The 41,401-nt window shown below is 43.9% G+C and carries 21 protein-coding genes and 1 pseudogene; 16 read left to right on the forward strand and 6 right to left on the reverse strand.

Going from position 1 to position 41,401, the window contains the following annotated elements; all coding sequences use genetic code 11:
• Positions 1-76: 76 nt before the first annotated feature.
• From WCM76_12090 to WCM76_12100, 3 genes are all read left to right on the forward strand, one after another.
• The gene (locus WCM76_12090; GenBank protein MEI6766375.1) at positions 77-316 is read left to right on the forward strand and encodes a hypothetical protein; all 240 of its coding nucleotides are present in this window, start codon (positions 77-79) and stop codon (positions 314-316) included.
• Between the two features lie 17 nt (positions 317-333).
• Positions 334-1,131, forward strand: a complete 798-nt coding sequence (locus WCM76_12095; GenBank protein MEI6766376.1) for a T9SS type A sorting domain-containing protein — start codon at positions 334-336, stop codon at positions 1,129-1,131.
• A 94-nt stretch (positions 1,132-1,225) separates the two neighbouring features.
• Positions 1,226-3,988 carry a hypothetical protein gene (locus WCM76_12100; GenBank protein ID MEI6766377.1) on the forward strand — a complete coding sequence of 921 codons (2,763 nt, stop codon included), beginning with the start codon at positions 1,226-1,228 and terminating at the stop codon, positions 3,986-3,988.
• Between the two features lie 115 nt (positions 3,989-4,103).
• On the opposite strand, the gene WCM76_12105 is transcribed toward WCM76_12100, so the two are convergent.
• The 3 genes from WCM76_12105 to WCM76_12115 form a co-directional block, all read right to left on the reverse strand.
• The gene (locus tag WCM76_12105) at positions 4,104-6,368 is read right to left on the reverse strand and encodes a S8/S53 family peptidase (GenBank protein ID MEI6766378.1); all 2,265 of its coding nucleotides are present in this window, start codon (positions 6,366-6,368) and stop codon (positions 4,104-4,106) included.
• 86 nt (positions 6,369-6,454) lie between these two features.
• Positions 6,455-6,922: a response regulator gene (locus tag WCM76_12110; GenBank protein MEI6766379.1), complete on the reverse strand. Its 468-nt coding sequence runs from the start codon at positions 6,920-6,922 to the stop codon at positions 6,455-6,457.
• Positions 6,923-6,968: 46 nt separating this feature from the next.
• On the reverse strand, positions 6,969-7,148 hold the full coding sequence (locus WCM76_12115) for a hypothetical protein (protein ID MEI6766380.1): 180 nt from the start codon (positions 7,146-7,148) through the stop codon (positions 6,969-6,971).
• Positions 7,149-7,752: 604 nt separating this feature from the next.
• Here WCM76_12115 and WCM76_12120 point away from each other — a divergent pair.
• The 3 genes from WCM76_12120 (at position 7,753) to WCM76_12130 (ending at position 21,600) form a co-directional block, all read left to right on the forward strand.
• Positions 7,753-9,327: an SUMF1/EgtB/PvdO family nonheme iron enzyme gene (locus WCM76_12120; GenBank protein ID MEI6766381.1), complete on the forward strand. Its 1,575-nt coding sequence runs from the start codon at positions 7,753-7,755 to the stop codon at positions 9,325-9,327.
• A gap of 173 nt (positions 9,328-9,500) precedes the next feature.
• Complete coding sequence (locus WCM76_12125; protein MEI6766382.1) at positions 9,501-21,128, forward strand: T9SS type A sorting domain-containing protein; 11,628 nt, start codon at positions 9,501-9,503, stop codon at positions 21,126-21,128.
• Positions 21,129-21,384: 256 nt separating this feature from the next.
• Positions 21,385-21,600, forward strand: a complete 216-nt coding sequence (locus WCM76_12130) for a hypothetical protein (protein ID MEI6766383.1) — start codon at positions 21,385-21,387, stop codon at positions 21,598-21,600.
• A 123-nt stretch (positions 21,601-21,723) separates the two neighbouring features.
• Here the strand turns inward: WCM76_12130 and cysS are convergent, their stop codons facing one another.
• A complete protein-coding gene (gene cysS / locus WCM76_12135) occupies positions 21,724-23,202 on the reverse strand; it encodes a cysteine--tRNA ligase (GenBank protein ID MEI6766384.1) in 1,479 nt (492 codons plus the stop codon).
• A gap of 374 nt (positions 23,203-23,576) precedes the next feature.
• Between cysS and WCM76_12140 the strand changes: the two genes are divergently transcribed.
• From WCM76_12140 to WCM76_12185, 10 genes are all read left to right on the forward strand, one after another.
• The gene (locus WCM76_12140) at positions 23,577-24,719 is read left to right on the forward strand and encodes an acyl-CoA dehydrogenase family protein (GenBank protein ID MEI6766385.1); all 1,143 of its coding nucleotides are present in this window, start codon (positions 23,577-23,579) and stop codon (positions 24,717-24,719) included.
• A 303-nt stretch (positions 24,720-25,022) separates the two neighbouring features.
• Entirely contained in the window at positions 25,023-25,772 is a 750-nt protein-coding gene (locus WCM76_12145; GenBank protein ID MEI6766386.1) for an electron transfer flavoprotein subunit beta/FixA family protein, read from the forward strand.
• 28 nt (positions 25,773-25,800) lie between these two features.
• The gene (locus WCM76_12150; protein ID MEI6766387.1) at positions 25,801-26,775 is read left to right on the forward strand and encodes an electron transfer flavoprotein subunit alpha/FixB family protein; all 975 of its coding nucleotides are present in this window, start codon (positions 25,801-25,803) and stop codon (positions 26,773-26,775) included.
• A gap of 98 nt (positions 26,776-26,873) precedes the next feature.
• Positions 26,874-28,109, forward strand: a complete 1,236-nt coding sequence (locus tag WCM76_12155) for a pitrilysin family protein (protein ID MEI6766388.1) — start codon at positions 26,874-26,876, stop codon at positions 28,107-28,109.
• A 118-nt stretch (positions 28,110-28,227) separates the two neighbouring features.
• Entirely contained in the window at positions 28,228-29,532 is a 1,305-nt protein-coding gene (locus tag WCM76_12160; protein ID MEI6766389.1) for a pitrilysin family protein, read from the forward strand.
• Between the two features lie 57 nt (positions 29,533-29,589).
• The gene (locus WCM76_12165) at positions 29,590-32,970 is read left to right on the forward strand and encodes a gliding motility-associated C-terminal domain-containing protein (GenBank protein ID MEI6766390.1); all 3,381 of its coding nucleotides are present in this window, start codon (positions 29,590-29,592) and stop codon (positions 32,968-32,970) included.
• A 196-nt stretch (positions 32,971-33,166) separates the two neighbouring features.
• Positions 33,167-35,170 (forward strand): peptidylprolyl isomerase, encoded by a 2,004-nt coding sequence (locus tag WCM76_12170; protein MEI6766391.1) that lies wholly within the window; start codon positions 33,167-33,169, stop codon positions 35,168-35,170.
• Positions 35,171-35,235: 65 nt separating this feature from the next.
• Positions 35,236-36,099 (forward strand): hypothetical protein, encoded by an 864-nt coding sequence (locus WCM76_12175; protein ID MEI6766392.1) that lies wholly within the window; start codon positions 35,236-35,238, stop codon positions 36,097-36,099.
• Positions 36,100-36,117: 18 nt separating this feature from the next.
• A complete protein-coding gene (locus tag WCM76_12180) occupies positions 36,118-37,533 on the forward strand; it encodes a peptidylprolyl isomerase (GenBank protein MEI6766393.1) in 1,416 nt (471 codons plus the stop codon).
• A 51-nt stretch (positions 37,534-37,584) separates the two neighbouring features.
• The gene (locus tag WCM76_12185) at positions 37,585-38,550 is read left to right on the forward strand and encodes an AAA family ATPase (protein ID MEI6766394.1); all 966 of its coding nucleotides are present in this window, start codon (positions 37,585-37,587) and stop codon (positions 38,548-38,550) included.
• 114 nt (positions 38,551-38,664) lie between these two features.
• On the opposite strand, the gene WCM76_12190 is transcribed toward WCM76_12185, so the two are convergent.
• The gene (locus WCM76_12190; GenBank protein MEI6766395.1) at positions 38,665-40,941 is read right to left on the reverse strand and encodes a M4 family metallopeptidase; all 2,277 of its coding nucleotides are present in this window, start codon (positions 40,939-40,941) and stop codon (positions 38,665-38,667) included.
• A pseudogene (locus WCM76_12195) lies at positions 40,924-41,307 on the reverse strand (hypothetical protein). The gene WCM76_12190 and the pseudogene WCM76_12195 overlap by 18 nt, the downstream one beginning before the upstream one ends.
• Positions 41,308-41,401 lie beyond the last annotated feature (94 nt).

The raw sequence follows: 41,401 nt of genomic DNA on the forward strand, positions 1-41,401 counted from the left end.
GAAGCCGGGCTTATGCTTCGGCTTCTTTCAAACTTTTACCGGACAACAGTGATTAGGAAACTGTATTCCGAACCCAATGAATTCAACTGCTGAAATATCATATGTACTTCCGGAGACAGGGCATGTCCGTCTTGCAATTTTCAATGTTATTGGTGAAGAAGTAAAGGTATTGATTGATGAAAATCAGGATGCGGGTTCACACAAAATAGTTTTCTCAGGAAATGACCTGCAAGCAGGAATTTTCACCTATCGCATGGATTATATCTCAACAAACAAGCGCGGTTCAGCAACAAAAAAAATGATCATCATTCACTAATAAAAAAATAGAAGCTAATGAAAAATAAACGATTCATTTTCAGTGCGAGCATTTTTATATTAGCAATAATGCTTTTATCAGCAGGCCCGGTTAAGGCTCAGAAATCGGGTATTGCATCCGTAAGCATGGACACAATATATGCTGTTCCCGGAACACTTATCCTGATGCCGGTGATATTTGACGGATGGAATCAGCCCGGAGTAAATGCTATTTCACTTGATATGCATATTGCGGATACGAACGTAATTGGATACAGAGGATTGCAGGATTTCTGCAGTACCATTCCAAGTTTCAACTCAGGGAATACAAATTATGTGAATAACACGCAACACATTTATGTTTCTTGGAGTTCATTGACATCTTCAACTGCTGTCAGTGATACTCTAATAAAAATAAAACTACTGTACAAAGGTGGTACATCAGCCATAGAATTTATCGATGAGAACTGTGAAATAGCCGATTACGACGGAATTAGCTATACGACGACCTGGAACAATGGCCTTGTAAGCACTTCGACGAATATTCATCAACCAAAAGCCACATCGGAAAAGGCGTTGATGGTTTTCCCAAACCCCGCAGATGATAAAGTGTTCTTTAGTTTTCAAAAATCCCAAAACACTCAGATTTCTGTTAGTTTATTTAATCAGATGGGTGAATTAGTTCTTCCAAAAAACGCAAATCAGCCATCTACCATCGTTAATAAGATAGCCTTGGACGTAAAACCATTGCCCGAAGGGTTTTACTATTATATAGCAGAAACAGGTACGAACGGGAATACTTCAAAAATGACCGGAAAAATAGTGGTGAAACATTAAAGCTAAATTGACAAAAGTATTGCCATCAAAGTTTGAAACCAAAGAGCATTGAACGCATTGAACACAGTTGAAAAAAAAATGAAATATACATTCTATGAAAAGAAAAACAAAATTGGCACATTCTATATTTATAGTGCTTGTGCTTCAGGCAATATCTTTTAGTGCGCTGTCACAATCAAATTGTACTGTATCATTAACAGCTCCGGCAACCTGCGTGGGAGATATCATGTATGTTCCCGTTTCGTTCACGGGATGGGACCAACCGAATGTTGCAGCCATTGATCTTTCAATACAAATTTCTGATACGAATATTATAGGTTATCGGGGGTGTACAGGTATCCATCCTTCATTTACAGCACCCTTTACAAATACTGTAAACACAGGTGGTACAAGTAAAAAAATACTTTATTCGTGGTCGAGCACTACACCTGGCACCGTGAATTCAGGCACCCTTATCATTTTTAAATTTCTGTGTAAATCGGGAGGCAGTTCGAGTCTGAACTTTATTACCCCGAGCAGCGGCGTCACAAAGTTGAGTGGTCAGGCTTATAATGTGAGCTGGACAAATGCTGCAGCCATTGTGAACACGATTCCTGCCCAGCCGGGCGCTATCTCAGGCTCAGGTAGTCCGTTATTCGGCAGCACACAAATATACAGCATTGCCCCTGTTTCAAATGCTACATCATATGCATGGTCTGTTCCGTCAGGCGGTACTCCGGCATGGAGCGTCAACTCGGGTCAGGGAAGCGTGTCGTTGAATACCACCGTTGGAATAAAATCGGGTTTTATCCAGGTTTCAGCATCCAATTCATGCGGAACGGGGCAACAACGCACCCTTGCAGTTAATAAATATGCGGGCGCCAGTTTAAGTATTGAATCATCGACAGCTTGTTTGGGTGAAACGCTTTTTGTTCCGATAACCTTCGCCGGATTGAATCAGCCCAATACAGGCGCTCTTGAATTTGAACTTCTGATTCCTGACACAACAATAATTGGTTACCGGGGCAACAAAGACATACACGCATCCTTTGATAACCCGGTTATAAATACTGTTCCAACAGGTGGCAAATCCGCTAAAATAATTTACGCCTGGTCAAACTCAAACGCTGCCACTATAGCCGGCGGAACACTCATCGTTTTCAAATTTCTGGCAAAAAAAATCGGAACTTTAAATCTGAGTTTTAGAAATGGAACAGGAACTGTGATAGATATTCAAAGCAATGCCTACACGACAAACTGGAATTCGGGCATAGTTACGATTACTTCTTTGCCGGCACAGCCGGGAGTTATTTCAGGCAACATGTTCCCTTTTCCCGGAATTTCTGAAACGTACAGCATTGCCAATGTTCCCGGAGCCACTTCGTATGCGTGGACAGTTCCCTCGGGCGGCACGCCTGCATGGAATATCGTGTCAGGTCAGGGAACACCATCCTTAACGGTAATACCGGGAAGTACCTTAGGTGATATCAGCGTTACCGCCGCCAATACTTGCGGCACTAGTCCGGCAACAGTTTTCAGCGTTAGTTCAACTTCGTTGTGCACAGTAAGCCTCGGTAATGCAACGGCCTGCTCAGGTGACATCGTCCTCATTCCCGTGATGTTTTCAGGTTGGGGTCAGCCCGATGTCAGTGCTATTTCCTTTGCAATTAAAATTTCCGATACAACAATTCTTGGATATCGCGGATACGAAACAGAACATCCATCTTTTTCATCGCCTACAATTAACTATGTAGATCCGCATATCGGCGCTACCGGGCAGATATGGTACGGTTGGGCTAATCAATCACCCAGCAGTGTGGCTTCTGGTACACTTGTAAAATTAAAATTCCTTTATAAAACAAATGGAACGGCCACGTTATCTTTTCTTACAAATGTTCATGAAGAAATTACCGATGGCAGCAAACCAAAACCAAAACCTTATACAGTAACCTGGGTAAGCGGAACCACAAGCCCGGGTGGTCTGGGCATGACACCGGTTATTACCACGCAACCGATAAACGATGAGATATTCGCAGGGGGCTTTGCAACGTATACCGTAGCAGCAACATCCGGTTCGGTAATCAGTTACCAGTGGCAAGTGAGTGATAACGGCGGAAGCAACTGGCAGAACACAAACGGAATAATTTACAACGGTATAACAACAACCACACTGAGTCTTCCGGGAGCTACCGTTGGAATGAATGGATACCTTTACCATTGCATAGTTTCCAACGGATGCAGTGTGGTGACTTCCTCAGATGTTGAATATAAATTATTCAGTATTACCGGAACCGTTTTATATCAGGCCGGCACACCCTATTCGTTGTACAACTCTTCAAAAATCACGAAAGTATATATCTTTCAATCCGGTTCTACTGATGCTATAGACTCGGCAACCCTTACTAACAGCGGATATACTTTGAATAATATCAAGCCCGGCTACTACAATTTCAGTGTAAAAACGGATCTGGCCAGCGGTGGAATAAATGCATCGGATGCACTGTTAATAACCAATGTCATGGTTGGACTAACAAGCATGAATAAAATGCATCGCTTTGCAGGAGAAACCGAAATATCAGGTCAAATGAACACTGTTGATGCGCTAAACTGCAGAAAATATTTTGTACATGTCATCAGCACTTTTCCGATGGGAAACTGGGTTTTTGCCACATTGGAACCGGGAAAAGACACGACTAGAATCTGCAATTTCCGTAAAAACGGCATTTATACTGTTAACCATTCTTACAACAAACAAATAACTTCCACAAACATTATTTTAAATATTGGCGCTTTGTGTGTGGGCGATGTGAACGGTTCGCGTTCCGCTGGCCTGCTTAAGAATATACTGTTATTCATGAAAAAAGAGACAGAAGATTGAGCGCATAGAGCTCCGTTATTGTCGCGGGCTGCAACATGCATTTGGATACAAAAATCAGTGAACCGTTCTTAGAAAATTATCTGCCCAATGATTCATTCTAAGAGTGCTCCCGATATTAATGCTGCACCGCTATCTGATAAACGGAAAGACCATTATGAGATGTAACATTCAGCAAATAAATACCATTTGAAATGCTTTCTAAATCGAGCTTTATGATATTCCGTCCGGCTGTAACATTCCATTGAGAATTAATAATTATTCTGCCTGCCATATCAGTCACAGAAACCATTACAGACTCATTCGAGGCACTGAAATAATCTACTGAAAAATTACCATTGTTCGGATTCGGATAAACCATAAAATTATTTGGCACGCCCGATAATTGCGCAATATTAGTCTGCTGCCAGGCGTACATCACGGCAGCGTATGCATTGATTTTCCCAAAACCCCATAAAAAACTTCCCTGAGGTGGAATCACGCCGGTAAAATTATCGGTGATGGCAGTATGCTGCAAGGTATTCTTAACATCGTCGGGAGTAAGTTGCGGTCTCACCTGTAACAACAATGCCACAATACCGCTTGCAACAGGCGACGACATGGAAGTTCCGCTCATCATGCCGTAGCAGTAATCGCGGCCATTTATGGGACTGTTATAACAACTTATTACGTCGCTGCGCGAAGCGCCTCCGTTCATATATGAGCTGTCGTAAGAATTTATAGCGGACCCGAGCACCATTCCGGGAGCAGCAATATCGGGCTTTGTAGCGCTGTCGGCAGCCGGTCCGTGACTCGAAAACGGTGTGATGTTTCCTTCGGCAACGTACGAACTGTAAGATGACGGCACACCATTTATGCCGATATAATTCACTTTCGATGCAAATGCCGCTACCGCGATACATGAATGTGTTGTGGCAAAATCGCTGATGGTAACATCGCGTGTTCCGTTGGAAGCACCCGGAATACTGCCTGATGAGAACTTTCCGTAATACCCCGAATAATCCTGTACAAAGCCGGTCCACATGTGGATATCAGCACTGCTGCTTTTCAGAGTTATCAGTATGCGGTTTGTTGATTTGTTATATATATCGAAGAAAATACGGGGCTTGCCGTTATATTCTGCCGCGGCAGTGCTTATGCCGAGAAAACAGGTATCTCCAGATGTGCTTATCAGAAAGGTAGCATGCAGGCTGTCATCAAGACAGATAAAACCCGTATTCTGACCGGCCACTGATCCCTGATATAAAGTAACCATGGCGCAATAATTGTCGCCGGCATTGCCCCAGGTATCCACCCATGTTTTTTTCTCGGGAAGATAAGACGAGAAGTTCACAACAGTTTTCAGTAATGTATCGGTCGCAGTGAGTTTCTTATGAAGATGAATATCGTTTTCACCGTTATTGCCTGCCGAGCAGACAAATATTTTTCCGGGACCTGTCATATTATCTACCGCCTGGCTGAAGAGCGAAGTGCCATCGTGCGGGCCCATGCTGCATCCCCAGCTAAGATTCACCACTGCAGGTTTTCCAACGGCGTCGGCATAATCAAAAATATATTTTATGCCATCGATAATATTTGTCATACCGGTTGTTGTCCACTGGTCGGGGTCGGGCTTGATACAAACAAACACCAGATCACTTTCAAAGGCCATTCCGCGAAAGCGTGAATTTGTTGAATCGCTTCCAAAACCGGAGCCGCCTGAAATACCGGCAACATGTGTTCCATGCGAGAAAGCATTCACATCAATTGCGCCACTCCATATAGAGGCACTATCGGCAAGCTCATTGCCATAGGTATAACCGGCAGGAGGCGTACCGGCACTTTTCTGTTCCCACACTTTTTTAACACGGTAATAATTGCCCGAAGTATCCATAAGTGTCGGATGGGTGAAGTCAAAGCCTGCATCAATAATACCAACGACAACATTTTTACCGGAATAGGCCATCGGCAGGTTAATTCCTGCGTGGACAGAGTCGACGTGTGTATCGTGTCGTGCGCTGTCGAGAGCAATAAACACCGGCTCATCAAGCTGTATGTAATCTATACCGGGGATATTTCTGATTGCTTCAACTTTATCAAGAGGCAGTTGAACGGTAAGGATGTTTCCTGCGCGCGTTCCCGGTTTCGCACCAAGCGCTGAAATTGAACTATTTTCAAAATACTCGTTTACTTTGAGAAATGCACTGAGGTAATATTGACCTGAAATTTTTTGATACACAAAATCTTTTGACAAAATAGACTTTGTACCCGATTTCGCCGACCGGGTCAAGTACTCTTTAGTGATGGGCGACAGCCCGGCTTTATGAATACCTGAATTTTGTGAAAATGCAATTGCATGCACAATCGAAAACATCGTGACAAGCAGGCATATTTTTTTTATCATCGGAAATTTTTTTAGGAAATTAAAAACGGCAAGGTGCACAAGCACCCTGCCGAACAAAAATACATTAATTTCCCAAAAAACAGTTATTACGCCACGAGGTAATGGGCGTATTTGAGGAGTTTTGCCCTAAGGTCTTCGGCTTCGTACGGTTTAGAAATAAAATCGTTTGCGCCCAGTTCAAGAAACCTTCGAATAGCATCGCGTTCCATAGAAGCAGAGACGCCAATGACCGGAATGTTGCATAGAGGCTCGGGCAGTTCGTGCCGAATAATACGAAGCGCTTCGAAACCATCCATCACAGGCATCTGAAAATCCATGAAAACGATGTCGAAATTGTTTGTCCAGAGTTTTTCGATAGCTTCAACGCCATCGTAGGCAAAAACGGGTTCATAGCCATACTTTTCGATATACTTACCGAGCAGTACCAGATTAATGTGCAGATCATCTACCACAAGAACATTGGGTCGTTTACCCTGCAGCATTTGCGTCAACACCTGGACTTCGCCGGTTCCGTGAGCGGAAGAGAAATCCATGCTGTGTAAAAAGTTGTTCATAGTCAGGGGGGTTGGTTTGTTTTAGTTTGATAAGGCAGATTGTGTATCAGTTTACGAAATACCTTGTAGAGGTGCTTTTCCCTTTTCCATCAAAAGGATTCTTGCGCACATATTTCTTTACTATTATCCATTCAATATCGTCCCAGCAGCAATGTTCTCTTTTTTCTGAAACCACGTCCAGCAGGTTTTTGAGGTGTTTCTCTTCAATGAATAATTGTTTTGACATACTCGGTGTTTTTGGGGTTTGGTTTATATCAAAATCTATAAACCAAAAGTATGGCGGTATGACAAGCCCAATCAAGGGATTAAGGTCTTGAAATGAGGGAGTTATTTAACTGAGGAGTGAGCAGGTCAAAAGACCTGCCCGTATATTATCAGGAATTTCACAAACCAACATAAGTAATTATACGTATTTAAATATCAGCATTTGAAAATTTCGATGTAATAATTGGCCGTTGATTGTACAGATTTTTCCGCCAAGTCATTAAATTGTTATAAGAATAATTAATCTTTATATATATAAGTGGTTCTCCAATCAATTTAAAATAAAATATCTTATAGTAATGATTATTAATTATTTAATAAAGTAATAAAATCACATTTCAATATTTGTATAATTTTAATATTCTGTGAATAGAAATTAATTAATCTATTTTTAATAAGTTACGACGTGTAAGAGGTGCCTCGTTTTTATGTAAGAATACCATCTCATTTTAATATCTTCAATGTCATTTCTCCGTAAATTTGTGTGATTAATATCAGGATTTGGTAGCTTATTCCTTAAATACAATTATAAATTAAATAACAATTATTAACCAAAATTCAATTTTATGAGAAAGTTTATTCTGATGGCTGCTCTTGTAATTGTAGCCTTTGCCGCTAACTCGGCAAACATCCAGGTAACCAGTGCCGGCTTGACTGCGCAGGACTCAACAGCATCTCCTGCTTACACAAAAGTAAAATTCAACCTTGCCTGGGATATGGGCTGGCGTATGAGCGGAGGCCCAGCCAACTACGACGCCGCATGGATTTTTGTAAAGTACAAAGTTCCCGGACAAGACTGGAAACATGCAACCCTCTCAACCACCGCCGGTGATTATTCAATTGGCAGTGGAGCACCTTCGGGCGGTATGACCTTCAATCCGACCAGTGATGGAAAAGGTGTTTTTGTATATCGCACCAGCGACGGTACAGGCAACATCAGCCTTACCGACGTAATGCTTCGTTGGAATTATGCTACCGACGGTGTTGCGAACAATGCTCAGGTAAGGGTTCAGGTATTTGCCATAGAAATGGTATATGTACCCAGAGGTCCCTTCTTTGTTGGTGACGGCAATATGACAACCGCACCCAGTGGTTCCTACGGATACAGAAGAAGTTCAGGTTCCGGTCTCGGATATATGCCTTATCTGGTGACTTCCGAAAACGCTTTAACCTTTGTTGCGAGCGGTTACGCAGCAACAGACAAAATCTATGACCCTTGGGTAACCGCAGGATATACTTTACCGACAGCTTTCCCAAAAGGATATGATGGTTTTTATTGCATGAAGTATGAAATCAGTCAGGAGCAATATGCTGACTTCTTTAACACCCTGCCGAACAATGCAGCTAGAACGAATAGAAATATTGGTGCAAATAACTCCACCTACAGGAACAATTGGTATTGGGACGCTGTTGTAACAGATGATGTTGCGACTTCTTTTACCGGGAAATGGCGTGCATGCAATTATCTGAACTTCGCCGATGGCTGTGCTTATGCCGACTGGGCTGCACTGAGGCCGATGACAGAATTTGAATATGAAAAAGCATGCCGCGGTACAGATAATACCGACCCTCTCAACCCCAAACCGATATTCCCGACCACCTACGAATTTCCATGGGGAACAACTACATATGGTTGCTACACAACTACACCAACCAATGATGGTGCTGTTAATGAATTAATTACAACTACTTCAGCTTATAACATACAGATGAACAATACAACTGCTACAGGACCAGTACGTTGCGGTATGTTTGCTTACAGAACAGGTACATGGCCTACCCCTGTAACCGACCGTAAACGTTGGGCAGGCGCAAGTTACTATGGCATCCTTGATCTGGCAGGTAACGTTCGGGAAGCTGTTGTTCCATCGTGGTATAACTATTTCTCATATGCAGCCACCTTCAACGGCGCCGTCGGTGATGGACAGCTGAATGCCAATGGTAATGCTGATGTTGCCGGTTGGTGTGTTGGTGGTTACACAGAAATAACCAATACAGCTGCTACATTTTACTGGCATGGTTACCGCGGTGGATGTTGGTATGACGCTTATAACTATGGCTGGGTATCCAACAGAGACCAAAATAACACCTATACCGCTCGTAATTATTACAATGGCATGCGCTGCGTCAGAGAACTTTAATAATCAACGGATGTTGTTGCTGCCCGGTGGAGCATGATATTTATTCACCGGGCGGGCAGCAATGCCCTGTTTTTTCTGTAGAATCAGAAAGAGCGGCACGTCCTGTTTATTAAGGTTAACCACTTCAATGGTTGTGAGAAAAATTATTTCATCGTAATTGTAAAACAGATAACATGATTAAGACCAGGTTGTGTAGAGCCGGTGTTTTAAGCCTGATATTGCTGCTGGCGGTCTTGCGAACGCAGGCGCAGCAAGTCACCGGTTTCACGGTAGCAGCATCGCACGGAACAAATGTTTTATACTGGGAACCTTATACCATGGCCCAGGTCGACCATTATTCTATTTATTGGTCTACTACACAAGGTTTCTCTACACTCACTGACTCTATTACAATCAGTAATCCCACTGTGAACTACACGCACAGCGGTCTCAGCACATCATCGACTTATTATTACCGCATCCGTGCCTGGGTAAATGTAAGCGGTGTTATTTATAAAACTCTTTTATCTTCCGAAAAATCAGCACAGCCAATTGTCCAGACATATTTCAACGGATCACAGGACGATGGCTCAGGGCGTGGCTATATGTGTACTTACACATTAAATGGTTATAACCCATTACCCCCTCCTACCGGACTTGAAGGCGCAGCATCACATCAGGCATCCATACTCACCTGGGATACATACTCAGATGCCGCCGTTACGAATTATACGATTTTATGGGCCAATGATACCGGCTTTACCAGCCCGGGAACACAGGCCATCACAAGCGGGAATATTAACTGGGCACATACCGGAATAACTGCCGGCAGTAACTATTATTATAAAATAGCAGCCAAATACAATGATGGCTGCCCTACAAGATATTCGGCACTCGAACTTGTTGTGCCCGTAGAGCAAACGTACATCAGCGGCTCTACCGATAATGGTGCGGCCGCTCTGCGCGTTTGCTATTCAACACTTAACGGCACAACGCCATACTTGCCACCAACAGGCTTTACGGCTGCCGGTTCACATGAAATGAATGAACTATACTGGGATTACACCTTTGAATTCAATCAGTACACTATTAACTGGGGCACAAGCCCGGGCGCTCTCACAAACTCCCAGGTTATTACCAATCCGACTACATGGTATCAGCACACCGGTCGCACGGCAGGGCAACCATACTATTATAAAATAACATCAGCTTACGCCGACGGTTGCGCGGGAAGTACTTCTGCGGTAATTTCAGCCACACCGGTAACTCAAACATATTTCAACGGAAGTTCGGATGATGGCAGCAGCAAACAACTTGTTTGCAATGTATTGCTTAACGGGTTAAATTATATCCCGGCTCCTACCAATTTAACGGTAGCTTCATCACACAACGCGAATATTCTTTTTTGGGATCAGTTCCCGGATCCACTGGTAAGTCAGTTCAATGTAGTCTGGAGCCTTGACCCCGGTTTTGGCAGCATTACAACACAAAATATCGGCAGCAGCCTGACCAACTGGACGCAGAGCGGACTCACGGCAGGTTCAACCTATTATTATAAACTTGTTGCTTTATACAATGATGGCTGCATGTCGAATTATACGGCAGCGCAATCGTCGGTACCGGTGGTTCAGACTTACATAAACGGATCACAGGATGACGGTTCAGGTCATGCCATTATGTGCAACCTTATGCTGAACGGATTCAACACATTAATCCCACCCACGAATCTGGTTGCGGCCGCATCTCAAAATTCTTCAGTGCTTTACTGGGACAGTTATTCAGATCCGGCTGTAACGCAATATAATATAATGTGGGCGAGCGATACAGGTTTTACCAGCCCCGCAAACCAACTTATTTCAGGCGGTATCACCAACTGGGTACACAGTGGTATCACCGCCGGGTCATCTTACTATTACAAGGTTACCGGACTCTATAACGACGGATGCCCTTCGAGATACACAGCCGCACAGTTGGTGACCCCGACGGATCAGCTGTATATTAATGGTTCACCGGATGACGGTAGCGGTAAAATGCGAACCTGTTATTTTAAACTTGATGGCGGCGCGTCTAACGTAGCACCGACGGGACTAATGGCAGCCGGTTCACATCTGGCCAATCAGATTTACTGGGATTATAATCCGGAATTCAGTCAGTATACGGTGTACTGGGGAACTTCTGTGGGCTCAATGGGCTCTTCCCAGAATTTCACACCCGCCACAACGATTTCGTGGCAGCAAACTTCGCTTACGGCCGCTCAGCCCTATTATTATAAAATCACAGCAACTTTTACCGACGGTTGTGTTGGCGGAACCTCGCCTATTATTTCAGCCACACCTGTAGAACAGACCTACATCAACGGTTCGCAGAATGATGGAAGCAGTAAGCTGATGGTGTGTAATATTCTGCTGAACGGAACTAATTTTATACCGGCGCCCACCAGTTTCTATGCGGCATCGTCGCACAATTCCAATGTACTTTGCTGGGATAAATTCTATGATCCTGCCGTAACCCAATACAATGTGATTTGGAGCCTTGACCCGGCCTTCACTTCGCCGAACAGCCAGATTGTTTCAGGCACCCTGACCAACTGGGTTCATACAGGACTTACTTCCGGAACCAGTTATTATTATATGATTGGAGCTTACTACAACGACGGATGTCCTTCAAACTATACTGCAGCACAGCAGGTCATCCCTGTGGATCAGGTTTATTTTAATGGATCACAGGATGACGGAAGCGGAAAATTCAGAGCCTGTTATGCCGCACTTGACGGTAGTGCAGCGAATGTATATCCTACTAATTTCACGGTGGCAACATCACACAGTGCCAATGCACTTTATTGGGATTATGCACCTGAGTTCAGTCAGTATACTGTTAGCTGGGGCACGGCACCCGGCGCTTTAACAAATACACAGTCGTTCACGCCAAACACATCCATATTCTGGCAGCATACGGGTCTCACAGCAGGGCAAGCCTATTATTACAAAGTATCCAACACATTCACCGACGGTTGCCCTGCCGGCACTTCTCCGGTTCAAACGACCACACCACAAGGTCAAACCTATTTTGACGGATCCCAGAACGAAGGCTCCGGTATGATACGTACATGCAACTTCCTGTTGTCGGGAGCATCGAGTGCGAATGCACCCAGCGGGTTGACGGTAGCATCATCACACAATGCCAATGTTATGTACTGGGATTTCACACCCGGCTTCTCAACCTATGCAGTTGAATCAAGCACTGCTCTTGCCGGTCCTTTTACAAACCTATATACGACATCCGGAAATACCACTACATTTTACACACACAGCAATCCAACCCTTGCAACCTATTATTATCGTATTACCGGTGTTATGAACGATGGTTGTGGTGCAGGATATTCAGGAGTGGTAAGTACTACCTCCATGGGTCAGGTTTATATTGACGGTTCACAGAATGAGGGTAGCGGCAAAATATCAGTATGCACATCAAAACTCGATGGCAGCGGTGGTACGAATGCACCTTTGAACTTCATTGTTGCGGCCTCTCACAATTCCAACATAATGTTCTGGGATGCCACACCCGGTTTCACAAACTATACTATTGAATCATCTGCCACAGGTCTTGCCGGATCATTTTCTTTGATTTACACCGCGCCAAACAATATCACGACGTATTATAATCATGCCGTTGCTTCGATTGCTGCGGTTTATTATCGATTATCAGGCACAGCCAACGATGGTTGCTCTGTTGGTTATTCGCCGGTAATTAATGCGACACCGGTTGCACAGACGTATATTGACGGCTCAACCAATGAAGGTGCAGCTTCTCAGCGGATCTGCCCTGCAAAACTGAGCGGAACATTCATCAATAACCTGCCACTGGGATTTACCGTTGCTGCATCTCATAACCTGAACGTCATGTATTGGGATTATTCTCCCGATTTCAACGGTTTTACGGTACAAGCATCAACAACGTTTGGTGGTACTTACAGCACAATCGGTACACTGGGCGCTACTACTACCTTCCTTACGCATGTAGTGGCAAGTGTGGCAGTACCCTATTTTTATAAAATTACGGGCAGCACTGCCGACGGTTGCGGTGTTGCGTATACGGTTCCTGTATCGGTCACAGCTCAGGAGCAGACATATATCAATGGTTCTACCGATGACGGAAGTGCCCGCATGATGGCCTGTAATATTAAACTGAACGGGGTGAACTTTATTCCGGCGCCCACCAGTTTTTATGCGGCGAATTCACATAATTCTGCTGTACTGTGTTGGGATAAATTCGCAGATCCACTAGTTACACAGTATAATGTACAGTGGAGCAATGATGCCGGATTCAGCAGTTATACCAATCAGGCAGTAACAGGCACACTCACCAGCTGGATTCATACAAGTATCAATAATGGTACGAATTATTATTACAAGGTAGCAGCCATCTATAATGACGGATGTCCGTCAACCTATACCCCAGCACAAGCAGTAAATCCAAGTGCTCAGACTTATTTCGACGGCTCCACCGGCGAAGGTTCCGTTAGTCAGAGGGCCTGCTATGCAAAACTTGACGGAACTGCTGCTGCAATCTATCCTACGAGCCTTACAGCAGGCGGATCACATGTTCAGGATAACGTTTACTGGGATTACTCCCCTGAGTTTTCGCAATACACGATATATTATGGTACAAGTATCGGTTCAATGGGAACAACCCAGGTACAGTCGCCGGGAACTAACATCTTCTGGACCCATACCGGACTTACGGCAGGCACTACTTACTATTATAAAATCACGGCAACCTTCCTTGACGGTTGCACGGCAGGGACATCTCCTGTTGTTACAGCAACTCCTGTAGCCCAGACCTATATTGATGGCTCGCAAGATGACGGAAGCGGACGCGGAGTAATCTGTAACCTGAAACTGAACGGTTATAATACGCTGGTTGAACCGACAAACATGATTGCAGCAAACTCACACAATTCGTCGGTGCTCTTCTGGGATAAATACCCGGATGCAGCCGTAACACAATACAATGTAATGTGGGCTAATGACGTTGTTTTTACATCGCCGACGACTCAGATTGTGACCGGTGGCAATATCAACTGGACGCACAGCAGTATCACAAACGGAGCCAGTTATTATTATATGGTGGCCGCCCGTTACAATGACGGATGCCCGTCAAGATATACGGCGCCCCAGCTTGTTATCCCGACAGGACAGGCATATATTGACGGATCACAGGATGATGGCTCAGGGAAAAACCGTAGTTGTTATTTCAAATTAGGCGGCGGTGCTTCCAATGTTGCACCATCGGGTTTTGTTGCTGCCGCATCGCATCAGCAAAATCAGTTGTTCTGGGATTACTCTTCAGAATTTTCAGGATATTCGGTTAACTGGGGCACCAGCCTCGGCACTATGACCAACAATCAGCCGGTAACGCCCAATACCAGTATTTCATGGACACATAGTTCACTTACTGCAGCTCAGGCTTACTATTATAAAATCACCGGAACCTTCAGTGATGCCTGCCCGGCAGGATATTCTACAATAGCAATGACTACCCCGGTTGATCAGAATTATATTAACGGATCGCAGGATGATGGTAGTGGAAAGAATAAAAGCTGTTATTCAAAAGTGGATGGAAGTGCTACTGCTCTTGCCCCGTCAGGTTTGACGGTTGCCGCATCGCATTTGCAAAACCAGCTTTACTGGGATTATTCGTCTGAATACAGTTCGTACATGATTTACTGGGGAACGTCTTCCTTAAATATGACTACCACGCAAGCGTTCTCGCCCGGCACAACGACATACTGGACGCATTCTTCGCTCACGGCAGCACAGCCATACTTTTATAAAATAACAGGAACCTTTACTGACGGGTGTACGGCAGGATATTCGTCAACAGTTTCAGCTATACCTGTTGCCCAGACTTATGTTGACGGGTCGCAGGACGATGGAAGCGGGCGCGGATATATGTGTACGTATTCACTCAATGGCTTCAACCCCCTGGCGGCAGTAACGGGATTTGTTGCAGCTTCTTCGCACAACTCAACTGCCATGTTCTGGGATAAATACACGGATGCTGCAGTCACCCAATACAATGTTCTGTGGAGTCTTGATCCGGCATTCGGAACATCAACCCCACAGGTAGTTGGAAGCAACCAGACCAACTGGACACATAGCAGTATTACCAGTGGCACAAATTATTACTACAAGGTTGCTGCCTTGTATAACGATGGTTGTCCGTCGGTCTATTCTGCTGCACAAACGGTAAATCCGACAGCACAGGCATATATTGATGGTTCTCAGGATGACGGTGCAGGCAAGAATCGTTCGTGTTATTTCACATTGAGTGGTGGCGCATCAAATGTGGCGCCAACCGGCTTAATGGCATCCGGATCTCATCAGGCTAACATGGTATTCTGGAATTACGCCTCTGAATTTAACAGCTACACTGTTTATTATGGAACTTCTCCCGGCTCCTTATCCAGTAATCAGGCATTTTCGCCCAATACCACTATTTCATGGCAGCATACCGGTCTTACAGCAGGTCAGCCCTATTATTACAAGATAACTAACACCTTTATTGACGGTTGCCCCGGCGGTACTTCAGGAATTGTTTCAGCGACTCCGGTAGCTCAAACTTATATTGACGGCTCTCAGGACGATGGTTATGGTCACGGTGTAATCTGTAACCTTACACTCAACGGCTTCAATAATCTGGTGGAACCGACTAATTTCACTGCGGCTTCATCACATAATTCATCCGTAATGTACTGGGATAAATACGCTGATGCTTCCATTACACAGTACAGCATACTCTGGTCAAATGATATTGGATTTACTTCGCCCACCAATCAATATACTGCTGCTACGAATATAAACTGGACGCATAGCGGTATTACCAACGGAAGTAATTACTATTATAAGCTTGCGGCGGTATATTCTGACCTTTGCCCATCGCGTTATACGACTGCTCAGCTGGTTGTTCCGACAGGACAGACTTATATTGACGGTTCACAGGACGACGGGAACGGGAAAAACCGCAGCTGTTACTTCAAGCTCAGTGGTTTTGCATCCAATGTGGCTCCGGGCGGTCTGGTTGCTGCCGGTTCACATCAGACAAATGAAATTTACTGGGATTTTGCTTCAGAGTACAGCCAGTATACTATCTCCTGGGGTCTTTCACAGGGCACCATGACCAATACACAGACATTTACGCCGACCACAACATTCTGGCAACATCCTTCACTGAATGCAGCACAGAATTACTATTATAAAGTCGGCGGGACCTTTGCAGATGCATGCCCGGTTGGGACTTCTGCCATAGTATCGGCAACACCGGTAGCACAAGCATATATTGATGGTTCGCAGGATGACGGCAGCAGTAAAATGACTGTTTGTAATTTACAACTGAACGGGAATAATTATGTTCCTGCCCCCACCAGCTTCTATGCTGCAACTTCTCATAATGCATCCGTACTTTGCTGGGACAAATTCTATGATCCGGCAGTAACTCAATACAACGTATTATGGAGCAATGACCCGGGCTTCTCCACCTATAACACTCAACTTGTAAGCGGCACACTCACGAACTGGACGCACAGCAGCATCACAAACGGCACCAACTATTACTATAAAGTAGGCGCACTGTATAACGACGGATGCTTGTCGAGTTACACACCGGCTCAAGTCGTTAATCCTGCTGCTCAGACCTATATAGACGGATCACAAAATGAAGGTTCAGCAACCCAAAGGCTTTGCGTTAATTATCTTTCAGGCACATCGGGCTACAGCGGTCCTCAGGGATTCACAGTTGCAGCTTCTCATAACAGTAATGTTATGTACTGGGACTGGACACCCAACATCACCGATTATACGGTAACCTATGCAACAGATCCGCTGAATGCAGGTACATATTTTTCAACAGGAAGTTTAGGTGCATCAGCTATCTCATGGGTGCATTCCGGCATCACACCAATGACTTATTATTACAGGGTAAATGCAACTACTTCAGACGCCTGTCCGAATGCTTCTTCTTCATTTAAAGCAGTAACTGATCTTGCTCAGCTTTATATAGACGGGTCAAGCAATGAAGGTTCAGGCACACAACGGCTGTGTAATATCAAACTTTCAGGTGTTGCAGGAAACAGTGCACCTCTCGGGTTTACGGTTGCTTCATCACACAATGCAAACCAGATGTACTGGGATTTTGCAGCCGGCTATAGTGATCTTACAATTACCTACGCCACTGACCCATTGAACTCCGGAACCTTTGTGAACAGTGCGTCACTGGGCGCAAACGCAGTAAGCTGGACTCACAGCGGTACGAGTACTACGCCCTATTATTATCGTGTTAATGGCACGCCCAACGATGGCTGTCCGATAGGGTCATCGGCATTTATCCCATGCACTTCTGTTGCTCAGACTTATATTGATGGTTCGACAAACGACGGATATGGAATATTTAAAATCTGCCCGACAACGCTTTCGGGTGCAGGCGGCGTGAATGCACCGAACAATTTCACTGTTGCGGCTTCGCATAACGCGAATGTAATGTTCTGGGAAAGTAATTCGTATTTCAATACGTATGCTATCGAATATTCAACTGCCGGTATTTCCGGACCATTCTCCAACCTCACCACAACAGCCAATAATACAACCATCAACTATATACACAGCATTCCGTCAATTGCAAATTACTACTACCGCATTACAGGAACAGCCAACGACGGTTGTACTTCAAATTATTCGCCGGTAGCATCTGCAAATCCGGTTGCTCAGACCTATATAGACGGCTCTACGGCAGAAGGCTCAGTTGCACTGAAGATATGTCCTGTAAAACTGAGTGGAACAGCGGCAAGTGCCATTCCGACCGGATTTACTGCAGCATCATCACACAATGCTAATGTACTTTACTGGGACTATTCGTCTGAGTTCAGCAGTTTCACATTGCAATCTTCGGCCACATTGAACGGAACCTATGCAACAATATCAAGTCCGGGTGCAACAACTACTTTCTATACACATGCTGTTGCAAGTCCTGTTGCGACTACGTATTATAAAATAACAGGTGTTGCAGCTGATGCCTGCCCTGTTTCTTATACGGCAGCTATCTCAGCCATTCCGCAGGAACAAACCTATATCAATGGTTCGCAGGATGACGGCAGTGGAAAATTCACTGTATGTAATCTGAAACTGAATGGGGTGAATTATATCGCAGCACCTACAAGCTTCTATGCAGCATCATCGCACAATGCATCGGTTCTCTGCTGGGATAAATTCTACGACCCTGCCGTTACTCAATACAATGTATTATGGAGCAACGATCCATCTTTCACCACACCTACCACTCAGCTTATAGGAAGCAGTCTTACCAACTGGACGCACAGCAACACGATAACAGGCACCGGTTATTATTACAAAGTGAGCGCACTGTACAACGACGGTTGCTTATCATCCTATACTCCTGCACAACTTGTTTCACCAACGGCTCAGACATACATTGACGGCGGTCAGAATGAAGGAAGTACGTATGGCTATTCCTGCTTCTCATCGTCGCTTGCAGGCATAACTCCGTTAATCAACCCTGCCGGTCCGTTGAACCTGTGCCCGGGTCAAACACCCACACTTACCTCCTCTCAGGGAAGTTTGTACCAGTGGTACCTGAACAACAGCCCAATAAGTTTGCAGACAAATCAGACATACACGCTGAGCGCAGCCGGTTCGTATAAAGTTCAGATTACTTCACCTACAGGTTGCAGCGCACAATCATTACCGGTGGTTGCCAATTACAATGGGCCGCAGCCTGTTGCTCAGAGTAGTGATTACAATACCTGCGAAACACTGCCTGCCGACTTCTTCTACAATGTAAGCGCATGGCAGCCCACCTTCCAGTGGTATTACAGCAGTAATGGCGGTTCATCATGGACAGCTGTTCCGGGAACATCACCTTATACAGGAAACACGAATGATTCGCTGAACATTAACAGTGTAACATCGGCTATGAATACTTATCAGTTCCGTTGCACTGCCACAGCCGGTACCTGCCAGATTACCTCAACAGGAAGCACATTGAATGTGAATGCAAACCTGTGGACCGGTACAGCCGATAATCATTGGGAAAACGCAGCCAACTGGCCTTGCGGTGTACCAAATGCACAGATGGATGTGAAGATTCCGACGGCACCAACAGGCGGTTTGTTCCCCACGGTGTATTCAAGAAATGCGGCAAGTAAGAATCTGACCATAGATACACTTGCTTCAGTTCGCGTGAATACCAATAAAAAGCTCAGCATAAACGGCAACCTGATAAATAAAGGCAATCTTCAGAACTTCGGATATACCGATATTTCAGGTAGTGTAATTAATACGGCTACGATTAATTCCAGTGATACATTGATGGTTCATGGATTCATGACAAACAAGGATTCACTGGTTACAAGCGGACTGACTGTTATTGACAGCACCGTTGACAATCAGGCCGGAGCTCTGATAGCAGTTACCGATACGTTGAGCACTACCGGTGATTGGAACAACCAGGGCACTGTTAATATCACAGGAGCACTCAATGTTCAGAAGAACTGGGACGGAAACGGAACCTATAACTTCAGCGGAAGCTTATACTTTACGGGTAACCCACCTTCGGTGGTTGATGGCGCAGACTTCACTGCACACAGTGTGCATATCAATAAAGGAAACAGCGCAATCGCTGTCACACTTAATAATCAGCTCACGGTCATCGACACCATGTTCCTGAATACAGGTGTTGTTCTGGTGAATAATCCCGGCGCACCGCTGGTGTTCGGTCAGAATGCCGTTGCACAGGGTGTAAGTGATAACAGCTTTGTAAGCGGTCCGGTTAAAAAGCTCGGCGACGGACAACCATTCATCTTCCCGACAGGTGATATTACGAGCGGTGTATGGGCACCGATTGGTCTCAGCGGATTTGCTTCAGGCGATGCTTTCACGGCAGAATATTTCTTCAATGCGGCACCACAAGACCCGAACCAGCGTGATTTCACTCTAGACTCCATCAGTTCACGCGAATACTGGACGCTGGACCGCAGCGGAACGTCTGTTCCCTGGGTGACTTTATACTGGAACGACAGCGCACGCAGCAACATTCCTGATGTAGGCGCGTTGCAAATTGCACACTGGGACGGCAGCAAATGGAAAAATCAGGGTGGTACCGGATTTGGTTCATACAATGGTTACATCACCAATTCTGTTCCGTTTACATCTTACAGTCCGTTAACATTCGGCTATAATTTCAGCAGCCCGCTTCCTATCAAACTGCTGAGCTTTACTGCAAGCTGCAACAATGGTCAGGTTACCGCCGACTGGGCTACTGCTACTGAAACAAACAACGATTATTTCACGCTGGAGCGGAGTCCCGATATGACAAGTTGGGAATCGGTTGCAAAGGTAGCAGGTGCAGGCAACAGCAATACTACACGCAATTATTCGGCAAGCTGCTCTAATCCGTATTCGGAAACTACGTATTACAGATTAAAACAAACCGACTTTGACGGACAGTTCACCTATTCATCGGTAGTTGCGATTGATTGTAAATCCGAAGAGTGGATTGGAACCAGCGTTTACCCGAATCCTGCCGAAGATTATATTTTCTTTGACATTGCACTGCCGACTGCTGAAAAAGTGGTGCTGAAAGTTTACAACGTAGTTGGGCAGGAAGTGTTTGCGAAAGAAATGGTTGTTGACGGCAAGCAGACCTATTACATCAGCCTGAACGGTTTTGCTGCAGGAAATTATAAATATTCCGTAGTGAGCAAAACACAGATGTTCAACGGGCAGTTTATTAAAGTAAGTGATGTCCGGTAAAACGGGCAGGTTAATAATTGGGATGAAGGCTGCCGGATTTGGTGGCCTTTTTCTTTATAAATAGACGTGAGTCAAGAGTCGTGAGTCAAGAGTCGTGAGTCGTGAGTCGAGAGTCAAGAGTTGACCATCCCTGAATAGCGTTGAATATTCCGAAGATAATTGACAATTGAAACTATCCCGTCAGGGAAATAATATTTCTAGAACCAGAGATGGAAACAAAATCGCCGGCGCACGGATGATGACAGTATAAGGACTGATGCTTCATGCGCCGCAAAAGTCGCAAGTCAAAGTTTCAGGAAACGAAGTCAAAGTTTCAGGAAACGAAGTCAAAGTTTCAGGAAACGAAGTCAAAGTTTCAGGAAGCGTAGTCACTATTTCAGGAAGCGTAGTCACTATTTCAGGAAGCGAAGTCATCATTTCAGGAAGCGAAGTCCATTTTCAGGGAAGCGAAGTCACTATTTCAGGAAACTAAGTCCATTTTCAGGGAAGCTTAGTCATTTTTTCGGGAAGCGAAGTCACTATTTCAGGAAACTAAGTCCATTTTCAGGGAAGCGAAGTCATTTTTTCGGGAAGCCAAGTCAACGTTTTGGCAAGCCTATTCCCGGTTCCAGTCGGTGCCTTCTTTAGAATCTTTAAGAGCAATGCTGAGTTTCTGAAGCTCGTCGCGAATCCAGTCTGAAGCAGCATAATCTTTGTTCTCTCTAACCTTACGGCGAAGTCCGATAATGATATCCATCAAACCGCCTGTCAACCCAGCATCGCCGGCACTGTTTTCATCATTTATTCCGAGTACATCCATCAGGAAAACTTTAAAAGTTTCTTTGAATGAATCCAGCGATATCGCATCCAGTGTTTCTTTCTTTTCAATCATCAGGTTCACGAATCGTACGGCTTCAAACAACTGAGCAATAAGCACGGGACTGTTGAAATCGTCGTTCATGGCTTCGAAGCAGTTCTTGCTGAAATTGTTTAGGAATTCATGAACGCCGGCGGAATTTTGTGTGGCTGCCTGCACCTTATTAAGTGCCTTGAATCCAGTCATCAGTCGTTTCATGCCTTTTTCGGCAGCGATAAGAGCATCATTCGAAAAGTCGAGCGTGCCGCGGTAGTGTGCCTGAAGTATGAAAAACCGGATTGTCATAGGGTCAAACGCCTGCGTAATCGCAGTGTGCGAACCGGTAAAAAACTCGTTCAGGGTGATGAAGTTATTCAATGATTTCCCCATCTTCTGACCGTTGATGGTAATCATGTTATTATGCAGCCAGTACCTTACAGGTTCTTTGCCATTGGCGGCTTTCGACTGTGCAATTTCCGATTCGTGATGCGGAAACAATAAATCCATTCCTCCGCCATGTATGTCGAACACCTCACCCAGATATTTACTGCTCATGGCAGAACATTCGAGATGCCATCCGGGAAAACCATCGCTCCAGGGCGAAGGCCAGCGCATGATATGCTCAGGCTGTGCTTTTTTCCATAAGGCGAAATCAATGGAATTGCGCTTTTCTTCCTGCCCTTCCAGTTCACGCGTATTGCTGATCAATTCATCAATTACCCTGCCTGAAAGTTGCCCGTAACCATACTTTTCATTGAATTTCAGAATATCAAAATAAACGGAGCCATCAACAACATATCCAAAACCGTTTTCAATAATTTTCTTAATCAGTTCTATCTGTTCAATAACATGACCCGATGCACGTGGTTCAATTGATGGAGGCAGCACATTAAGCATGGCCATATTGGCATGATAACGGTCGGAATAGTACTGAGCAATTTCCATGGGTTCCACCTGTTCAAGCCGTGCCTTTTTAGCAATCTTATCTTCGCCCTGGTCGGCATCATTTTCCAGATGTCCGACATCGGTGATGTTGCGCACATAACGCACTTTATAGCCCAGCAACTTCAGGTAGCGGAATACCAAATCAAAGGTAATGCCCGGACGGGCATGGCCCAGATGAGCATCGCCATAAACGGTAGGACCGCAAACGTACATTCCGACAAAAGGTGCATTCAAGGGCTCGAAAACTTCTTTCGAACGGGTGCGTGTATTATATACCTGCAGCTTGTGTTGTATTTCCATCATCAAATTTTTTACAAAGAAACGACAAAAGAACTAAAAATTAAAAACTAAGAATTAAGAACTAAAAATTAAGAATTATGATTCAATACTTCTGAGTAATATTTTTCCGCCAGAGGCGGACAGGCATTTTTCAAATTAGCAAATTATCAAAATGACTCATTAATAATCTCACGCAAAGACGCAAAGATATTTTTTGACTCACGATCCGTCAGGAGACGGATTTCGGCTTCGCCTCAACTCTCGACTCTCGACTCCCGACTCCCGACTTACGACTTACGACTTACGACTTCTGTATTGAAATAAAAATTTTGATATTAATTATTAATTTTTAAATTTGCTTAACAACAAAACCAAAACACAAAAACGCCATGGAATTCAATTTCACAGAAGAACAACTAATGATTCAGCAGGCTGCACGCGACTTAGCGCAGCGCGAGTTGATAACCGACGTTATAGAGCGGGATGCCAAAGCAATATTCCCGGCAGCGCATGTAAAACGCCTTGCAGAATTAGGTTTTCTGGGCATGCTCGTTGACCCTAAATATGACGGTGGAGGCATGGACGCGGTTTCTTATGTATTGGCCATGGAAGAAATCAGCAAGGTAGATGCATCGGTATCCGTTATTATGTCGGTGAATAATTCCCTTGTTTGTCATGGACTTCAGGAATACGGCACCGAAGCACAAAAAGAAACATTTCTAAAACCACTCGCGCGGGGCGAAAAGATTGGTGCATTTCTGTTATCGGAGCCCGAAGCAGGTTCCGACGCCACATCACAACGTACGCTTGCCGAAGATAAAGGTGACTATTATCTGGTGAACGGCACCAAAAACTGGATTACCAATGCGAATTCGGCATCAACCTATATTCTGATTGCTCAAACCCATCCTGAAAAAAAGCACAAAGGCATCAATGCTCTTATTGTTGACCGCAATGCGCCCGGAATAACTCTCGGACCGCACGAAGATAAAATGGGAATGCGCAGCTCCGATACGCATTCGGTGATGTTTACCGATGTGAAAGTGCCCAAAGAAAACCGCATCGGTGACGACGGGTTCGGATTCTCTTTCGCAATGAAGATACTTGAAGGCGGTCGTATCGGGATTGCCGCGCAGGCACTCGGCATTGCTTCGGGCGCGCTTGAACTCGCCATCAAATATTCCAAAGAGCGCAAAGCATTTGGCACCGAAATATGCAACCATCAGGGTGTGGCATTCAAACTTGCCGATATGGCTGTACGTGTGGAAGCCGCTCGCTTTCTCGCACTCAAAGCCGCATGGCTTAAAGATAATCATCTGCCTTATGGAACAGCCAGCGCCATGGCAAAACTGTACTGCGCCGAAACCGCCATGTATGTGACTACCGAAGCCGTTCAGATACACGGAGGTTATGGTTACGTAAAAGAATACCACGTTGAACGCCTGATGCGCGAAGCCAAGCTAACACAGATATACGAAGGAACTTCCGAGATACAGAAAATAGTCATTGCACGAGCTCTGACGAAAGACTGAAAAATAGTCATAAGTCGTGAGTCGAGAGTCATGAGTCGTGAGTCGTGAGTCGTGAGTCGAGAGTCGAGAGTTGAGGCGAAGCCGAAATCCGTCTCCTGACGGATCGTGAGTCAAAATAAATCTTTGCGTCTCTGCGTCTTTGCGTGAGTTTATTAATGAGTCAATTTGAAAAATATCTGTCCGCCTATGGCGGATCGGGAGTCAAAGTATTTGATTTCTCAATGTCCTGAATTTCAATACGACTTCATCATTCCGAAAAATGATTATTTTTGTGGCTTCAATGAACCATAAAAAATCAGAATGATGAAAATTCTTGTTTGCATGAGCAATGTTCCGGACACGACGACAAAAATCCGGTTCGCTGCTGAAAACAAAAGTATTGACACTACCGGAGTACAGTGGATTATCAATCCATGGGATGAGCTTGCACTTACACGCATGCTCGATCTGAAAGACGCCAATGCAGGCCTCATCGAAAGTATTACGGTTATGAATGTGGGACTGAAAGACACTGAGCCGACCATGCGTAAAGCATTGGCAATAGGTGCCGATAAAGGAATCCGCATCAACGCGGAACCCAAAGATGCCTATTATACGGCAGCACAAATGGCCGAAGCCATAAAAGCAGAACCCTTTGACCTTATCCTTTGTGGTATAGAATCGAGCGATTTCAACGGATGCTCCGTTGGTAGTATGCTTGCCGAATTTCTTGATATGCCTTCGGTTTCTTCAGTTTCAGGACTTAGTATAGAAAACGGACAGATTAAACTGAACCGTGAAATTGACGGTGGTACCGAGCATGTAGAATCAGCCCTTCCTTTTATTGCCATTGTGCAGAAAGGAATCGCCATTGAACCACGCATCCCCGCTATGCGAGGCATCATGCAGGCACGCACCAAACCACTTGCCATTGTTGAACCCAAAGAAATGGATGCGCTTACAGAAAATCTGGTATATGAACTTCCATCAGCAAAAGCAGCGTGTAAGATGATTGACCCTGAAAACATAGGCGAGCTGGTTAACCTGCTGCACAACGAGGCCAAAGTAATTTAATTTTTTTTGAACGTAAATCAACAACAATATGTCAGTTTTAATTTATACAGAGAACTGGGACGGTAAATTCAAGAAACTCAGTTTCGAGCTTATCTCTTACGGAAGTGCTATTGCAAAAATGCTTGGTACAAAAGCGGTGGTATTGTCGATAGGCAGCGTTCCGGAAGAAGAACTTAAGAAAGCAGGCGCGTATGGCGCATCAAAAATACTCAGCGCACAGGATGCAAAACTCATGGCATTAGACAATCAGGTGTATGCTTCTGTTATTGCACAGGCAGCAGAAAAAGAGCAGGCACAGGTAATTGTATTTGCCGGAAACAACACAGGTAAGGCAATAGCGCCCAGAGTTTCGGTAAAACTCAAAGCAGGACTTGTTGCAGGTGTTATGGGTCTTCCTAATAGTGCCGACCCGTTTGTGGTCCGCAAAAAGGTATTCACAGCCAAAGCATTTTCGGATGTAGTGATAAAATCGCCGGTACGTATTCTCACGCTTGCACAAAACTCATTCGGTATTGTTGAAGAAGCAGCAGATTGCCCCATTGAAGCATTCACACCTGCTTTGAAAGACACCGATTTTGGTACAGTTGTAAAAGACGTAAATAAAATTCAGGGCACCATTTTACTGACCGACGCAGAGATTGTGGTATCGGGCGGACGTGGCATGAAAAGCGCTGACAACTGGGCGCCTATTGAAGAGCTTGCCGGATTGCTCGGAGCAGCAACCGCCTGTTCGCGTCCCGTTTCCGACGAAGGCTGGAGACCTCATTCGGAGCATGTAGGTCAGACCGGAAAAGTTATTGCACCGACTCTGTATTTTGCCTTAGGTATATCAGGAGCCATACAGCATCTGGGCGGCATCAGTTCATCTAAATACATTGTTGCTATTAATAAAGATAAAGACGCACCTATATTTGAAACCGCCAATTACGGTGTACTCGGCGATTTACAAACAGTGTTGCCATCGCTTATCGCGGAGGTTAAAAAATTAAAAGAAGCGCAATAAATCCGCAAGGACGCATGACACAAAAAATAAAACACCACAAATAACCAAAAAATGCTGCAGGATGAAATAGACTGCGGCATTTTTTCTGAATACACAGAATGATAAAATACGAAAAATTTATACTTGAAAACGGATTGCGGGTCATTGTACATCCCGACAACTCCACTCCTATTGCCGCAGTTAACATTATTTACAATGTGGGTGCAAAAGATGAGCATCCCGATAAAACAGGTTTTGCACATTTATTCGAACACCTGATGTTTGGCGGCTCGGCGAATATTCCGGATTATGATATGCCGCTTCAAAAAGCAGGCGGCGAGAATAATGCCTTCACCAATAACGATTTTACCAATTATTACATTTCGTTACCGTATCAGAACCTCGAAACAGCCTTCTGGCTGGAGAGCGACCGTATGCTCAACCTCGCCTTCTCAGAGAAAAGCCTCGACGTTCAGCGTAATGTGGTGATGGAAGAATACAAACAGCACTACCTGAACCAGCCTTATGGCGACTACTGGCTGCTGCTGCGTCCGCTTGTTTATAAAGTACATCCTTACCAATGGGCTACCATCGGCAAAGACATTTCGCATATTGCCAATGCGGTGATGGATGATGTCCGCAATTTCTATCAGCGGTTTTACAATCCTTGCAATGCTATTTTATGCGTTGCCGGTAATGTGAGTGTTTCTCAGGTAAAACGGCTCGCCAAAAAGTGGTTCGGGCCTATTCCTTCGGGAACGCCTTACCTGCGCAATCTGCCGGCTGAACCTGTGCAGACGGAAGGCCGCTCACTGATTGTTGAACGCGACGTTCCTTTTGATGTTATTACACTTGCCTACCATATGGGCGGACGGCTTCACGGCGATTATTATACCGCCGACCTGCTTTCTGATGTGCTCTCGTCGGGCGATTCATCACGACTGTATCAATCGCTTGTTAAAAACAAACGCTTGTTTACTGAAATGGATGCGTATATTTCAGGCGATATTGACAACGGACTCTTTATGTTTTACGGGAAACCTGTCGCCGGTGTAAGCCTGGAACAAGCTCAGGAAGCCATCATCCAAGAAATTGAACTTGTAAAAATAACCCCTCCCGGTAAGGAAGAAATGGAAAAAGTTCAGAACCGTGCCGAGTCAGGTCTTGAGTTTTCAAACTTAAGCGTATTGAACAAAGCCATGAAACTTTCGATGGCTGAATTGTTAGGCGATATTGAACTGGCAAATGATGAAATCAGCCGCTTCAGAGCTGTAAAGAGCAGCGACTGTACAGAGTTTGCCCGACGAATATTTTCAGCGTCCAATTGTTCAACGCTTTTTTACAAAGCAAAATAACTCAGGCATCAAACAACTAAATCCGGAGTTTAAGCGTCTTTGAAATAATCAACAGCAAGACAATAACATAATTTAATCTTGAAAAAAACGTTCGCAATAAAGTACTTATAATTTACTCATGCCCACTACCACGCTTAACAGAACTAAAGCTCCCCGAAAAAAGAACACCGAACTCAGCGGTTTGCTCATTCCCGAATTGCACAAACTGGATAATGGAATTCCTGTTTATATTATCAATGGCGGCACACAGGATGTAATGCGGTTAGAATTTGTTTTTAAAGCAGGTTCCGCCTGTCAGCGGCATCCGCTTGAATCGTGGTTTGCAGTAAAAATGCTTAACGACGGAACAGAAAATTATACGGCCGAGCAAATCTCAGGCTTACTTGAATATTATGGCGCATACATCGGTGCCATTCCACAAAAAGACAATGTAACCGTATCACTGAGCCTGCTCAGCAAGCATCTTGAAAAAGTATTCCCTATACTCGAAGAGGTTATTAAAAAGCCCGTTTTTCCTGAGAAAGAGTTCAATATTCTGATAGAACAAAGCCGGCAAAAATATATTGACGACCAGCAGCGGGTAAGTGAAATAGCGGCACAAAAGTTTAACAGAGCCATTTTCGGAGAACACCATCCTTACGGGAAAATATTGAATCTCGAAGATTTTTCATTATTCAACAGAGAATGGCTGCATCAATTTCATCGGGCAAAATATTCGTATGATAACGTTTGTATTGTTGTTGCCGGAAAAATCCCCGAAAACTGCTTCAAACTGCTGAACCAATATTTCGGAAAAGACGGCTGGAACAAAAATAGTGTTGAGCCGGTCGCATCCAATTTCGATATTCAAACAGTTCCCGGAAAATATCTGTTTCCTAAGGAAGATGTATTTCAATCGGCTATCAGAATAGGCAAAGCAACCGTAACAATGACCCATCCCGATTTTCCTAAATTACAATTGCTGAATACCGTGTTTGGCGGATATTTCGGCTCACGCCTGATGTCAAACATTCGTGAAGATAAAGGTTATACATATGGAATTTACAGCGCTCTGGTTAATATGAACATGGCAGGATTGTTTTTTATTACCAGCGAAGTTGCTGCCGATTCAACCACCCGGGCACTCGATGAGGTATACAAAGAACTGAAAAAACTTCGCTCAACAGACATCCCCAAGGCAGAGTTGAGCCTTGTGCGTAACTATATGACCGGTCACCTGCAGCGCACCCTTGACGGTCCATTTTATACTGCAGACCGTTTTAAAAGCGTGCTGGATGCAGGGCTTGACTTTAAAGACTATATTGCAAATTATGTTAAGATAATTTCTGAAACAGGTAAGGATGAATTAAAATCGCTGGCGTCAGCTTACTTCGATGAGAGTACAATGACTGAAGTGGTTGCAGGTAAAAAGAATCAAACTTGATTTTAGGTAATCAAAAGTGTTATATTTGTGATTAAATACTGATTATCAGTTAATAGTATGTTAAAGAAAATAGTCGTTATTTTCCTTTTTTCAGTGTTATGGGCATCTACGCTCAGTGCATCACATTATATGGGTGGCGAAATCACCTGGCAATGCCTTCAAAACGGGAAGTTTCGTTTTATCATGAAGCTTTACCGCGAATGTGGCGGCGGAATTCCTTACGGCAACACTGAAACAATCACCGTTACAGGTTGTCCGGCTATTAGTAGTATTAGTATGAATCTGTTTCCGGGCGCAAATTCGCTTGATGGTGCCGACGGTCTCGTGGATGGGCGTACCGATATTTCGCCCAATTGCTGGAATCCTTCGCAGGAGATTACCTGTATGAATACAAGCACACCGAATAGCGGCGCCATTGAGGAATGGTATTATACATCTGATGCCGCCTATCCTAACGGTGTTCAGATAAGTGGTGTTCCCCCTGCCTCGGGATGGATTTTCTCGCATTCGGGCTGCTGCCGCAATAACAGTGCGAATATGGTTAATGCAACCAGTTGCAACTGGTTCCTAAGAGCAATTATGTATCCCATGAACGGTGCGAATACCAATCCGTGTTATGATTCAAGTCCGGTGTTTGCGGAAGTACCGTCAACCGTAATTTGTACCGGGTATCCTTTTAAATATAATCACAATGCTACCGACCCTGATCTGGATTCGCTGGCGTTTGGGTGGGCGCCCGCACTTCAGGATCCAACAATACCTATGGTTTACCAGGGTGGTTATTCATTCAACAGCCCGTTGCCGGGTCCATCTCTAAATCCCTCGAATGTTCCGGCAACAATGAATCCGTTTACCGGAGAAATTTCTTATACCTCATATACACAAGGTGCTTTCGTTACTGTTACCAAAGTAACGGCCTACCGCTGCGGTATTAAAATAGCCGAGATATTCAGGGAAATGCAGATTGTACTACTGCAGTGTTCCAACGCCAATCCGCCGCCATCCATTCCCGGAGCATTCTACAACCCCATAACCGGTCTGTATGACCTTTATACTGACACGGTCTATGCCGGCGATGTAGTAGATTTTGATATTAACTCCATGGATTTGGGCGTGCTTCCGAATGGAAATCCGGTTACCATTACTCTTCAGGCTTCGGGGCAGGATTTCGGGGCAGGATTTACTGACCCGAATTCAGGATGCCTGCGACCGCCGTGTGCAACGCTTAATCCGGCGCCACCTATATCGGCCATGGTGGCACTGGCAACACATTTTCACTGGCAGACCAGCTGTAACCATATTACACAGCCGGCTCCGACAGGTTCGGGACCAACAGCAGGCTGCGCAACGCTGTATAATATTCACAACTTTGTTATTAAAGTCTTTGACAATTATTGCCCGGCACCGGGCATAAGTATAGCAACCATCAGCATTGTTGTTTTGCCAAAGCCGGTACTCAAGGCGCCTGATCTGAGATGTATTGCTGTTGACACAAGCGGTAAAATAACCCTTTCGTGGGTAATACCGCCAGATCCTCACCATGCATTTGACAGCTATCATATTTACCGTTCGTCCAGCCCCACAGGACCATTCACCGAAATTGACAGCATCTTTACTTATAGCCAGACATCATATATTGATGTGGGTGTTAACGGTAACAATGCGCCCTATTATTATGCGCTTAAATCACGTTCGGGCTGCGGTGGTCTGTGGTATTCCACGGCGGGCGACACCCTCGCCTCTATGTTGCTCGACGTTACTGCCGTAGGAAGCGGACAGGTGGCACATTTGCAATGGAACCCAATGAGTACGCCACTTCTACCAACAAGTAATGGTGTTTATGAAGTTCATCGTGAATTTCCCATAGGCAATTGGACCATGATAGACACAACCACGTCAACAAGCTACTTTGACACAGTGAATATCTGCAACGCTTTTGTAAATTACAGGATAGAAGTAAAAGACAGTTCGGGCTGCACCTCTGTTTCATCAATAGACGGTGACAACCTCCACGACGGCACACCGCCGGCCATGCCGGTTCTTGATACGGTAAGCGTGGATATTGCATCGGGCAAAACGGTATTGGGTTGGGACGCCAGCACTTCGCCCGACACGCGGAAATATTATATTTATCAGCAAATTGGCGGGCCGTGGCAACTCATTGATTCAGTATTCGGTATCAATAATACGTCCTATACCAATCTGGCATCAAATCCTTTTGCCGGTTCGGAAACCTACAGCATAGCTGCAGTAGACAGTTGCGATAAGCTCAGCGCGATGGGACTTAGCCACAGCACTATTTTTCTTCAACCGCCCACACTTGATGCCTGTGCCGACCGCATTGCGTTGAGCTGGTCATCGTATATCAACATGGATCCGCCCTTGAGCGGCTATCGCATTTACATGAGCGAAAACAGTGCACCCTATGTGTTAATTGGAACAACTGACAGCCTTACCACTTATTTTGAACATCACGGATTTACCGAAAACTCTAATTATTGTTATTATATTCAAGCATACAGCGCCGACATGTCGCGGACGTCCACCTCTAATTTTCAGTGTGTAATCGCGACCAAGCCCAATCAACCGAAGTACGTGTATATGCGGTATGCCACAGTAGTAAACAATGAGCATGCCCGTATCGGCTTCTTTGTTGATTCCACAGCCTATGTCACGGCATATAAAATTTTAAGGTCGGAAGACGGTATTACCTTCGACACCATTGATGTGGTTTATCCTTCCACAAATAAAGCAAACGTAAGCTATACCGACGTTAATGCAGAAGTTCAGAAGAAAAGCTATTTCTATAAAGTTGTTATTGTAGACAGTTGCAACCTCAACATCCTCACGTCAAACACCGGCAGAACCATCTATCTCGATGGGTATATGCAGTCGTACCTGCTTAATTATCTTTCATGGAACATATACGAAGACCGCTACGCCAGTGAATATAAACTGTTCAGAGAAGTTGAAAATTTTGAAAGCGTTCGACCCATTGCTACTTTTGTGTGGAATGAAACCAACTATGCCGACGATGTAAACAATTATACAGAAAGTGAAGGCCGGTTCACGTATTTTATTCAGGCGCATCTGTATGATCTGTATATGGGCATGTATCCCTTCTCCGACACCGTGCTCAGCAATGAAGTATTAATTTTACAAGAGCCACGGCTCTATGTTCCCACAGCCTTTGTTCCCGACGGATATAACAGCATATTCAAACCTATCGGTGTATTTGCAGATACCGAGGATTATTATTTCACGGTATACAATCGCTGGGGACAAAAGGTTTTTGAAACCACCGATATCCATGAAGGATGGGACGGGAAATTTAACGGCAGCAAGGCGCCTTTATCTGTATACGCCTATTATGTGCGTATAAAAGACGCGACAGGCAAATACATTGAAAAGAACGGAACCGTAACGCTGATTCGTTAAATATCCATGCTTTCTCCAATAAAATCCTCTTTTTTTTAACACAATCCTGTTTTCACCGTCAGAATTGATAACTTTGAAACGAAATTTGTGACTTACAGGATATAACAGTGTATAAAATATAATTCGTCAAGAACTTCTCTTTTTTTTAAATTAACCTTATTTTTGCACGCCTTTACAATAAAACCTTTTGTTGTTTATGAAAAAAAATGCTTATAAATTTTTAATGACCGTTATCCTGATAGGGATAAGTGGCCTGATGGCGCAAAACACTTCTGACCCTGTGCTGTTGAATGTAGCCGGAGAGTCAATTACAAAATCCGAATTCCTGAACGTTTACAAAAAGAATAACGTTAAGGGTGAGGCGATGGATCGGAAATCGTTGGAGGAATATCTTGACTTGTACATCAACTTCAAACTTAAAGTTAAGGAAGCTGAAGAACTGGGTCTTGATACGGCTATATCATTTAAAACAGAACTTGCCGGATACCGTAAACAACTTGCACAACCCTATCTTACCGATAAACAAGTTGACGAATCATTGCTTCGCGAGGCTTATGAGCGTATGCAGGAAGATTTGCGTGCAAGCCATATTTTGATAAAACTCGATAAAAATGCAACGCCCGAAGATACCCTTGCCGCGTATAAAAAAATCATGAAACTGCGCGAACGCATTATGAAAGGCGAAGCATTTGAAAAAATTGCTAAAGAAGCGTCCGAAGATCCATCATCACGCGACCGTGAAGATCCAACAAACAAACAGGTGGTAAAAGGCAACGGAGGCGATCTGGGGTTCTTCACTGTTCTCGATATGATTTATCCGTTTGAAACAGGCGCCTACAACCTCCACGTTGGTGAAGTAAGCATGCCTGTTCGCACTGATTATGGGTATCACCTGATAAAACTCACCGACCGTAAACCCGCCATGGGCAAGGTACAGGTAGCGCACATTTTCATAACTGTTCCTAAAGATGCCAAACCCGAAGATACGGCAGGCTATAAAAGTAAAATACTGGAAGTTTATGCCAAGATTAAAAATGGCTCAAGCTTCGAGGATATGGTTACACAGTATTCTGATGACAAAGGCTCGGCCACAAAAGGCGGTATTTTACCGGCATTTGGTGTAAACCGCATGGTTCCTGAATTCATTGTAGCCATTCAGAAACTTAAAGATATTGGCGCTATTTCAGAACCCGTGCGTACCGATTACGGCTGGCACATTATCAAACTCGTTGACCGCAAGCCTATCAAATCGTTTGATGATGAGAAGAGTATTCTCAAATCACGTATTATGAAAGACAGCCGTGCTTCTATGAGTAAGGGTGCCGTGATTAATCGTATTAAAAACGAGTACAAATTCATGGAATTTGCAGGCACAAAAAATGATTTCTACACTGTACTCGACACAACTGTATTCGATGGTAAATGGGATATTCAGAAGGCACAAACTCTTAATAAAAACATGTTCAGTCTTGCGTCAAAAAATTATACGCAGCAAGACCTGGCCAAATATATTGCCACACATCAGAATAAAAGAGCAAAAACCGGCTTCCCGACCTTTGTAAACGAAAAATATAACGCCTTTGTGGATGAGAGCTGTATTAACTACGAAGATGGTCGTCTGGAAACCAAATATCCTGAGTTCCGCGCCCTGATGAAAGAATATCGTGATGGCATTTTATTGTTTGAACTTACTGATCAGAAAGTGTGGTCGAAAGCGATTAAAGATACCTCAGGACTTGAAGAATTCCACGCCAAGAACAAAAACAATTACATGTGGGATACCCGCCTCGACGCTTCTATTTATACCTGCAAAGACGCTGCTACAGCAAAAGCGGCACGCAAACTCGCCAAATCACAGGAGAAGAAAAAACTCAGTGATTCAGACATCCTGAAAAAAATCAACACCGACTCTATTCCGGTTCTGAAAATTGAAAGTAAGTATTTTCTGAAAAAAGACAACGCACTTATCGACTCCATTAAATGGGAAAAAAGCATTACTTCCGATATCAATAAAGGAAAATCAGTCGTATTCGTTTCAGTTCACAAAGTAATGGCTCCCGAGCCCAAAACACTTAAAGAGGCCAAAGGTCTTGTGACTGCCGATTATCAGAATTATCTGGAAAAAGAATGGATTGACGCCCTCCGCAATAAATACAAATGGGACGTTAACAAAGAAGTTTTTGAATCGTTGTTGAAATAACAATAAACACGAAGGAAGTCGTGATGACCGGCAGGCAGCCGCATCCTGACTTCCTTTTTTTATTTATGAGAACACGGTATTTTTATTTCATATTACCACTGATCCTGATTATTTCATCCTGCTCAAGCAGCGATAAAAAGGACAACCGCGAAAATGCGGTTGCCAGGGTATATGATAATTATTTGTACCGTAGCGACCTTCAGGATATGGTGGCTCCGGGGATATCGGGAAAAGACAGCCTTGCCCTTGTGAACGAATATATAGACAACTGGGTGAGGCAGCAGTTGCTGCTGCGCATGGCCGAAGATAACCTGCCTAAAAATAAAATGGATTTTACAAGGCAACTCGAAGATTACCGCAGTTCTCTGATTATTTTCTCTTACGAACGCGAACTCATCAGGCAAAAGCTGGACACCACCGTTTCTGAGCAGGAAGTAAAAGATTATTATGAAACGCACAAAGGAGAATTCGAACTTAAAGACAACATTGTAAAAGTGTTGTATTTCAAAGTCAATAATAATACACCTGTTACACTTGCGCGTGCCTATTTGAAATCTGACAGACCACAGGATAAGCAAAAACTTCAGGATTTTTGCATGAAATATGCCATCAATTATTACCTCGATGACCAATCATGGCTGCTGTTTAACGATATTCTTAAAGAAATCCCCATCAACACTTACAACCAGGAAGAATATCTGAAGAATAACCGGCTGATTGAAATTCAGGATTCGACCTATCACTACCTGATGAACATCAAAGGTTTTATGATAAAAGAGAGCCTATCGCCGCTAAGCTTTGAGAAAGGCAATATCCGCGAGATTATTCTCAATAAAAGAAAACAAAAGCTTATTGACGAAATGCGAAATAATATTTATAATGAAGCGGTGAAAAAAAGCAATTTCGAAGTCTTCACCGAAAAGAAATAAAGACAGGATAATAATTGCATCAATACTCAGTTATATACGCTACAAACCCAACGCAACCGAATGACGAAACTGAAAATATTAATTATTGCATTTTTGATCATGCTTTCCGCCGGAATCTATGCTCAACCGGGCATCGACAGTACGTCCGTTCCTAAAGATAAAATACTCATTGATCAGGTTGTTGCCGTAGTAGGCAGCTATATCATTACGTATTCCGACGTGGAAAATGAATACCTCCAATTTCTGATGCAGGGCAATACCAAAGGAATGGCAGCGCGATGCAGCATACTGGAAGAATTGCTGTTTCAGAAGCTGCTGCTGAATCAGGCCGACCTGGACAGCGTTCAGATAACGGATAAACAGGTGGACGCCGAAGTGGATCGCCGCATGCGCTATTTTATTGACCAGATTGGTTCGAAAGAAAAGCTTGAGGAGTATTTTAAGAAATCGATGCTGGAGATAAAAGAGGATTTAAAACCCAAGATTAAGGATCACCTGATGATTCAGCAGGTGCAGTCCAAAATTACTCAGGATGTAAAAGTGACGCCATCGGAAGTGTCAGAATATTTTAACAGCATACCACCCGACAGCCTGCCATTGATAAGTTCAGAAATTGAAGTTTATCAAATAGTAAAAGAACCGCCCGTGAGCTCGGATGAAGTGCAGATTGCCACACAAAAAATTACCGACCTGCGCAACCGTATTCTAAAAGGCGAGAAATTCGCCACCCTTGCAAATCTGTATTCCGAAGATAAAAACACCATGACCAAAGGCGGTGAAATTGGTCTTACAGGACGCGGAGAGCTGCCAACGGAAATAGAAGCTGTAGCTTATGGAATGAAGCAGGGCGATGTTTCACCGATTATTAAAACCAAGGAAGGTTATCATATAATTCAATTGATAGAGCGTCGGGGCGAGTATATCAATATTCGTCAGATACTCATCATCCCCAAACCGTCAACACTGGATCTGGTGCAGGCACGAAAAGATCTGGAGAATATAAAATCATTGATAGAAATGGATTCTATTACCTTTGAGAAAGCCGCCGTAAAACATTCAACCGACCCAACCGGGGTGAATGGCGGAGCCATCATAAACGCCTACTCCGGTAACACAAAATTTGATCCTGCCGACCTTGACCCTACCATCTTTTTTATCATTGATAAATTGAAAGTCGGAGAAATATCAGCGCCCCAGCTTTTTACCGATGAAAATGGATTGCAGGCATACCGCTTGCTGTTGCTTAAATCGCGCACTGCGCCGCATAAAGCAAACCTTAAAGACGATTATCCTAAGATTCAGGCAACCGTTCAAAGCATCAAGCAAAATAAGGAAATCAATAAATGGATCAATAAAAAGACCGAGAAGACCTACGTTAAAATCTCCAATGATTTTGATGACTGCAAATTCCAGTATGACTGGGGGAAAAAATAAGCTGTACTGACTGAAAAATTAATTAATTTCGGATACTAAATTTTTGACAATATGACCTATAAATCTGATGCAGAAGCACTGGATGCCCTGGTGGTAAAATACAAACAACTGAAAGGCGAAGTGGCCAAAGTAATCGTTGGCCAGGATGATGTAGTACGAAGCCTGCTTATTTCTATTTTCAGCAAAGGCCACGGATTGCTGGTGGGAGTTCCCGGACTGGCAAAAACGCTTATGATAACTACTGTTGCGCAAGTACTCGGATTAAAATTCAACAGAATACAGTTCACCCCCGACCTGATGCCTTCTGATATTGTAGGAACGGAAATCCTGGATGAAAACCGCAAATTCAGATTCATCAAAGGACCCATCTTTTCCAATATTATTTTAGCTGATGAAATAAACCGTACACCGCCCAAAACACAGGCCGCATTGCTCGAAGCCATGCAGGAAAAAGCCGTGAGTGTGGCAAGTACAACCTACAAACTCGACGAGCCATTCTTTGTATTGGCAACACAGAATCCGATTGAGCAGGAAGGAACCTATCCCCTGCCCGAGGCGCAGCTCGACCGTTTCATGTTCAACATATGGCTCGATTATCCTACGCTTGAGCAGGAAATAAATATTGTAAAACAAACCACTACCGCACATATTCCCGAAACTACGGTGGTGATGAGTGCCGAGGAAATACTGTATTTCCAAAGTCTGGTGCGTCGCATTCCGGTACCTGAAAATGTTTACCAATATGCAGTAAAACTCACTTCGCTCACCCGCCCCAAAACTGCCGGAGCGCATGCCATAACCAACGAATATATTTCGTGGGGAGCCGGCCCGCGTGCATCGCAATACCTCGTATTAGGTGCAAAATGCAGTGCAGCGCTTCGCGGCAAATATTCACCCGACATTGAAGATGTGCAGCAGATAGCCACCATGGTACTTCGCCATCGTATTGTAAGGAATTACAAGGCTGAAGCCGAAGGAATGGGCATTGACGATATTATTGCAAAGTTGATGAAGTAGATTAGAACGATTAACTTTCGATCTAATTCATTCGACAAATCCGGCTTATACGAATTTTTCTCAGAATCACAACTAAAATCAAAATCATATTTGCCTTGTGAATCGCATTAGGCTCTAAGGCACCTTCACTTTTATTTCAAGGTTTGGATCAGAGATTTGAATCTCCTTACTCCACTCACTTTCTTCAGCCATTGGAGAAATTGATTTTACCTTGTAAACAGGGCAAGCAGATTGCGTGCTTTGTGCATACGGAATGCTTCCGCTTTCATTATATGTTTGAACTGTCGGTGCGCCTTGGCCATCCCACAGGTAGCGCCAGTATTTGGCTTGTGTGGCGGTATAACTGTTTGGCGCAGTAACTGTATTTCCGGGAATCTCGTCTTTCAACTCATTGCCGGTGTTGAATTTCATATAACAAATCAAATTAGCGTAATTGGGATGGGCATCGGTGACTTCTTTGTTCATCCAATCTCGGCGGATACTACGCAGAACCCCGGTATTCCATAACCTGAAATCATCAATGCTGCCGTTAAACGTATTCATGCTTCCCATTCCTCCTATCTTCAAGGTATTAACTTCAATAGCTATATCATTAATCGTTCTACTAAACACTTCAACACCATTTTGATATAATAACAGGTTATCCTTTGACTTTATTAATGCAAAATGTGTCCATTTACCAAGTTCCGGCGCAAAGACCGCGTTCACACGCTGTCTCAGAATTTGAACTTCAATCTTCTGTTGATTTGATTGATAAATCATTAATTTTAATCCTCCTTTGTTATCGCTCATTGAGAAATACACCTGATTACTTGAAAGCGTATTCGGTTTTACCCAAAACTCACAAGTGAAATCTTTAAGGATTGTGTTATGAAGTACTACTGATGCCATCTGTTTGCTGTCACTGCTCAGTGACACACACCCGCCACCCGGCACTAATCCGCTTACCTTAAGTGTAATATCCTGGCCTATTTTCTCATAAGATGCGGTTGGAATAACTGACGGGTTGTAAAGATGAACCGTAAGTTCACTTTCAAGAGGATTATGCTTACAACATTTACTATTTGCCAAAGTCATTACACATTTTACAACATCTCCATCTTTGAGTTTCGATGCCTTAAATATTTTGTTTTGAACCATTGAAATATTGTTTACATACCATTGATAGGAAGAGACATCATTTTCATCTAAAACTTCCGTAGTAAAGGTTATTGACTTACCAATAGGTGCAGGCAAAGGTATATTTGGAGTAATCTTTAGAAATGGTGTTTCATAAAATGGCAAATAAAGAGAGTTTGAATAAGCGCCGGAATTATCATCAGAATTGATAACTAAAAAACGATATGATGCCGTTTCTTCTATCAAATCCAGGCAGACCGTAGTTATTTTTTTTGCCTCGTATTTGTATGCATAGAAATTATGCCACTGGCCGGTCACCGGTTTCATTTCCGCCTTCGTTATTCCATTATAATTAGGTAATTGAATTTGTTCATCGGCTCCTTCACAAAGGTATAAACTTGTTTGTGTAATATTACCGGGAATGGCCGTTACGGGATAATTAGGACCCACTTTTACAATTTTTTGTGAAGACGTATTTCCACATTTACCATTCGCTTTGAGGGTAATTGTATATTCGCCCGGCTTGGAGTAATAATGGCACGGTCGTGGGCTATCGTCAGGTGCTGAGCCGTCGCCAAAGTTCCAACTGAATGTTTCCGCATAACGGCAAAGATTTTTAAAATCTATTAGGGCATTATCTGATTTTACAGTTTGAGGTGTCGCAGTAAAATTAGAAACAGTCAAGGGAGTCGCAGTATAATTCGTCCCAAGTCCCACTGCCTTCCATGCATTAATACATTGCGTTACTTCATTGGATGTGCAACCATATTTTACTGAAGCGGCTAAGATTGATAAATCACAGCACTCTTTGTAACCGGAGTTTCGTGTAAGGTATTCGGTCAACGTTTTGAAAGCAATTATTATTGCTTTATCATGGCCAATACCCGTCACCGTATATCGCAATAAATTATCATTTGTGCCTGATCCACCCTCACTAAGCAAATAGAACCAATATCCAAGAACAGCACAATTGGAATGAGTTCCACCATGGTCCCCATTTCCAGAATACCAATACTGCCCTTTGTAAGTATGAGGGAAATGATCAAAAAAATAATTATCCGGTTTACAATCAATTTTACCGCTTATATCTCGGAGTATTTTATCGCCTTGAAAAATGCACCAGATCTTGTCTGGTGTCGTATTCGTATATTGGCGTGCAACAGCGCAACCAAAAATATCGGCAAATCCCTCATTCAGGGCTCCGGGTTCATCTTCACTCGCCAGAAAGGCAGTGTATCTGTTTATACCATGAGTAAATTCATGACCGACCATCGATAAACTCAACCAATCTTTATGGAAAATAAGGCCATTGTTTGTAGTCAACAATTCCGACATAGACGTACTTCGATTTGCATAACACCTAATTAACGCGCCGTTACCATCAAAACTGTTTCGGTTAAAAGTATTTTTGAAATAATCGTAAACCATTTCTGTTGCCCAGTGCAGTTCGGTAGCTCCATTTAAATATGCCTCAGAGGTTGCTGACCATTTTGTACTTTCATTTGTATAATCAACAGCTTCACGAAACGCTTCTGTACCTTTGCAATTCAACGTAACTATGCCTCCGCCGCGACCCGATTCGCGCAGCACCCAATGCCCGTCACGATATTGCATTTTTATTTGCTTGCGACCATAATGTAATGTTTGTACAGTTGCATCAACGTCCTGAGTTGGGTCAAGTGGAGAATACGCGCAAACTGGTCCCCTAGTTCCGCGTTAAGCTGACCCCCTT

This window comes from Bacteroidota bacterium, from assembly GCA_037133915.1.
Classification (GTDB): Bacteria; Bacteroidota; Bacteroidia; order Bacteroidales; family CAIWKO01; genus JBAXND01.

Excerpts from the sequence above, each read along its gene's own strand:
- WCM76_12090 (MEI6766375.1), top strand. The coding sequence starts at position 77 with ATGAATTCAACTGCTGAAATATCATATGTACTTCCGGAGACAGGGCAT.
- WCM76_12095 (MEI6766376.1), top strand. The coding sequence starts at position 334 with ATGAAAAATAAACGATTCATTTTCAGTGCGAGCATTTTTATATTAGCA.
- WCM76_12100 (MEI6766377.1), top strand. The coding sequence starts at position 1,226 with ATGAAAAGAAAAACAAAATTGGCACATTCTATATTTATAGTGCTTGTG.
- WCM76_12105 (MEI6766378.1), bottom strand. The coding sequence starts at position 6,368 with ATGATAAAAAAAATATGCCTGCTTGTCACGATGTTTTCGATTGTGCAT.
- WCM76_12110 (MEI6766379.1), bottom strand. The coding sequence starts at position 6,922 with ATGAACAACTTTTTACACAGCATGGATTTCTCTTCCGCTCACGGAACC.
- WCM76_12115 (MEI6766380.1), bottom strand. The coding sequence starts at position 7,148 with ATGTCAAAACAATTATTCATTGAAGAGAAACACCTCAAAAACCTGCTG.
- WCM76_12120 (MEI6766381.1), top strand. The coding sequence starts at position 7,753 with ATGAGAAAGTTTATTCTGATGGCTGCTCTTGTAATTGTAGCCTTTGCC.
- WCM76_12125 (MEI6766382.1), top strand. The coding sequence starts at position 9,501 with ATGATTAAGACCAGGTTGTGTAGAGCCGGTGTTTTAAGCCTGATATTG.
- WCM76_12130 (MEI6766383.1), top strand. The coding sequence starts at position 21,385 with ATGCTTCATGCGCCGCAAAAGTCGCAAGTCAAAGTTTCAGGAAACGAA.
- WCM76_12140 (MEI6766385.1), top strand. The coding sequence starts at position 23,577 with ATGGAATTCAATTTCACAGAAGAACAACTAATGATTCAGCAGGCTGCA.
- WCM76_12145 (MEI6766386.1), top strand. The coding sequence starts at position 25,023 with ATGAAAATTCTTGTTTGCATGAGCAATGTTCCGGACACGACGACAAAA.
- WCM76_12150 (MEI6766387.1), top strand. The coding sequence starts at position 25,801 with ATGTCAGTTTTAATTTATACAGAGAACTGGGACGGTAAATTCAAGAAA.
- WCM76_12155 (MEI6766388.1), top strand. The coding sequence starts at position 26,874 with ATGATAAAATACGAAAAATTTATACTTGAAAACGGATTGCGGGTCATT.
- WCM76_12160 (MEI6766389.1), top strand. The coding sequence starts at position 28,228 with ATGCCCACTACCACGCTTAACAGAACTAAAGCTCCCCGAAAAAAGAAC.
- WCM76_12165 (MEI6766390.1), top strand. The coding sequence starts at position 29,590 with ATGTTAAAGAAAATAGTCGTTATTTTCCTTTTTTCAGTGTTATGGGCA.
- WCM76_12170 (MEI6766391.1), top strand. The coding sequence starts at position 33,167 with ATGAAAAAAAATGCTTATAAATTTTTAATGACCGTTATCCTGATAGGG.
- WCM76_12175 (MEI6766392.1), top strand. The coding sequence starts at position 35,236 with ATGAGAACACGGTATTTTTATTTCATATTACCACTGATCCTGATTATT.
- WCM76_12185 (MEI6766394.1), top strand. The coding sequence starts at position 37,585 with ATGACCTATAAATCTGATGCAGAAGCACTGGATGCCCTGGTGGTAAAA.
- WCM76_12190 (MEI6766395.1), bottom strand. The coding sequence starts at position 40,941 with ATGGTCGGTCATGAATTTACTCATGGTATAAACAGATACACTGCCTTT.